Origin of the sequence: Pseudofrankia coriaricola, from assembly GCF_001854805.1 — a bacterium.
Lineage (GTDB): Bacteria > Actinomycetota > Actinomycetes > Frankiales > Frankiaceae > Pseudofrankia.
Genome location: NZ_MBLO01000234.1, coordinates 115,344 through 171,861 on the forward strand (window position 1 = coordinate 115,344; position 56,518 = coordinate 171,861).

52 protein-coding genes are annotated in these 56,518 nt (G+C 73.0%); 28 read left to right on the forward strand and 24 right to left on the reverse strand.

Annotated elements, in window-relative coordinates; translation table 11 throughout:
• Positions 1-65 precede the first annotated feature (65 nt).
• From BCD48_RS30145 to BCD48_RS30160, 4 genes are all read left to right on the forward strand, one after another.
• Positions 66-1,028, forward strand: coding sequence for a hypothetical protein (locus tag BCD48_RS30145; RefSeq protein WP_198543455.1), 963 nt, complete (start codon positions 66-68; stop codon positions 1,026-1,028).
• A 721-nt stretch (positions 1,029-1,749) separates the two neighbouring features.
• The gene (locus BCD48_RS30150) at positions 1,750-2,985 is read left to right on the forward strand and encodes a cytochrome P450 (RefSeq protein ID WP_241842104.1); all 1,236 of its coding nucleotides are present in this window, start codon (positions 1,750-1,752) and stop codon (positions 2,983-2,985) included.
• Positions 2,913-3,755, forward strand: a complete 843-nt coding sequence (locus BCD48_RS30155) for a cytochrome P450 (RefSeq protein ID WP_071051755.1) — start codon at positions 2,913-2,915, stop codon at positions 3,753-3,755. The genes BCD48_RS30150 and BCD48_RS30155 overlap by 73 nt, the downstream gene beginning before the upstream one ends.
• 145 nt (positions 3,756-3,900) lie before the next feature.
• The gene (locus tag BCD48_RS30160) at positions 3,901-4,821 is read left to right on the forward strand and encodes a hypothetical protein (RefSeq protein ID WP_071051756.1); all 921 of its coding nucleotides are present in this window, start codon (positions 3,901-3,903) and stop codon (positions 4,819-4,821) included.
• A 12-nt stretch (positions 4,822-4,833) separates the two neighbouring features.
• Here the strand turns inward: BCD48_RS30160 and BCD48_RS30165 are convergent, their stop codons facing one another.
• The gene (locus BCD48_RS30165) at positions 4,834-5,589 is read right to left on the reverse strand and encodes a TSUP family transporter (RefSeq protein ID WP_083419432.1); all 756 of its coding nucleotides are present in this window, start codon (positions 5,587-5,589) and stop codon (positions 4,834-4,836) included.
• 336 nt (positions 5,590-5,925) lie between these two features.
• Here BCD48_RS30165 and BCD48_RS30170 point away from each other — a divergent pair, with 336 nt between their 5' ends.
• The 3 genes from BCD48_RS30170 to BCD48_RS30180 all read left to right on the forward strand — a co-directional run bounded on the left by BCD48_RS30170 (position 5,926) and on the right by BCD48_RS30180 (position 9,855).
• Entirely contained in the window at positions 5,926-7,044 is a 1,119-nt protein-coding gene (locus tag BCD48_RS30170; RefSeq protein ID WP_241842105.1) for a nitronate monooxygenase, read from the forward strand.
• A gap of 152 nt (positions 7,045-7,196) precedes the next feature.
• A complete protein-coding gene (locus BCD48_RS30175; RefSeq protein WP_241842106.1) occupies positions 7,197-8,597 on the forward strand; it encodes a flavin reductase in 1,401 nt (466 codons plus the stop codon).
• Positions 8,598-8,670: 73 nt separating this feature from the next.
• Positions 8,671-9,855 carry a Gfo/Idh/MocA family protein gene (locus BCD48_RS30180; protein ID WP_491677182.1) on the forward strand — a complete coding sequence of 395 codons (1,185 nt, stop codon included), beginning with the start codon at positions 8,671-8,673 and terminating at the stop codon, positions 9,853-9,855.
• Here the strand turns inward: BCD48_RS30180 and BCD48_RS30185 are convergent.
• The 4 genes from BCD48_RS30185 to BCD48_RS30200 all read right to left on the reverse strand — a co-directional run bounded on the left by BCD48_RS30185 (position 9,852) and on the right by BCD48_RS30200 (position 13,413).
• Entirely contained in the window at positions 9,852-11,201 is a 1,350-nt protein-coding gene (locus tag BCD48_RS30185) for an MFS transporter (protein ID WP_241842107.1), read from the reverse strand. The genes BCD48_RS30180 and BCD48_RS30185 overlap by 4 nt on opposite strands.
• Before the next feature lie 214 nt (positions 11,202-11,415).
• A complete protein-coding gene (locus BCD48_RS30190) occupies positions 11,416-11,880 on the reverse strand; it encodes a type II toxin-antitoxin system VapC family toxin (RefSeq protein WP_071051758.1) in 465 nt (154 codons plus the stop codon).
• Positions 11,877-12,131 (reverse strand): type II toxin-antitoxin system Phd/YefM family antitoxin, encoded by a 255-nt coding sequence (locus tag BCD48_RS30195; RefSeq protein WP_071051759.1) that lies wholly within the window; start codon positions 12,129-12,131, stop codon positions 11,877-11,879. Before BCD48_RS30195 ends, BCD48_RS30190 begins: the two co-directional genes overlap by 4 nt.
• A gap of 202 nt (positions 12,132-12,333) precedes the next feature.
• Positions 12,334-13,413 (reverse strand): alcohol dehydrogenase catalytic domain-containing protein, encoded by a 1,080-nt coding sequence (locus BCD48_RS30200; protein ID WP_083419416.1) that lies wholly within the window; start codon positions 13,411-13,413, stop codon positions 12,334-12,336.
• A gap of 148 nt (positions 13,414-13,561) precedes the next feature.
• Here BCD48_RS30200 and BCD48_RS30205 point away from each other — a divergent pair, with 148 nt between their 5' ends.
• Positions 13,562-14,788 (forward strand): amidohydrolase family protein, encoded by a 1,227-nt coding sequence (locus BCD48_RS30205; RefSeq protein ID WP_071051760.1) that lies wholly within the window; start codon positions 13,562-13,564, stop codon positions 14,786-14,788.
• 234 nt (positions 14,789-15,022) lie between these two features.
• Positions 15,023-16,627 carry an AMP-binding protein gene (locus tag BCD48_RS30210; protein ID WP_071051761.1) on the forward strand — a complete coding sequence of 535 codons (1,605 nt, stop codon included), beginning with the start codon at positions 15,023-15,025 and terminating at the stop codon, positions 16,625-16,627.
• A gap of 130 nt (positions 16,628-16,757) precedes the next feature.
• On the opposite strand, the gene BCD48_RS30215 is transcribed toward BCD48_RS30210, so the two are convergent.
• Complete coding sequence (locus BCD48_RS30215) at positions 16,758-18,527, reverse strand: S8 family peptidase (RefSeq protein WP_071051762.1); 1,770 nt, start codon at positions 18,525-18,527, stop codon at positions 16,758-16,760.
• A gap of 231 nt (positions 18,528-18,758) precedes the next feature.
• A complete protein-coding gene (locus tag BCD48_RS30220; protein ID WP_071051763.1) occupies positions 18,759-20,189 on the reverse strand; it encodes an aminotransferase-like domain-containing protein in 1,431 nt (476 codons plus the stop codon).
• A gap of 153 nt (positions 20,190-20,342) precedes the next feature.
• Between BCD48_RS30220 and BCD48_RS47485 the strand changes: the two genes are divergently transcribed.
• The 5 genes from BCD48_RS47485 to BCD48_RS30240 all read left to right on the forward strand — a co-directional run bounded on the left by BCD48_RS47485 (position 20,343) and on the right by BCD48_RS30240 (position 25,221).
• A complete protein-coding gene (locus BCD48_RS47485) occupies positions 20,343-20,471 on the forward strand; it encodes an adenylyl-sulfate kinase (RefSeq protein WP_083419434.1) in 129 nt (42 codons plus the stop codon).
• Positions 20,472-21,102: 631 nt separating this feature from the next.
• Complete coding sequence (locus BCD48_RS30225) at positions 21,103-21,378, forward strand: hypothetical protein (protein WP_071051764.1); 276 nt, start codon at positions 21,103-21,105, stop codon at positions 21,376-21,378.
• Between the two features lie 200 nt (positions 21,379-21,578).
• Entirely contained in the window at positions 21,579-22,574 is a 996-nt protein-coding gene (locus BCD48_RS30230) for a phosphate/phosphite/phosphonate ABC transporter substrate-binding protein (protein ID WP_083419417.1), read from the forward strand.
• Positions 22,575-22,615: 41 nt separating this feature from the next.
• A complete protein-coding gene (gene phnC, locus BCD48_RS30235) occupies positions 22,616-23,494 on the forward strand; it encodes a phosphonate ABC transporter ATP-binding protein (protein ID WP_071051765.1) in 879 nt (292 codons plus the stop codon).
• Entirely contained in the window at positions 23,491-25,221 is a 1,731-nt protein-coding gene (locus tag BCD48_RS30240; protein ID WP_071051766.1) for a PhnE/PtxC family ABC transporter permease, read from the forward strand. The genes phnC and BCD48_RS30240 overlap by 4 nt, the downstream gene beginning before the upstream one ends.
• 157 nt (positions 25,222-25,378) lie before the next feature.
• Here the strand turns inward: BCD48_RS30240 and BCD48_RS30245 are convergent, their stop codons facing one another.
• The 4 genes from BCD48_RS30245 to BCD48_RS30260 are packed head-to-tail and all read right to left on the reverse strand — an operon-like array spanning position 25,379 to position 29,971.
• Positions 25,379-26,305, reverse strand: coding sequence for a cyclase family protein (locus BCD48_RS30245; RefSeq protein ID WP_071051767.1), 927 nt, complete (start codon positions 26,303-26,305; stop codon positions 25,379-25,381).
• A 56-nt stretch (positions 26,306-26,361) separates the two neighbouring features.
• Positions 26,362-27,516 carry a thiolase family protein gene (locus BCD48_RS30250; RefSeq protein WP_071051768.1) on the reverse strand — a complete coding sequence of 385 codons (1,155 nt, stop codon included), beginning with the start codon at positions 27,514-27,516 and terminating at the stop codon, positions 26,362-26,364.
• A complete protein-coding gene (locus BCD48_RS30255) occupies positions 27,513-28,712 on the reverse strand; it encodes a thiolase family protein (RefSeq protein ID WP_071051769.1) in 1,200 nt (399 codons plus the stop codon). Before BCD48_RS30255 ends, BCD48_RS30250 begins: the two co-directional genes overlap by 4 nt.
• Positions 28,712-29,971 (reverse strand): Zn-ribbon domain-containing OB-fold protein, encoded by a 1,260-nt coding sequence (locus tag BCD48_RS30260; RefSeq protein ID WP_241842115.1) that lies wholly within the window; start codon positions 29,969-29,971, stop codon positions 28,712-28,714. The genes BCD48_RS30255 and BCD48_RS30260 overlap by 1 nt, the downstream gene beginning before the upstream one ends.
• A gap of 469 nt (positions 29,972-30,440) precedes the next feature.
• On the opposite strand from BCD48_RS30260, the gene BCD48_RS30265 reads away from it, so the two are divergent.
• From BCD48_RS30265 to BCD48_RS30280, 4 genes are read left to right on the forward strand one after another with little or no spacing between them, the layout of a single operon-like run.
• On the forward strand, positions 30,441-32,789 hold the full coding sequence (locus BCD48_RS30265) for an ABC transporter permease subunit (protein ID WP_071051770.1): 2,349 nt from the start codon (positions 30,441-30,443) through the stop codon (positions 32,787-32,789).
• Positions 32,776-33,675 (forward strand): ABC transporter ATP-binding protein, encoded by a 900-nt coding sequence (locus tag BCD48_RS30270; RefSeq protein ID WP_083419418.1) that lies wholly within the window; start codon positions 32,776-32,778, stop codon positions 33,673-33,675. Before BCD48_RS30265 ends, BCD48_RS30270 begins: the two co-directional genes overlap by 14 nt.
• Entirely contained in the window at positions 33,672-34,526 is an 855-nt protein-coding gene (locus tag BCD48_RS30275; RefSeq protein ID WP_083419419.1) for an ABC transporter ATP-binding protein, read from the forward strand. Before BCD48_RS30270 ends, BCD48_RS30275 begins: the two co-directional genes overlap by 4 nt.
• 22 nt (positions 34,527-34,548) lie before the next feature.
• Positions 34,549-34,992: a hypothetical protein gene (locus BCD48_RS30280; protein WP_071051771.1), complete on the forward strand. Its 444-nt coding sequence runs from the start codon at positions 34,549-34,551 to the stop codon at positions 34,990-34,992.
• Positions 34,993-35,080: 88 nt separating this feature from the next.
• Here the strand turns inward: BCD48_RS30280 and BCD48_RS30285 are convergent, their stop codons facing one another.
• Entirely contained in the window at positions 35,081-35,659 is a 579-nt protein-coding gene (locus BCD48_RS30285) for a GNAT family N-acetyltransferase (protein ID WP_071051772.1), read from the reverse strand.
• A gap of 90 nt (positions 35,660-35,749) precedes the next feature.
• Here BCD48_RS30285 and BCD48_RS30290 point away from each other — a divergent pair, with 90 nt between their 5' ends.
• The gene (locus BCD48_RS30290) at positions 35,750-36,175 is read left to right on the forward strand and encodes a PPOX class F420-dependent oxidoreductase (protein ID WP_071051773.1); all 426 of its coding nucleotides are present in this window, start codon (positions 35,750-35,752) and stop codon (positions 36,173-36,175) included.
• Between the two features lie 53 nt (positions 36,176-36,228).
• On the opposite strand, the gene BCD48_RS30295 is transcribed toward BCD48_RS30290, so the two are convergent.
• The 4 genes from BCD48_RS30295 to BCD48_RS30310 form a co-directional block, all read right to left on the reverse strand.
• Positions 36,229-36,678: a PIN domain-containing protein gene (locus BCD48_RS30295; protein WP_071051774.1), complete on the reverse strand. Its 450-nt coding sequence runs from the start codon at positions 36,676-36,678 to the stop codon at positions 36,229-36,231.
• Entirely contained in the window at positions 36,675-36,944 is a 270-nt protein-coding gene (locus BCD48_RS30300) for a type II toxin-antitoxin system Phd/YefM family antitoxin (RefSeq protein WP_071051775.1), read from the reverse strand. Before BCD48_RS30300 ends, BCD48_RS30295 begins: the two co-directional genes overlap by 4 nt.
• A gap of 66 nt (positions 36,945-37,010) precedes the next feature.
• Positions 37,011-38,120 (reverse strand): M56 family metallopeptidase, encoded by a 1,110-nt coding sequence (locus tag BCD48_RS30305; RefSeq protein ID WP_071051776.1) that lies wholly within the window; start codon positions 38,118-38,120, stop codon positions 37,011-37,013.
• Entirely contained in the window at positions 38,121-38,789 is a 669-nt protein-coding gene (locus BCD48_RS30310) for a BlaI/MecI/CopY family transcriptional regulator (protein WP_241842108.1), read from the reverse strand. It lies immediately after the preceding gene.
• 291 nt (positions 38,790-39,080) lie between these two features.
• Between BCD48_RS30310 and BCD48_RS30315 the strand changes: the two genes are divergently transcribed.
• From BCD48_RS30315 to BCD48_RS30330, 4 genes are all read left to right on the forward strand, one after another.
• Complete coding sequence (locus BCD48_RS30315; RefSeq protein WP_241842109.1) at positions 39,081-39,839, forward strand: TetR/AcrR family transcriptional regulator; 759 nt, start codon at positions 39,081-39,083, stop codon at positions 39,837-39,839.
• Positions 39,840-39,994: 155 nt separating this feature from the next.
• The gene (locus BCD48_RS30320; RefSeq protein ID WP_241842110.1) at positions 39,995-41,209 is read left to right on the forward strand and encodes an acyl-CoA dehydrogenase family protein; all 1,215 of its coding nucleotides are present in this window, start codon (positions 39,995-39,997) and stop codon (positions 41,207-41,209) included.
• A complete protein-coding gene (locus tag BCD48_RS30325; protein WP_116271711.1) occupies positions 41,202-42,026 on the forward strand; it encodes an SDR family oxidoreductase in 825 nt (274 codons plus the stop codon). The genes BCD48_RS30320 and BCD48_RS30325 overlap by 8 nt, the downstream gene beginning before the upstream one ends.
• Positions 42,027-42,242: 216 nt before the next feature.
• Positions 42,243-43,142: a hypothetical protein gene (locus tag BCD48_RS30330; RefSeq protein WP_241842111.1), complete on the forward strand. Its 900-nt coding sequence runs from the start codon at positions 42,243-42,245 to the stop codon at positions 43,140-43,142.
• Positions 43,143-43,390: 248 nt separating this feature from the next.
• Here BCD48_RS30330 and BCD48_RS30335 read toward each other — a convergent pair whose 3' ends face one another.
• The 7 genes from BCD48_RS30335 to BCD48_RS30365 all read right to left on the reverse strand — a co-directional run bounded on the left by BCD48_RS30335 (position 43,391) and on the right by BCD48_RS30365 (position 50,576).
• Positions 43,391-44,617, reverse strand: coding sequence for a styrene monooxygenase/indole monooxygenase family protein (locus BCD48_RS30335; protein ID WP_071051778.1), 1,227 nt, complete (start codon positions 44,615-44,617; stop codon positions 43,391-43,393).
• A 58-nt stretch (positions 44,618-44,675) separates the two neighbouring features.
• Positions 44,676-45,320 (reverse strand): GTP-binding protein, encoded by a 645-nt coding sequence (locus BCD48_RS30340; protein ID WP_397428738.1) that lies wholly within the window; start codon positions 45,318-45,320, stop codon positions 44,676-44,678.
• 133 nt (positions 45,321-45,453) lie between these two features.
• The gene (locus BCD48_RS30345) at positions 45,454-45,840 is read right to left on the reverse strand and encodes a DUF742 domain-containing protein (RefSeq protein ID WP_071051779.1); all 387 of its coding nucleotides are present in this window, start codon (positions 45,838-45,840) and stop codon (positions 45,454-45,456) included.
• A gap of 93 nt (positions 45,841-45,933) precedes the next feature.
• Complete coding sequence (locus BCD48_RS30350) at positions 45,934-46,380, reverse strand: roadblock/LC7 domain-containing protein (RefSeq protein ID WP_071051780.1); 447 nt, start codon at positions 46,378-46,380, stop codon at positions 45,934-45,936.
• Positions 46,381-46,388: 8 nt separating this feature from the next.
• Positions 46,389-47,774 carry a sensor histidine kinase gene (locus BCD48_RS30355; RefSeq protein WP_071051781.1) on the reverse strand — a complete coding sequence of 462 codons (1,386 nt, stop codon included), beginning with the start codon at positions 47,772-47,774 and terminating at the stop codon, positions 46,389-46,391.
• A gap of 726 nt (positions 47,775-48,500) precedes the next feature.
• A complete protein-coding gene (locus BCD48_RS30360; protein WP_071051782.1) occupies positions 48,501-49,511 on the reverse strand; it encodes an LLM class flavin-dependent oxidoreductase in 1,011 nt (336 codons plus the stop codon).
• 90 nt (positions 49,512-49,601) lie between these two features.
• Complete coding sequence (locus BCD48_RS30365; protein ID WP_071051783.1) at positions 49,602-50,576, reverse strand: SDR family oxidoreductase; 975 nt, start codon at positions 50,574-50,576, stop codon at positions 49,602-49,604.
• A 383-nt stretch (positions 50,577-50,959) separates the two neighbouring features.
• Between BCD48_RS30365 and BCD48_RS30370 the strand changes: the two genes are divergently transcribed.
• The 4 genes from BCD48_RS30370 to BCD48_RS30385 are packed head-to-tail and all read left to right on the forward strand — an operon-like array spanning position 50,960 to position 54,397.
• Complete coding sequence (locus BCD48_RS30370; RefSeq protein ID WP_071051784.1) at positions 50,960-51,865, forward strand: CoA transferase subunit A; 906 nt, start codon at positions 50,960-50,962, stop codon at positions 51,863-51,865.
• Positions 51,862-52,695: a CoA-transferase subunit beta gene (locus BCD48_RS30375; RefSeq protein WP_071051785.1), complete on the forward strand. Its 834-nt coding sequence runs from the start codon at positions 51,862-51,864 to the stop codon at positions 52,693-52,695. The genes BCD48_RS30370 and BCD48_RS30375 overlap by 4 nt, the downstream gene beginning before the upstream one ends.
• Positions 52,692-53,837, forward strand: coding sequence for an NAD(P)H-dependent flavin oxidoreductase (locus tag BCD48_RS30380; RefSeq protein ID WP_083419420.1), 1,146 nt, complete (start codon positions 52,692-52,694; stop codon positions 53,835-53,837). The genes BCD48_RS30375 and BCD48_RS30380 overlap by 4 nt, the downstream gene beginning before the upstream one ends.
• Positions 53,834-54,397: a hotdog family protein gene (locus BCD48_RS30385; protein WP_083419421.1), complete on the forward strand. Its 564-nt coding sequence runs from the start codon at positions 53,834-53,836 to the stop codon at positions 54,395-54,397. Before BCD48_RS30380 ends, BCD48_RS30385 begins: the two co-directional genes overlap by 4 nt.
• 72 nt (positions 54,398-54,469) lie before the next feature.
• Here BCD48_RS30385 and BCD48_RS30390 read toward each other — a convergent pair whose 3' ends face one another.
• Positions 54,470-55,327 (reverse strand): SAM-dependent methyltransferase, encoded by an 858-nt coding sequence (locus BCD48_RS30390; protein WP_083419422.1) that lies wholly within the window; start codon positions 55,325-55,327, stop codon positions 54,470-54,472.
• A 487-nt stretch (positions 55,328-55,814) separates the two neighbouring features.
• On the opposite strand from BCD48_RS30390, the gene BCD48_RS30395 reads away from it, so the two are divergent.
• The gene (locus BCD48_RS30395) at positions 55,815-56,462 is read left to right on the forward strand and encodes a TetR family transcriptional regulator (protein WP_071051786.1); all 648 of its coding nucleotides are present in this window, start codon (positions 55,815-55,817) and stop codon (positions 56,460-56,462) included.
• Positions 56,463-56,518 lie beyond the last annotated feature (56 nt).

A 56,518-nucleotide genomic window follows, 5' to 3' on the forward strand; every position in this document is an offset into this window, starting at 1 on the left:
GCCCACGCCCACGACTCGGACGAGCGACAGGACCGTCCGGACCAGCCACGAGAGAGGCAGGCGCGATGACGACCACCAGCGAGCCCGGCGGGACGGCCACTCCCGACGCCGGGACCGGCCAGCCGGCGACCGTGACGAGGGACCCGGCCGAGCCCGTCGCGTGGGCCGACCCGGACCCGGCCTACACGGGGCTCGCCGCGGTCGGGCCGTACACGGTCGAGATCGGCTCGGCGCTGATCACGATGGTCGAGCCGGGGCTGGGCCACGAGCACGCCTACAACCGCTGGTACGAGGACGACCACTTCTACGCCGGCGCGATGGCGATGCCGTGGATGTTCGCCGGCCGCCGCTGGGTCGCCACCCGCGACCTGCAGCTGCTGCGCCGCCCGCACGACTCCGCGATCGCCCAGCCGGTCGCCACCGGCTGCTACCTCGCGGTCTACTGGATCACGAGGGGCCGCCAGGAGGAGCACATGCGCTGGACGGTGGCCACCAACCAGCGTCTCCTGCCGGACGGGCGGGTCTACCTGGACCGCGACCACATCTTCACCGCGTTCCAGCGCTACCTGGGGGCGTCCTACCGGGACGCCCCGGCGCCGGGTGGCCCGTCGAGCCCGCGTGACGTCCACGCGCTCGACTACCCGTACCGGGGCTTGGTGGTGGAGGTCATCGACGCGCCGGCCGAGGCCGCCGAACCGGGCGGCGCCGGGGTCGCGGGGGTCCTCGAGTGGCTGCGGGCCGAGCGGGCGCCGCGGGTGCTGGGCGTGCCCGGCGTCGCGATGGGCCTGTACTTCACCCCGCTGCCGCTGCCGGAGAACCGGATGTCCTACGTCAAGCAGGTCGAGGGGCTCGGCCGGCGGGTGACCGTGCTGTGGTTCCTGGAGACCGACCCGGGCTCGGTGTGGGACGAGGCATTCGGGGGAGCCGCCGAGGAGGCCGAGGCCGGTGGCGCCGGTCGTCTTGAGCTCGTCGCGCCCTTCATCCCGACCCTGCCCGGCACCGACACCTACGTCGACCAGCTGCGCTGATCCCGTTTTTCCACGGGTCCGCCAATCCCGCGGGTCCCGCTCAGCCCGCCGATCCCGCCCGCGGCCGGAAGCCCGTTCACCCATGCCGAGCGATCCGGGCCCGCCGGCCCGCCGGCCCGCGGGGCTGCGGGGCTGCCGGGTGCCCGGTCCGTCCCACCGCGAATCCTGATGGACCGTCAGCCAATGGGCGGCCCCACCCGCCCGGCCGACTTGCCGTCGCCGGCTCCTGCCCAGGCGGTGCCGGGGAGGAACCGGCGACGGGTGTCCTGACGCCGGTGCTCTCGGTGGCTGGGTGGTGGCCCGCGCCCCGGCGGTCGTCCCACGACGTGGCGTCGCCGGCTGGCCCGGCGGCTCGGGCCTCCCGCCCACCTGTGGTCAAGGGTGACGTACCGAGCGTCTCTGGTACCGGGCGAGGGGGGTGAGCGGCCTCGACGCCGGCCGCCCACCCTGCCGCCTGCCCGTCTTTACAGATTTTCCCTTCGCTGAAAGGCGCGTTGAGGGTTGGCAACTTTACAAATTTGTCCCAAACTGAAAGTCCCGTAGGGCTCGTGACCTGACGGGTGCTCAGGTCGGGCCGCGAGAACCTGCTCCGGCGATGGCCACGCCGACGGCGCGACCGTCGGCCGGCCGCCGCGGGCGCGGGCCCCAGCGGGGGCCGCCCCAGTACCCGCCCGCCTCGCCCGCCCTCGTCAGGCCGGTTGTGCCGCACCCGGAGGTCCCCATGGCATCGCAGATCAGCCTCGACACCATCGACGTCTACGACCCCGATCTGTACGTCACCGGTGTCCCGCACGACCAGTTCGCCGTGCTGCGGGCCGAGGCCCCGGTCTTCCGGCACGCCGACCACGAGCTGCCGGACGGGTTCTGGGCGGTGACCAGGCACGCCGACGTCACGTACGTCTCCCGCAATCCGGAGATCTTCTCGTCGCACAGGCAGACCTGCTTTCTCAACGAGCAGGACCCCGAGCGGCTGGCCGAGCAGCAGATGATGATGGTCAACCAGGACCCGCCGGACCACACCCGGCTGCGTAGCCTGCTCAACCGCGGCTTCACGCCGCGCACGGTCGGCCGGCTCGCCGGCAAGATCCAGAGTGCCTGCGACACGATCGTGGACAAGGCGCTGGCCGCCGGCTCCGGCGACTTCGTGGCGCTGTGCGCGGCTGAGCTGCCCCTCGTGGTAATCGCGGAGCTGATGGGCGTCCCGAACGCCGACCGCTACAAGATCTTCGAATGGTCGAACCGGATGCTGGCGGCCGACGATCCCGAGCTCAGTCCGGCCCCCGACGAGGGCGTGGTAGCCGCGGCGGAGGCCTACGCCTACGCCAACGAGCTGGGCAAGGCGAAGCGAGGGTGCCCGGTCGACGACATCGTCAGCAAGCTGGTCGTCCCGGACGAGAACGGCCACGAACTGTCGGAGCTCGAGTTCGACCTGTTCTTCATTCTGTTGATGGTCGCCGGTAACGAGACCACCCGGAACGCGATCTCCGGTGGCATGCAGGCTCTGATCGACTACCCGGAACAGTGGGAGCGGCTGCGCGCCGACCCAGACCGGATGGCGCGTCTCGCCGCTGACGAGATGGTCCGCTGGGCGAGCCCGGTGATGGGCTTCCGGCGTACCGCCACCCGCGACGTCGAGCTCTCCGGCCAGCTCATCAGGGAGAACGACAAGGTCATCATGTACTACACGGCGGCCAACTTCGACGAGGCGGTGTTCGAGAACCCGCACGCGTTCGACATCGGCCGCGACCCGAACCCGCATGTCGGCTTCGGCGGCGGCGGCCCGCACTTCTGCCTGGGCCGCTGCGTAGCCTGCTCAACCGCGGCTTCACGCCGCGCACGGTCGGCCGGCTCGCCGGCAAGATCCAGAGTGCCTGCGACACGATCGTGGACAAGGCGCTGGCCGCCGGCTCCGGCGACTTCGTGGCGCTGTGCGCGGCTGAGCTGCCCCTCGTGGTAATCGCGGAGCTGATGGGCGTCCCGAACGCCGACCGCTACAAGATCTTCGAATGGTCGAACCGGATGCTGGCGGCCGACGATCCCGAGCTCAGTCCGGCCCCCGACGAGGGCGTGGTAGCCGCGGCGGAGGCCTACGCCTACGCCAACGAGCTGGGCAAGGCGAAGCGAGGGTGCCCGGTCGACGACATCGTCAGCAAGCTGGTCGTCCCGGACGAGAACGGCCACGAACTGTCGGAGCTCGAGTTCGACCTGTTCTTCATTCTGTTGATGGTCGCCGGTAACGAGACCACCCGGAACGCGATCTCCGGTGGCATGCAGGCTCTGATCGACTACCCGGAACAGTGGGAGCGGCTGCGCGCCGACCCAGACCGGATGGCGCGTCTCGCCGCTGACGAGATGGTCCGCTGGGCGAGCCCGGTGATGGGCTTCCGGCGTACCGCCACCCGCGACGTCGAGCTCTCCGGCCAGCTCATCAGGGAGAACGACAAGGTCATCATGTACTACACGGCGGCCAACTTCGACGAGGCGGTGTTCGAGAACCCGCACGCGTTCGACATCGGCCGCGACCCGAACCCGCATGTCGGCTTCGGCGGCGGCGGCCCGCACTTCTGCCTGGGCCGCCACCTCGCGCAGCTGGAGATCGAGATCATGTACCGGACGCTGGCCCGCCGCGTCGCCCAGGTCGTGCCGACCGCCGCGCCGCGCCGCCTGCGCTCGAACTTCATCAACGGCGTCAAGGAGATGCAGGTCCGCCTCATCCCCGCCGACTGAGCCGCCGACTGATGCGGGCCCCGGGCCTGGTGGGGCGTACCGCGCCGCGGGCGACCTGGCTCGGGCGGGCCAGCCAGCCGGGGCACGGAGACCTACCGTGAACAAACGACCAACAGTTCGTGGCGAGCTGTGTCAACATCACGACATGAGGTCGCTGGGTGACGCGCTGGCTGTGATGGTCGCGTGCGGCGAGGGATGGCCGTCCATCCATGCCGAGCTGGTGCACCGCTATGACCCGGGCACTCTCGCGGACGCGCGCCGCGCGGCGCTCGCGCGCGACCTCGAGGCCAGGACCCGCGACGAACCAGCCACGGGCGGCGGGCGGGGCGCCGCGGCAGGCGGCGGCCCCGGCGGCTGGGGCAGGCCTGGCTCCGACTGGGAGTCGATCCTCGACGCCTGGGCCGCGGACCTCGACGACGAGGGAACGCCCGGCCTCGGCGGCGGGGGAGCGGCCTCGCGGGTCCCGGCCGGGACCGTGCCGGCGGCGTTTCTGCCGGCGCCCGCCCCGCCCGCCCGCGGCGAGGACGCCACCGACCCGGTGGTCCGCCGCGGCCGGCTGCTCGCCGCCGACGGCAGGCTGCGGGTCGAGTGGCCCGACGAGGACGAGGTGACGGTCGTCGTCGGTGAGCACTGGCGCCGCCGCCGCGGCGAAGCCGTCAGCGGCACCGGGACCATCAGCGGCACCGGGACCATCAGCGGCACCGGGACCATCAGCGCCCCGGACCCGCCTCGCCGGCCCGGCCTCGTCGTGCGGGAGCAGCTGCTCGTCCGCCCCTGGCTACTGCTGTCCTGGCTGCGGCCGAGGCTGGTCGCGCCGGTCCAGGCCGGTGGCCGGCCCTCGACCCGCCTGACCATGGCGCCCCGCCCCGGCCCGCGCCCGCCGGCACTTGAAGGGCTCGCCGACGGCGCACAGCGCTTCGACCTCGTCCTGGACGACGAGACCGGCGTCATCGTCGAGCTCGCCGCCTACTACCTCGGCCGGCTCGTGGAGCGCCGCGCGCTACGCCACCTGACCGTGGGCGATACCCCGGACCCCCGTCTGTTCGACCTGACGGCTCTCGGCTGACGGCCTCCGCCCTCAACCGGCGGCGTAGGCATTGACGCCGAGGCTGACGGCGAGGCATAAGGCGGCGGCGGACACGGCGAGCCGGACGGCCGTCGCCGGCAGGACCCGGACGATCGCCGGTCCGACGGCGCCGCCCACGAGCAGCCCGGCCGCGAGTGCCCCGACCGCCGCCCAGTGCACCGGGGCGACGAGCGCGAACGCGAAGGCCGCCAGCAGGTTCGCGAACCCGCCGGACACGGTCTTGACGGCGTTCACCCGCGCCAGCGGCTCCGGCAGCGCCAGCGCGAGCACGGCCAGCAGCGCCACCCCACCGCCGGCGCCGAAGTAGCCGAGATAGACACCCACGCCGAGCACCGCGGCGCTCACCGGGAGCCCCCGTTCGTCGATCACGCCCGCCGGCCTTCGCACCAGCCGCGGCTGCAGCGCGAGCAGCACCGCGGCCCCCGCGATCAGCCACGGCACGGCCAGCGTGAACGCCCCCGGCGGCGTCGCCAGCAGCAGCACCGCGCCCGCCGAGCCGCCGAGCAGCGTCAACGCGCCGTACCGCAGCACCCGCTGCGTCTGGCCCGAGAGCTCCGGCCGGGAGCCGGCGACCGCGCCGACGGCGATGGAGACCAGCGCGACCGTGTTGGTGACGTTGGCGTCCAGGGGATGCAGCCCGACAGCGAGCAGCGCCGGGTAGGAGACCAGCGACGCGAGCCCCACCGTCCCGGTGATCCCGGCCAGCAGGCCGGCGACGACCAGCATCGCGAGGTCGGCGGCGCTCATCGCGCCATCCCGGCCGAGGCGCGCCGGACGCCGGAACGGGCCAGCCGGTGAAGCGTCGAGGACAACCGGCGTGGCACGCGGCGACGCTATCCGTCCCCCGAGCATGGCCACCTGGGCCGCGGCGCGGATGTGAGCAACGGATCCGAGCCGGTCCGGGTCCGGCCCTCGGGTGCCGTCGGCGAGGGCGAGGGCGATATTCGCGGATTGGCTTGCCTCGGGCGCCCGCCACGGCAAAACTAGAACTCGTTTCAGTCTGGGCTGGATATGCCGGAAGGCTAGTCACAGTGGGACGCAAGCCGGGGACGGAAAGTAACCGTAGAAAAGACGAGAGGGGTTGTGGTGCGAACACCTATCTGTGACCGGCTCGGCATCGAGTTCCCGATCTTCGCGTTCTCGCACTGCCGCGACGTCGTCGCCGCGGTGAGCCGGGCCGGCGGGTTCGGGGTGCTCGGCGCGCTGGCGTTCAACGCGGAGGAGCTCGAGGTCGAGCTTTCCTGGATCGACGACCATGTCGATGGCAAGCCCTACGGCGTCGACATCGTCATGCCGAACGCGTACATGGGCAAGGGCGAGGGTCTCACCCGGGAGAAGATCTCCGGTCTCGTGCCGGCGGAGCACCGGGCGTTCGTCGACTCGGTGCTCGCCGAGTACGGCGTCCCGCCGCTGCCCGAGGACGCCGAGGACGGCCGCGACATCAAGGCCGCCGGCCTCGCCGTCGACCTGGAGGGCCCCGGCCAGGTCGAGGTGGCGCTCAAGCACCCGACGCGCCTGCTCGTCAACGCCCTCGGCCCGCCGCCGAAGGAGGTCGTCGACCGGGCGCACGAGCACGGCATCCTGGTCGGGGCGCTGGTCGGCAGCCCGCGGCACGCCGTCAAGCAGGTCGAGCAGGGCGTCGACATCATCGTCGCGCAGGGCACCGAGGCCGGCGGGCACACGGGCGAGATAGGGACGATGGTGCTTGTCCCCGATGTCGTCGACGCCGTCGGGCCGGGCGTGCCGGTGCTCGCGGCCGGCGGCATCGGCTCGGGGCGGCAGGTGGCGGCGGCGCTCGCGCTCGGCGCGCAGGGCGCCTGGACCGGCTCGATCTGGCTCACGGTCGCCGAGGCGGACACCAACCTGGCCGCCGTCGACAACCTGCTGAAGGCCACCTCGCGGGACACCGTCCGGTCGCGCTCGATGACGGGCAAGCCCGCCCGCCTGCTGCGCAACGCCTGGACGGATGCGTGGGAGAGGCCGGACGCGCCGAAGACGCTGCCGATGCCGCTGCAGGGCGTCGTCTGGGCCGAGGCCGCCCGCCGGTTCACCCGGGCCGGCACGCCGGAGCTCAACGGGTTCCCGGTCGGCCAGATCGTCGGGCGGATGAACGCCCGCCGCCCCGCCGCCGAGGTCGTGCACGGCCTCGTGGAGGAATGGATCGCCACGACCCAGCGGCTGTCGGGCCTGATCGAGGAGTAGGACGGCCCGGGCCCCGGCCTGGCGCGCGAGGCCAGGCCGGGAGCCGTGCCGGCCATACCGGCGTCTGGCCGGGACAACGCCGCTCGGGAAGCGGCGCCCACCGCATGGCGTCCCTTCTGAGAAACGACGAACGTCGCAGGGAGCTGAGCCTGATGGCACCGCAGCCGCCGAACGCCGCGCACCCCGACGCGGCGAGCCCGACCGCGGCGAGCCCGACCGCGATGAGCGCCGGCCCCGCGGGCCCGGGCCCCGCCGGCCCGAGCCCCACGAGCCCAGGGTCCGAGGGCCAGGGCGCCGCGGGCCAGGAGGCAGCGGCTCCGGCGATCGACACCGGCTGGTTCCGGCAGGTGCTGGGGAACTTTCCCACCGGCGTGGCCGTGGTCACTGGCCTCGACAAGGGCGGCGCGCCCGTGGGGCTCGCGGTCGGCTCCTTCACGTCGGCGTCGCTCGACCCGCCGCTCGTCGCGTTCTTCCCGGACCGCCGGTCGAGCAGCTGGCCGCGGATCGCGGCCACCGGCCGGTTCTGCGTGAACATCCTCGGCTACGACCAGGAGTCGGTCTGCCGGACGTTCGCCGTCCGCGGCGGCGACAAGTTCGCCGAGCTGCCCTGGCGGCCGGCGCCGTCAGGGGCGCCGATCCTCGACGGTGCCGTCGCCTGGATCGACTGCGACCTCGAGGCCGTCCACCCGGCCGGCGACCATGACCTGGTGCTCGGCCTGGTGCGCGTCCTGGACGTCGGCCGCTCGGCGTTGCCGCTGGTCTTCTTCCAGGGTGGCTACGGCCGGTTCTCGCCGCTCTCGCTCGCCGCCTGGGAGGGCGACCTCGCCGTCCAGCTGCGCACCGCCGACCTCGCCCGCCCGCAGATGGAGGAGCTGGCCGCCCGGCTCGGCGCCGAGTGCGTGGCCAGCGCCGCGGTCGGTGACGAGATGGTACTGGTCGCGAACGCGGTCTCCGGGTCGTCGCCCTCCGGTGAGCTGCCGACCCGGGTCGGGCAGCGCATCCCGTTCCTGCCGCCGCTGGGCACCGCGTTCGTCGCCTGGGCGGGCGAGCTCGCCCGGCGTGCCTGGCTGGACCGGGCGGGCAGGGACTGCCCACCCGGCACCGCCCGGGCGCTGGAGACGACCCTCGCCGAGGTCCGCGCCGCCGGCTACGCCGTCGGCCGGGGCGCCGGCTGGCACGGCGAGCTGAACACCGTGCTGGCCAAGGCCGACCCCACGGACCCCGCGGACCCCGGCCACGACGCGGTGCGCCGGCTGATCCGCGCCCTTCCGCCCGGCTACGAGTCGCCGTCGGCGGCGCCCACGCCCACGTCCGGCGACGGCCAGGCGAGCCTCGAAGAGGGGCGCGGGGCTCGCGGCGGCAGGGAGGACGAGCTGCGCACCGTGTCCGCGCCCGTCTTCGGCCGCGACGGGACGGTCGTGCTGGTCCTGACGCTCATCGGTGTCCACGGCCCGCTCGGCGCCACCGCCGCCGGCGGCGAGGACCCGGTCGCCGCCCTGCGTGCCGCCGCCGCCACCGTGACCACCGCGCTCGGCGGCCACCACCCCGGCTGACCTGGCCCCGTGCGTCCTCGAGGGCGGGGCGGGGGGAGGACGCCGGGGCGCGCGCTGGAGCAGGATGGCCGGCGTGGAAGAGCCGTCAGCGTCGTCATCACCGTCCGCCTCCTCATCTCCTGACCTCCCGTCCGTGGGCTCCTCGTCCGTGCGCTCGTCGCCGCGGGATGCCCCGTCGGCCCCGTCCGGCACACAGTCGGGCGGTGGCGGCGCCTCGGCCACCGGCGGCCGGTTCCGGTGGGGTATCGCGGGTACCGGCATGATCGCCAGGGAGTTCGCCCGCGATCTCGCGCTGGTCGAGGACGCCGAGCTGGTCGCCGTCGGCTCGCGGGGCGCCGAGCGTGCCGAGGCGTTCGGCGCCGAGTTCGCGGTGCCGCGCCGCCACGGCTCCTACGAGGCGCTCGCCGCGGACCCGGAGGTCGACATCGTCTACGTCGCCTCGCCACACCCGGCCCACCTCGCGCACACGCTGCTGTTCCTCGGCGAGGGCAAGCACGTCCTGTGCGAGAAGCCACTCGCGCTGAACGCCGCGCAGGCCGGCGAGATGGCCGCCGCGGCCGCCGCCGCCGGCCGGTTCCTGATGGAGGCGGTGTGGAGCCGGTTCACCCCGGGCTACCAGGTGATGCGCGACCTGGTCGGCGGCGGCGAGATCGGTGACGTGCTGCTGGTCGAGGCCGAGTTCGGCTTCCGCGCGCCGTTCGATCCGGCCCACCGGCTGTTCGACCCGGCGCTCGGCGGCGGCAGCGTGCTGGACATCGGCATCTACCCGGTGCAGTTCGCCCACCTGCTGCTCGGCGCCCCGGACGGCGTCACCGCCGGCGGCATCATCGGCGCCACCGGGGTCGACGAGCACGTCGTCGCCGTGCTGCGCTACGACGCGGGCGCGCTCGCCGTCGCGACGTCGTCGCTGCGTGCCGACCTGCCGGGGGCGGCCCGGATCACCGGCACCCGCGGGTCGCTGGAGTTCCCCGCGTCGATGTGGGCACCGGAGGTGCTGTGGGTGCGGACGCCGGCGGCGCCTGTCCGCATCGGGGGCGCGGCGGACGGCCCGGCCCCCGAACGCCGGATCGAGACGCCGCTGACCGGGATCGGTCTGCACTACCAGGTGCGCCACGTCCATGACCGGCTGCGCGCCGGCCATCTCGACAGCGACGTGATGCCGCCGGCGGAGAGCGTCCGCGTCGCGGCCACCCTCGACCGCGTCCGCGCCGTCCTCGGCGTTCGTTACCCGGGCGAGGCCTCGATCCCCGTGCCTTAGGCCCGGGGCTCTGGGGCGCCGGCCGCCGGGGGCGCCGCCCGCTGGGCACGGCTGGGGCGGTCCACCCGGACCGCGAAGATGACGATGGCGGCGACGAGCAGCGGCCCGCAGACCAGCAGGCCGGCCTTGGGGCCGATCAGGGTCCACAGCCCGCCCGCGGTCAGCGTCGCGAACACCCGGCCGCCGCTCTGCAGCCCGGCGAGCACGCCGAACGCGGCGCGCCGCGAGTCTGGGCTGGTCAGCCGGGCCACGCCGGTGAACTCGGCGGTGTCGACCGCCCCGGCCGCCGCCCCGGCGAGCAGGAGGCAGAGCACCACTATCGCGTCGTCGCCCGCGCTGGCCCACGCCAGGCCGAGGTAGGCCCCCAGCAGGCTCAGCCCGCCGGCCGCGAGCACGAGGCTCGCGGCGGCACGGTCCGTCAGCCGGCCCGCGACCACCGCGCAGGCGGCGGCGCTGAGCTGGTAGAGCCCGTAGCAGAGGGCGACTCGCTGGACGACGGGCAGCGCCTCGCTCACGCTGACGATCTTGGAAGCCCGCAGCAGGAGCAGCACGACCGCGATGTTGGACGCCTCATAGCAGACGATCCCGAGCAGCAGGATGCCGAGCGGCCCGCCGCGCAGCTTTGTGATCTTGATCTGGGTGGGAGCGGATGGCGGCGGCGCGTCGGCCCGGCCACGCCGCAGGCCGAAGATGCTCACCACCACCGCCAGTGCGACGGGTATCAGGGCGTAGCCGATGACGCCGCGAGTGTCGGTTACCTCCAGCAACACCGCCACCAGCAGCGCGCCGACGGCCGCGCCGAGCGCGCCGATGGACCGCTCGAACCCGAGCCTCCGGCCAAGTTGGTGCGCCGGGGCCGCCACGCTCGCGTGCTCCTCGAGCGCCGGCGTCCCCAGCCCGCGTGCGGCCCAGGAACCGGCCCGGCACGCCCCGGCCTGCCAGAGAACGCTGCTGGCGGCGAAGAACCCGGCCGCGAGCGCCAGCCCCGCCGAGCCGGCAAGGTCCAGAAACCCGCGCAGCCCCGGTTGCCGGTCGGCGAGCTGGTTGCGGCCGTACCGGGCTGCCGCCGATCCGGCGCGGCCGGCGGCCTCCACCCCCGCGAGCGCGAACGGCGCCGCCCCGAGCGTGCGCCCGAGGAACGGTGCGGTGACGGCGGTCATGCTCTCCAGCCCGACCGTCGACAGCAGGTACGGCAGGCGTGACGGGCCGCGCACGGCTGCCTCACCGGCGGCCCCGGGTGTCGCCCCCGACCGTGTCGGGGCCGGCGACTTCGGGTCGGGCAGCACCCCACCGACCGGAACTACCTCACCAGGATGGCCGAAAGCATCGGCGGGCGGAGCGGACACGCCGTGATCTTAGGCGCCGACGGGACACCAGAACATCCGGAGATCCCCTGCCCACCACGCCGCGCCCAGGAGCGGCCCGGCCGCGGCCGGCCGCGCGGTGCTCCGCCGCGGGGCCGCTTGGTGCGGGCAGCCCCGCGGCCCGCGCCGCGCAGCACGGTCGCGGCGCTCCGCTCACACGGCGCTGTCGGCGCTCGCGGTGGGCGGGGCTGGATTCTCACCGGCCATGCCCCGAGCCGGACGTCGGCACCTGACTTGGGGCGCTGGTGTCGGCCGTGGCCAGACCCAGGGTTCGGCAGGCCGACAGGACCACCTTGTCACCGCTGACCATCACGAGGTCGTTCGACGCGAGCATCTGCGCGGCCGCGCAGTGCACCGCGTCGTAGGCCCGCAGCGCCAGCTGTCGGGCAAGCGTCGCCGCCCTGGTCACGAGACGGTCGTTCACGGCCACGACGTCGACGTTGGCGTACAACTCGTCAAGCTGAGACAACGCCGTCTGGTGGGAGATCCTGGTGAGTCGCTTGAGCCGATGTGCCTGCGCGAGCGCGGACGCGGCCTCGACATAGAGCAGACGCGACGACACCACACGGTCAGCCGCATCCCAGACCTGCGAAGCCGTGGCCGAACCGGGCTCGCTGACCAGCAGCGCGACGAAGGCGGAGGTGTCGAAGTAGCAGATCACCCGCGCTGCTCGCTGACGAGGTCACTGACCAGGCCGTTCGCGTCGACCGGCCGTGGTGTCGCGCGAGTTCGCGACCGGGCGGGTTCCACCAGGCCCTCCGTGACCAGCCGCTCAAGCAGCGTGGGCTCGACGACGGGCACGAGCCGGGCGACGGCCCGGCCATGGTCGGTGATGGTCAGAGTGTGGCCCGCGCGCACCTCGGCAAGATGACGGCTCAGGTTGTCCCGCAGCTCGCGGATGCCGACGTCCATCGGAACTCCTTTTGTGGCCATATTCTCATAGATCATTATGGCCACCGTGGCCTCCCTTGTCGAGTGTTCTTGTCGGATCGGACGCTGATGCCTTAGACACTGTCTGAGGTGACTCTCCATGGCCGCGGGATCGGCGTCAACCGGACATGCCGGACCTGTGGACAGCCGGGGGCGGCAGGTAGGGAGGTCCTGCCAGGTCTGTCTATGGGGTGATGACGGCGCGGCCGCGCAGGGTGGCCTCGTCGAGGGCGTGGTAGGCGTCCGCGACGGCATCCAGGGGGAAGACCTCGACGAGGCTGCGGATCCTCCCGGCGACGGCGAGGGCGACCACGGCGTGCGCGTCGGCGATCGTCGAGCCCTGGAACGTGAAGACCTCGGCCTCGCGGGGCAGGCCGCCGTACCAGGCGGCGCGCAGCCGGCCGCCGCCGGAGCCGACCAGGCCGAACGCGCCGCACGGGCGGACGGCGCCGATCCCGGCGGTGATCGTCGCGTCGGTGCCGACGAAGTCGAGCACCGCGGCGGCGCCGTCGCCGCCGCAGGCCTCTTTCAGCGCGCCCGCCACCCGGGCCGGGTCGCCCCGCTCCGCTCCCACGCCGCTGACGGTCTCGTCGGCACCGAACTCGCGAGCGGTTGCCAGGCGGGCGGGGGAGGTGTCGACGGCGACGACCCGGGCGGGGGAGCACGCCTTCAGGTGCTGGATGGCGAAGCCGCCGAGCCCGCCGGCGCCGATGACGACGGCGGTGCCGCCCGGCTCCAGCACGGGGAGCACCCGGCGGACGGCGTGGTAGGAGGTGGCGCCGGCGTCGGTGAGCGGCGCGGCGGCCACCGGGTCCAGCCCGTTCAGCGGGATCAGCGCGCGTACCGGCGCGACGACATACGGCGCGAGCCCGCCGTCGCGGCCGTACCCGCGGCCGGCCAGGCCGTTCGGGCAGGCACTGTCCCTGCCGGCCAGGCAGTAGGCGCAGCGGCCGCAGGACGCCGGCGAGACCAGCGCGACGGGAGTGCCGACCAGCGGGGCGTCGGTCGCCTCCTCGCCGAGTGCGGCGACCGTGCCGGCGATCTCGTGGCCGAGGGTGAAAGGCACCCGCCAGCCGATCAGCTCGCCGATCTCGCCGGGAATCTGGCTCATCGTCAGGTCAGAGTGGCACAGCCCGTTCGCCGCCACCGCGACCAGCACCTCGCCGCGGCCGGGCCGAGGTACGGGAACGTCCACCAGGCGCGGATTCTCGAGCCAGTCATTGATCCGGTATGCCGGCATGGTCGTCGCGGCGGTGCTGGTCATGGGGCCTCCCCCGGGGAGATAACCTGACGGTCCGTCAGGTCGGATGCTAGCGTCGGAGGACGGACGTGGGCTGGGGAGCGGGTCACGGCTGGCGCGCGGCGGACGGACGGTGGCCACGCGATGGCCGCGCGGCGAGGGAGGACGAGTCATGGCGACCGGCGACGGCGGCGAGGGGCACTCCTTCGGCGAGCTGCCGAAGATCATCAGCGTGGACGACCACGTGGTGGAGCCCGCGCACCTGTGGAGGACGTGGCTGCCGGCCCGCTTCCGCGACGCCGGCCCCCGGGTCGAACGCCGTGGCATCGGGACGATGGAGCACGTCGGCGGTGGCAGCTACCGGCAGTCCTTCGACCCGGACGGGCCGAAGGCCGACTGCTGGATCTACGAGGACCTCGTCTACATCAACAAGCGGCACGTCGCGGCCGTCGGGTTCGACCGCGAGGACATGACGATGTCGCCGATCACCTACGACGAGATGCGCCCCGGCTGCTACGACCCGGCCGCCCGGCTCGCCGACATGGACCTCAACCACGTCGAGGCCTCGCTGTCGTTCCCCACCTTCCCGCGCTTCTGCGGGCAGACGTTCGCCGAGGCCTCGGACCGCGAGCTCGCCGCCGCGTGCGTCATCGCCTACAACGACTGGATGGTCGAGGAGTGGTGCGGCGACTCCGGCGGCCGGCTGATCCCGCTGTGCATCATCCCGCTCTGGGACGCCGAGGAGGCGGCCGCCGAGGTGCGCCGCAACGCGGCGCGCGGCGTGCGGGCCGTCTGCTTCAGCGAGATCCCGCCGAAGCTGGGGCTGCCGAGCATCCACAACGGCTACTGGGACCCGCTCTTCGCCGCCTGCGCCCAGACCGGGACGGTCGTGTGCATGCACATCGGCTCCTCGTCCCAGATGCCCGCCACCTCCGGGGACGCGCCGGTCGCCGTCGCGGCGACGCTGTCGTTCAACAACGCGATGGCCTCGCTCGCCGACTGGCTGTTCTCCGGCGTGCTGGTGCGCTTCCCGACGCTGAAGCTCGCCTACTCGGAGGGCCAGATCGGCTGGCTGCCGTACGCGCTGGAGCGCGCCGACGACGTGTGGCGCGAGCACCGCGCCTGGGCCGGCGTGCGCGACATCGTTCCCGAGCCGCCGTCGACCTACTTCCACCGCCAGGTGTTCGGCTGCTTCTTCCGCGACCGGCACGGTCTCGCGTCCCTGGCCGAGATCGGCGTCGACAACGTCACCTTCGAGACCGACTACCCGCACACCGACTCGACCTGGCCGCACACGAGGAAGGTCGCCGAGGAGATGATGGCCGGCCTCGACGCCGACACCGTCTACAAGATCGTCCGCGGCAACGCCATCCGGATGCTGGACCTCGACCTCACCTGAGGCTGGCCCGTGGCCGGACGCTCCGCGCCCGCCACCGGGCCAGCCTGTCGGGCGCTGAGCGCCCTCCTTACCGGTTCCGGGCTCAGGCGTATGACGGTGGCCGATCTGGTTCCGGGCTGGTGACGTGGCTGGGTTGGCTCCGCGCTGATGCGCCGTCACCGGGCGGCTGACGACCTGGGCGGCAGGCCCCGAAGGGGCTGGGCGGCGACGACAAGGCTAACAAGGAGGCGGCGGATGGCCAGCATCCCGGCGACGGCTGCGGACTCGTCGATGATCACTGGCGCGGATGTCGCCACGTTGTGGGGGCTGCTCGCGCGACGTGCGGAGCTCACACCGGACGCTCCGTTGTTGCTCGCGGACACGCGGGACGGCGAGGGCGGGCCGGTCCGGGTGACCTGCGCCGAGCTGGTCGCGCGCGCCGAGCGCGTCGCGGCGGGCCTGTCCGAGCGGTACGCCGTCGCGGCCGGGACGGCGGTGTGCTGGCAGCTGCCGACCAGGATCGAGACCGTCGTGCTCTCGATGGCGCTCGCCCGCCTCGGCGCCGTGCAGGTGCCGATCATCCACATCTACCGGGAGCGCGAGGTCGCCGTCGCGCTGGGCGCCACCCACGCGGCGCTGTTCTGCGTACCCGGCGTCTGGCGCGGCACGGACTACGTCGAGCTCGCGGCGGCCGCGAGCAGGGGCCTCCCCGACCGGCCACGGGTGCTGGTCGTCTCCGCGGACGGTCTCCCCGAAGGCGACCCGACGCTGCTGCCCCCGCCGCCCGCGGACGGCGAGGAGATCCGCTGGATCTACTACACCTCCGGCACGACCTCTCGTCCCAAGGGCGTGCGCCACCGGGACGCGACGCTCGTCGCCGCCGGGGTCGGGCTCGCGCTGGCGCTCGGTGCCCGCCCGGACGACGTCGGCTCGATCGCCTTCCCGATCGCGCACATCGGCGGCCCGGACTACCTGGCGATGATGCTCGCCGTGGGCTTTCCCGCGCTGCTGCTGGAGGCCTTCGTGCCGGCCGACGCCGTCGCCGCCTACCGCCGGCACGGGGTGACGATCGCCGGTGGCTCGACCGCCTTCTACTCCACCCTGCTGGCCGCCGCGCGCTCGTCGCCGACACCCGGCGAGCCGCTCGTGCCGACGCTGCGGATGCTCGCCGGCGGCGGCGCGCCGAAGCCTCCGGAGCTGTTCACCGACGTGAAGCGGGAGATGGGCATCCCGCTCGCGCACGGCTATGGCATGACCGAGGTCCCGATGATCACCCAGGGCTCGCCGACGGACAGCGACGACGCGCTCATGTACTCCGAGGGCGCTCCGCTGCCGGGAGTCGAGGTGCGCATCGTCGCCGCCGACGGCGCGGTGGCGCCGGCCGGCGCCGAGGGCGAGGTCCGGGTCCGCGGCGCCACGGTCTGCGCCGGCTACACCGACGACGAGGCGACCGCCACCGCCTTCGACGAGGACGGCTGGTTCCGCACCGGCGACCTCGGCTTCCTGCGCCCTGACGGGCACGTGACCCTCACCGGCCGGCTCAAGGACGTCATCATCCGCAAGGGCGAGAACGTCTCCGCCAAGGAGGTCGAGGACCTGCTCTACCAGCATCCGAAGGTCGGCGCGGTCGCCGTCATCGGGCTGCCGGACGCCGAGCGCGGTGAGCTGGTCTGCGCGGTCGTCGAGCCGGCGCCCGGCGGGGCCGCGCCCACGCTCGCCGAGCTCGCCGGCTTCCTGCGCGGCGCGGGGCTGATGACGCAGAAGATCCCAGAGCGTCTCGAGATCCTCGACGGGCTGCCCCGCAACGCCACCCTGAAGATTCTCAAGCACGAGCTCCGCGCTCGTTTCGGCGGCCGCTGACAGCAGGGTCGGTTGACAGCAGGGACCCCTGCGCGTCCGTTCATACCCGCGGTCTACGACGGACCGGCCCGGACGGCGGTCGCCGTCCGGGCCGGTTCTTATTCAGTTGTGGTTGCCGTGGGTTGGAATGTCAGTGGAGCTTGGATGCGTTCAGTGCGCTGACGATCCCGTTTCCATAGAACCCGTTGAACTTCGCGGTGCCCTGGCAGGTCTTGGTGTAGTCCGCTGGGACCGGGGCGGGGTAGACGTATGGGTTCGGCGTCGGGCAGGCCGTCGCCACCGCCGTCCTCTGCAGTGCCTGCTGGACGATCTGCGGGTCCAGCGTCAGCCCGCCGTGCCTCGGGTCCTTGTGGCCCAGCGCGCTGATGATGATCGCGGCCACGCCGACGGCGTGTGGCGAGGCCATCGAGGTGCCCTGCAGGTACTGGTAGTAAGACGTCTTGCCCTTGCTGTCGTCGCGAATGACGAACTCGTTGGTCGGGTTGCCGTTCTCGTCGATGTCCCCGGTGGCCTCGGCCACGTTCTTCGGGTAGGCGGCGAGGATCTCGTTCGTCGCCAGGCGGGTGGCGGACCCGTCGTACGCGTCACCGCCCGGCGCGGCCACGACCGACTGCTCCAGGCCGTAGTTGCTGTAGTAGCTCAGCCGCTTGGACGGGCCGATCGCGTTGACGTCGAGCACGTTCGGGGCCTCCGACGGCATCGACAGGCACGAGTTGTCGATGACGCGCGGGTAGGCGGCGCTGCCCGACGGCGGGTAGTCCGGGCTGGTGTCATCGGCGGCGGGGTGGCCGAGGTCGGTCGACTCGTTGCCGGACGCGGCGATCAGGGTGACGCCGTGCCTGGACGCATAGGCGACCGCGCGCTGCGTCGCGGCGATGATCGTGCGCTGCTCGGCCTGCCGCTCGGGGGAGTCCGCCGGGTTCGCCTCGCAGTTGAACAGGTAGGGGTCGGTGTAGAAGGACATGTTGACCACGTCGATACCCGCGTCACCGGCGTAGGTGATCGCGTCGATCGTCGGCTTGAGGAAGAAGTAGCCCGAGTCCTGACCGGCGCGGATGTTCACCAGCTGCACGTTCGGGGCGACACCCGCGATGCCCAGGCCGTTGACCGGCGAGGCGATCGTGGACGCGACGTGGGTGCCGTGGCCGTCGTCGTCCTCGTCGACCGGGTCCTTGCAGCTCGGGTGCTCACACGGGCCGTCGACCTCCTCGCCGGAGGCCGGGTCGGTCGGGATGTCGGTGACGAAGTTGCGCGACAGCCCCTTGTCGAAGTTGGGGGCGACGTCCGGGTGGGTGCCGTCGATACCGGTGTCGATGACGCCGACGAGCACGCCCTTGTTGCCTGGCTGGTACTTGTACGAGCCGGTCGGCGTCGCGCCCATCATCTGCATGTCCCACTGCAGGCTCGACAGCGGCTCGGCACCGGCCGCGGGCTTGCCCGGCTTGCCGGGCTTGGTGCCGCCGCCGGCTCGGCTCAGGTCGCGCTCGCGCTGGGTGAACGACTGGTCCTTGCCGCCGGCCGATCCGCCGGCCGCGTCCGGGGCGGCGTAGCCGATCGGTGAGTCGGGTGCGGCGCCGACCAGCGCGGTGAAGGTGGCGGCCCTCGTCTCGAAGGACGCGTCCGTCGAGGTCACGACGGCGAGCCCGGTCTCGGCGTTCTCGGACTCGATCTTGCCGCCGAGCTTGGCGACCGCCGCCCGGCCGGCCTCGGCGGAGCCCGAGTAGACGACGACGTAGGTCCTGGAGCTCGCTGCACTCGCCGGGCTGCCCGGCAGCGTGAGCGCGAGCGGGACGGCGACCATGGCGGCGACCGGCGCGGCCAGCAGTGCCAGCCTGCGCGACCGGCGACGGCCACGCCTCTCGCCGGTGGGTGGGGTGGGGGATCTGAGCGCTCGGCGCATGTACTCACTCACCTTGTGAGGCGTGGGGAAATGCGCTGGACCCGGCGGATCCTGCTCAGGGCACCCTAGTGGATCTATTAGACGACAACAGGCCCTTTGTGGTCATTTGAGGATTTCCCGGCTGTGTATCACCGGCGGCACTCCGTGCGCACGCCGTGCATCGTGGTCCGGTAACGGGATGGTTTCCACTGTTTCGGGAATTTCGCGACGTTCCCGGCTGTGGCTGTTCGGTTATCCGGCGAACGTGTGGTCGGCGGTGGTGCCGGCGCTGGCGCGCACGGCCTCGGCGAGCAGGGCGACCGCGGTGGGGATATCGGGCTCCCTGACCCCGGCGACGCACAGCCGGAGGTAGCTGATGTCCTGCTCGCCGATCACGAAGTACCGGCCGGGGACCACCGCCACCCCGAGCCGCCCCGCGCGGGTGGCGACCGCGAGGTCGTCGGTGCTGCGGGGCAGCCGCAGCCAGATGCTGATCCCACCGCGCGGGTTCTCGAACGAGCACTCCGGCAGCTCGCCGGCGAGGGCGGCCGCGAGCGTGGCCATCCGGGCGCGCAGCGCCGCCGAGGCGGCGCGCAGCTGGGCCGGCCAGCCCGGCCCGGCCACCATCTCCACGGCGGTGTGCTGCAGCGGCATGGGCACGAACGAGTCGTCGACCTGGCGCATGGCGGCGAGCCGGGTCATTACCGGCCCGCGCGCCACGATCGCGCCGATGCGCAGGCTCGGGGCGAGAATCTTCGTCAGCGAGCAGACGGTGATGACCCGGCCCTGGTCGTCGTCGCGCCACAGCGGCGGCGGTGGGACCTGCCCGTGGCCGAGCCAGCGCGCGTAGTCGTCCTCGAGGATGAACGCGCCGGCCCGCTCGCAGATGTCGAGCACCTCGCGGCGGCGCGCGTGCGCGAGCACGCCGCCGTCCGGGTTGGCGAACGTCGGCTGCAGGAACAGCAGCCGGGCCGACGTCGCCGCCAGCGCCCGCTCGAGCAGCTCCGGGCGGATGCCGTCGACGTCGGTCGGCACCGGCACCGGGACGAGGCCGGCGCTGCGTGCGACCGCCAGCGCACCGGGGTAGGTCGGCACCGCGAACAGCACCGGGCTCCCCGCCGGCAGGAGGGCGCGGAAGACGGCCGAGAGGGCGCCCTGGGCGCCCGGGGTGATCAGTACCTGGTCGGGGTCGGCGCCGACCTGGCGGCCGAACCAGCTGCGCAGCTCGGGGACGCCGGCCGGCGGCGGCGCGCTCCAGGCGTCCGGCCGGCGCACCGCGCGGCTGGCCGCGGCGGCGAGCCGGCTGTCGGCGCGCAGCGTCGCGTCGAAGTAGCCGCCGCCCAGCTGGAAGCCGGTCGAGTGGGCGCTCGCCAGCAGCACGTCGACGCCGGACGTCGACACCGGGCTCGCGCCGAGCGCCACCTGCTGCCAGTCGGTGTCGCCGACGCGGGCGGCCCGGCGGGCGGACACGAAGGTGCCGGCGCCCGGCCTGGTGACCAGCACGCCTTCGGTGACCAGGCGGGCGAGCGCCCGCTGCACGGTCACCGGGCCGACACCCAACCGGTGCTGCAGGTCTCGGGTGCTCGGCAGGCGAGCGCCGACGGCCCGGGTATCAGCGAGGGAGCGCAACTCGTCGGTGACTTTGTCGACGCTGCCGACGTCCCCACTGCTACCATTTCCCATGAAGATAGAAGATAGCGCTATCGTTCCGGACCCGTCATCCGCTTTCGCGACATCCGCCGCTGGCGCTCTCCTCGTGGTGCATCCCGGCCTCGTCGCGTCATCGGCCGCCGGGGCCCCCGGCGGCCGTCGCGGATGCTCGGCGGGAGGGCGGCGATGACCACCCTCGTGATCTTGGGCGTGCTCGTCCTGTCCGCGCTGCTCGGCTGGCTCTTCGGGCCGGACACGCGAGACCCGGACTACTCGATGAGCGCGGAGCGTCCTCCCCGTGTGGACCCGGGCTAAGACATATGGCGGGGTCGGGCTCGTGCGGCCTGGCGAGGTGGTTTTGTTGACACGGCGCTGATGCGTCGTTGCTGTTTGTGACTGGGCCGGGCGCGCGGCCCAGCGGAACATCGTTGTGTCCTGGCTTGTGGAAGACGTCCAAGCCCGTGGGTGCGTGGGCGTCAACGGGTCGGCTCTTGGCAGCGTTGCGTCATCGTTGCGTCACGGCTGACGGCCGCGTCTCGCGTTGGACATGTCCTCGTAACGTGTGCAGACAGTCGCGACGAACATGCGCAAATCGCCGTGCCCACGACACACGAACGTTGCTGGCGCAACGCTCATGGTTCACTGCCCGTTCAGGCCGGGCCATCAAGGTTCTGGACGTGGACGACCGGGGGTCCCGCGAGCCTGCCTGCGCGGAGGAATGGCGGCGTCTCGCCATATGCCGGGGCCGCATTTCGCGGATCCCGCGTGTGGCGGCCGCCGAGCGGTTTCGCGTCTGTCCGGCGGTGACGCCGTGACCGGCCGGAGGGGCGGCGATGCCACCCGGCGCCTTGAGCGTCCGGCGCCCGCGGCTGAGAGGGACACCCGACACCCCGGTCGGATCCAGTCGATCTCATGCCTGGAGATCTCATGTCTGGAGACGGTGCGCATGGCCGAGGTTGCCGCTGACGCGTTCGCCGCCGTCGGCACCCGCCGGCCTGGCGACCTGGCCGCGGCGTTGGTGACTGCCACCACCACCGTCGCCGCCGGCGGGGCGGTCCGCGACATTGACGGCCGTCCGCTCGGCTTCGACGTCGGCCTGACACGGCGGTGGAGGAGCGGCGTTGTCGCCGCGGCCCCCGAGCCGGCCGGCCAACTCGCCGCGGCCCTCGCCGCGGCGACGCGGAACCCGGTTGGCGCGCCTGTCCCGACGGGCGCCGTCTGACCCCCTGACCTCCCGTGGCCCACCGGGCCGCGGCTCCTCCCTGACAAGCCAGCCACCCCACCCGGACCGGCGACCCGGTCCCGAGAAAACCCAGGCATCCACGACCACCACCCGTCCCGGACCGCCTCGCGCCCAGCGCGGTGGACCTGCCGGGGCACCAGTACGCGCCAAAACCGACTAAGAACATCGAAAGGGTCCACATGCGTTTCATCGGCACCAAGCGGGCCGTGGCCGGCGCCGCCGTCGGCGCGCTGCTCGCCGTCGCGGCTCTCGCGGGCTGTGGTTCCTCTGACGACTCCACGGACTCGGCCGGCGCGACGACCGGCGCCAGCGGCTCGGCCGAGGCGGGCACCTTCGCCAAGGGCGCCGGCACCCTCGTCTTCGGCACGGTGCCCGACCAGGCGGGTTCGGACTCGAACTGGAAGCCGCTCGAGGAGTACATCGCCAAGAAGACCGGCTATAAGGTCGAGTACTTCCCGACCGCCGACTACACGGCTCTCATCGCCGCCGCCGTCGCGGGCAAGGTCGACGTCGCGGCGTTCTCCGGCCTCACTTACGTGAATGCGACCAACAAGGGCGCCAAGCACACGGTCGTCTCGGCCGTCATCGCCTCGAAGGGTCTGACCGACCCGGGCTACTACTCGGAGGCGATCGTCCCGAAGGGCTCGGACATCACCTCCGTGGCCGGGTTCAAGGGCAAGACCGTCTGCTTCGTCTCCAAGAGCTCGACCTCCGGCTTCCTCTTCCCGATGCTCGCGCTCAGCAAGGCGGGCCTCAACATCACCCCGTCGGGCACGGACGCCAGTGGCAACCCGACCTTCGCCGACTTCAAGGCGTCCTTCGCCGGTGCCCACGACAAGTCGGTCCAGGCCGTGGCCTCGAAGCAGTGTGACGCGGGCTTCGCCGAGGACTCGGAAGCGGAGGCCGGCGTGAAGGACGGCACGCTCACCGTGGTCGACAAGCAGTACGTGCCCGGTGGCCCGATGACTATCTCGACCACCCTGCCGAAGAGCGTCCAGGACAAGCTCAAGGCGACGCTGGGCAGCGTGACGCTCGACCAGATCACCGCGGAGGGCATCACGGTCACCGACGGCTTCAAGGACGCCTTCCAGGCCGCGAAGCCCGAGGACGACAGCTACTACGACGCGATCCGCGACATCTGCACGAAGGTCACCGCCGCGGACTGCGCCAAGTAGCGGACCGCGCTGAGTAGTCGGATAGAAGAGACAGGTAGCTCATGAGCGGCACGGCGGCCTCCCCGATCATCTCGGTGAGCGGAGTCACCAAGGACTTCGGCTCCACCACGCGAGCACTCCACGACGTCGATCTGACGGTGGAGTCCGGGGAGGTCGTCGTGCTGCTCGGGCTTTCCGGTTCGGGCAAGTCGACGCTGCTCCGGCATCTCAACGGCCTCGAGTTCCCGAGCACGGGGACGGTCGAGGTCCTCGGGCAGAACGTCCCAGCCCTCAAGACGAAGGCGCTGCGCGCGCTGCGCGGCCGCGTCGGCATGATCTTCCAGCAGTTCGAGCTCGTGCCGTCCCTCACGGTGCTCGAGAACGTGCTGACCGGCGCGCTCTCGCGCCTGTCGGGCCCGCGCATCGGCCTGTGGTCGTACCCCAAGAGCCTCAGGCTCACCGCGTTGACCCACCTGGACCGCGTCGGCCTGCTCGAAAAGGCCTACCAGCGCGCCGACCAGCTCTCCGGCGGCCAGCAGCAGCGCGTCGCGATCGCCCGCGCGCTGATGCAGAGCCCGGAGATCCTGCTCGCCGACGAGCCCGTCGCGAGCCTCGACCCCGAGTCGAGCGAGCAGGTCATGAGGCTCATCCGGGAGATCGCCGCTGACGACGGCCTGACCGTCGTGTGCAGCCTGCACCAGGTCGACCTCGCGCTCGACTGGGGCGACCGGATCGTCGGCCTGCGCCAGGGCGGGGTCGTGCTGGACACCACCACCGACGGCCTCAGCAAGGCCCAGGTGATGGAGATCTACGGGCGGGTGGCGACCTCGACCGCCGAGCTCAAGGCGATCGCGACGGAGCTGTCCGACGTGCCGGTTGACCTGCCGGTTCAGGACGGCGCGGCTCACCCCTCGGTGCCGGTCCAGGACGGCACGGTATGACCACGGTCGAGGCCGTTCGAGCCGCCGCGCCGGACGTCGCGCGGCGCGCGCCGCGGCGGCCCGTCGGAGCGAACAAGATCGCCGGCGGCGTCGTCATCCTGGCGATGCTCGGCTTCGCGGTCTACTCGCTCACGACGCTCGACTTCTCGTGGAGCAACACCGTCGCGAGCTTCGACAACGCCGCGAAGGTGTTCGGGCAGATGGACCCGATCAGCGTTCCGGGGCCGAGCGACCTGTTCTACCTCATCGGGCTCACGCTCGGCATCGTGATCCTCGGAACCGTGATCGCCGCGCTCATCTCGGTCCCGGTGGCGTGGATCGCGGCCCACAACACGACTCCGGCGCGCTGGCTGCGCCCGGTCGGCCGGGCGATCGGCGTCATCACCCGCGCGATCCCGGACGTCGTCCTCGCCCTCGCGTTCGCCCTGGTCTTCGTCCTCGGCAGCCCGCTGCCCGGCATCCTGGCGATCGGGATCCACTCGATCGGCATGATCTCGAAGCTGTTCGCCGACGCGATCGAACAGATCGACGACGGCCCGCGCCTCGCCATCCGGGCGGCGGGCGGGTCGCGGGCGCAGGAGTTCTGGTCCGGGGTCTTCCCACAGGTGCTGCCGTCGTGGATCGCGACCACGCTGCACCGTTTCGACATCAACCTGCGCGGCTCGGCGATCCTCGGCTACGCCGGTGTGGGCGGCCTCGGCTACGCGATGAAGATTTCCTTCGAGAGGTTTCCGGAGGGATACGGCCGCGGTCTCGGCATCGCCATCGTCATCTTCGTGCTCTGCGTCGTGCTCGAGATCGTCTCGTCGACCATCCGGCGCAACCTGCTCGGTATCCAGCCCGCCGGCAACAACCTCGGCGACCGCATCGTGCGCAGGGCGACCAGGAATGAGCCAGCGCCCGCGCCGAAGCTCGGCGCGGGCGCGGGGTCCACGGGTGCCGAGTCGATGATGAAGCGCCCGTGGACCCGCCCCCGGGTGCGTAACCTGATCTGGTCGCTCGCCGCCGTGGCGCTCATCATCAGCAGTTACTGGATGGCGGACGTCAAGTTCAGCGACGTCACGTGGGAATACGTCCGGCCGACGCTCGAGAGCTTCTGGCCGCCGAACTACGGCAGCCACACCTTCAGCGAGTACATGCATGCTCTGCTGGTGACCATTGAGGTCGCCTTCGCGGCCGCGGTGCTCTCGCTGTTCTTCTCGCTGCTCTTCGGGTCGCTCGCCGCGCGCAACGTCGCCCCGAACAGCCGCGTGCGCAGCGTGTTCCGCGTCATTCTGGTGGTCTTCCGCGGCGTGCCGGAGCTGGTGCTCGCGATCTTCCTCATCATGGTCACCGGCCTCGGCAACCAGGCGGGCGTCGTCGCGCTCGCGTTCGGCGGGGTCGGCCTGCTCGGCAAGCTCATCGCCGACTCCTTCGAAGAGGTGCCGGCCGGACCGGAGCGCGCCCTCACCGCCGCGGGCGCGACGAGGGGCCAGCGCTACCTCGCCGCGACCTGGCCGCAGGGGCTGCCGTCGCTCCTCGGTAACTCGCTGTACCTCGTCGACACGAACCTGCGCGCGGCGACGATCCTCGGCATCGTCGGCGGCAGCGGCATCGGCTACTTCCTGACGGTCGCCTCGCCCGTCCTGAAGCTGCACGGACAGGTCACGACGCTCGTCCTCATGATAATCGTCACCACGCTCGTCCTCGAGGGCATCGCACAGTGGCTGCGGCGGGTGTTCCGCTGACGGGGGTCGCATCGGCGCGCCACGCCGCCTCCTCCTGACATGATCTGGTGAGATTTTCAGCGCTACAGAGGCTGTTTCAGATTCGGCGTGGTGGTCCTGTGATCTTGGCCGGTCATGATCGATGCTTGTGGTGTGGCGCGCGCGGATGCTTTGACGCCTACTTGATGGCGAGGGGGGCGACCGGGCCGCCGAGGCCGCCGGTGAGTGGTTCCGGGGTCGCCGCCAGCAGGAAGGTGTAGGCGCCGTCGTCGGCGCAGTCGGCGGAGAGGGCTTCGAGGTCGAAGTTCTGGCCCTGGGTCATGCCCATCTCCACCAGGTGCAGCAGGTGAACGGGTAGCTCGACGTCCGGAAGCTCGCAGGGGTAGACCTCGAAGACGATGGTGTCGGTGGCCGCCGCGGCGACGTCGTGCCCGCGCATCCACTCGACCGACCGCAGCGACAGCCCGGCGACCGGGTAGAGGTAGCTCATCTTGTCGCCGGCGTGCAGGAGCCGCATCTGGCCGGTGCGGACGAGCACGATGTCACCCGGCTCGACGGTGACGCCGGCGAGGTCGGCGGCGGCGTCGAGATCGTCACCGGTGATGGCGTAGCCGCCGTCGAGCCGTTCGACGCCCTTGGCGCGGGCGACGTCGAGCAGCACCCCGCGCCCGGCGATCGGGCCGGCCTTATCGATGCCGCAGCGGGCGGCGCCCGCCGCGGTGACGGTGGCCGACCCGAAGCCGTTGTAGATCCGGCCGTCGTAGGAGGCGTGCGCGAGCGCGTCCCAGTGGGTCGCCGCCTGCGCACCCATCACGAAGATGTCGTCGGAGAAGCACACCTGGGCCGGGTCACCGGTCAGCGGCTCGTTCAGGGAGATCATGGTGCGGATCGGGTTGATCCGCCCCGGGATGAACCCCACCTGCGGGCCGTTCTGAGACAGCGGGATCGCGAGCGGGAAGCGCTTCCCCGACCGCACCGACGCGACCCCGCGGCGTACCGCCTCGTCGGTGAGCAGGTTCAGCGTTCCCCGCTCGTCCTCCGGCCCCCACCGGCCCCAGTTGTTGACCTTCCGAGCCAGCGCGTGGAACTCGTCGGGTAACGGCACCGGTGATCTCCTCTGATCGGAACCGCTGCTGCACGGGGCTCACGGCCGCGTCTGGTTCACAACGAGGATTTCACGATCCACATGGCGAAGTACTGGGCGCCGCCGCCGTAGGCATGGCCGAGAGCGGTGCGGGCACCGTCGACCTGGTGCTCACCGGCCTGGCCGCGGACCTGCAGGGCCGCCTCGGCGAAGCGCAGCATGCCGGACGCGCCGATCGGGTTGGACGAGAGCACGCCGCCGGACGGGTTGACCGGGAACGAGCCGCCTATCTCGGTCTCGCCGCTCTCGACGAGCTTCCACCCGCCACCCGGGCCGGTGATGTCGTGGCCCTCCAGCCACATCGGCTCGTACCAGCTGAACGGCACGTACAGCTCGGCGACGTCGATGTCGGCGAGCGGGTTGGTGATGCCGGCGGCCCGGTACAGGTCGTGTGCGCAGTCGACGCCCGCCCGCGGGCGCACCGCGTCGCGGCCGGGGAACGACGTCGGCTCGCTGCGCATAGCCGTCGCGGCGACCCAGGCGGGGGAGCGGCCCGCGGCGGCCGCGTCCCGGCCGCCGGCCTCGTCGGTCAGCACGATCGCGCACGCCCCGTCGGAGCTCGGGCAGGATTCCAGGAAATGCAGCGGATCCCAGAGCATGAAGGAGTCGCGGACCTTCTCGATCGAGATGTCGGCGATCTTCAGGTGGGCGTACGGGTTCTTCAGGGCGTTGAGCCGGTCCTTGACCGCCACCTGCCAGCCGATGTGCTCGGGGGCGCCGGAGCGGCGGATATAGGAGCGGATCCACGGCGCGAAGATGCCGCCCGCGCCCATGCCGCCGGACTTCCCTCCGGCCAGGCCCCACTGGGCGTTGCCCTCCGACTGCTTCTCGAACGCGACCGCGAGCACCCGGCGGTGGCGCCGCGCGTGGATCAGGTGCGAGGCGACGATCGCGGTCGAGCCGCCGACGCTGCCGGCCGTGTGGACCCGCAGGATGGGCTTGCCGGCGGCGCCGAGCGCGTCCGCGAGGTAGAGCTCGGGCATCATGACGCCCTCGAATGCGTCCGGCGCCTTGCCGATGACGACGGCGTCGATATCGGGCCAGTCCAGGCCCGCGTCCGCGAGCGCGCGGGCCGCCGCCTCCCGGACGAGGCCCGCGAGCGACACGTCCAGGCGCTTGCTCTTGTGATGGGTCTGCCCGATCCCGATGACCGCGCACGGCTCGCCGCTCACCGCGCGCCTCCTTCCAGGCTGGTGTGTGCTTCCTGGCCGACGGGCTGGCGGTCCAGCAGGCAGACGAGGTTCTGCTGCAGGCACGGGCCGGAGGTGGCGTGCGCGAGCGCCCGGCTCACGCCGCGCTCCTGGATCGCCCTGGCCGCCTCGGCGACGCGCACCAGACCGGTGGCCATCGTCGGGTTCGCGGCCAGCGGCCCGCCCGACGGGTTGATCTCGCAGCCGTCCGGGAGGCCCAGGGCTTCCCGCAGGATGATCTCCTCGTGGCTGTAGAGCGCCGACAGCTCCGCCACCTCGACCGGGCCGCCGTCGGTGAGCCCCGCCGCCTGGGCCGCGCGCCTCGCCGACACCGAGTCGGTGAGGTCCCGCATGCCCGGCTGGTGCGGCTCGACGAAGTGCTCGAGGCCGGTGATCCACACCGGGGTGATGCCCTTCTCCTCGGCGAGCCGATTGGCCACGGGCGCGGTGGCGAGCACGAGCGCGCACGCGCCATCCGTCACGGGCGGGGTGTCGTGCATGCGCAGCGGCGAACGGACGTAGTCGGCCGTGAGCAGCGCGTCGATCTGGGCGTCCAGGCTGTCGCCGCCGCCCACGCCGCTGGCACCAGCGGCGGCGAGGGCGGGCAGGGCGTGTGGGCTGGTCACGGCGGCTCGGAGTGCCCGCGCGGCGACGGCGGCGAGGTCGCGTTCGGTCGCCCGGCCGGAGTCGAGCAGCGCCCGCGCCTGCAGTGCGGCGAGCGAGAGCGGGTCGGCGCCCAGCGGCGCGAGGTAGTACGGGTCGGTCTGCAGCGTGAGTACCCGCGACAGATCACCGGTGGACGACTTGCCGGAGCCGAACACCAGCGCGGTGCGCTCCTCGCCGACCAGCAGCCGCACCCACGCCTCGTGCAGCGCCCAGGCGCCGTCCATCTCGACGTGGGACTCGCGGATCGGCGGCCAGGCACCGACGGCGTCGAGGTTGGCGACGAAGGTGAACGTGCCGCCGGACAGGTAGTCGGCGCTGCCCGAGCAGGTGAACTCGATCTCCTTGCGGCCGAGCCCCGAGGCGGCGAGCGCCCGCGTGACGACGTCCAGGCAGAGCCGCACCTCGGTGTCCTCGGCGAACTCGGTCATGGGCGAGACCGCGTAGCCGACGATCGCGATCGGCTCGCCGAAGACCGTGTCCCTGGTTCCGCTCGGGCCCTGATCGGTGCTCATCAGAAGACCCGGTCGATGTAGCGCTCGACGGGCAGATCGGGCTCGCCGGTCGGCCGCCAGCCGGTGATCGCGCCGGATGCCGAGCCCCACCCGCGGTTGCCGAGCTCGTCAGCGTTGCGTTCCGCCTCCGGCAGCCACACCGCCTCGACCCGCATACCCACCCGTACCTCCTCGTTGGAGACGTCGACGACGGGCTGCAGGCCCATCATTGCTCCCTCAGACCCCGGCTGCCGGACAGGCGAAGGAAGATCATTTTCGCCTGTCCTTTGGCCCTCTGTCCCCTCGGATCCCGGCTGCCGGACAGGCGAAGGAAGATCATTTTCGCCTGTCCTTTGGCCCTCTGCTCCCTCGGATCCCGGCCGCCGGGCAGGCGAAGGAAGATCATTTTCGCCTGCCCTTTGGCCTACTGGCGCGTCGACCTCGTCGAGCAGCACCGAGACCCGCACGAACGGCTCGGTCTCCTTCTGGCCCGGGTACTTCACCGGAGTGACGATCGTGAAGTTGGTGATGACGCCGCGGTCGGGCAGCGCCAGGTCGTCGCCCTCGTTCAGGGGGATCCCGTCGATCGCGCAGAAGTCGCGCGGCGGGACGTAGACCTTCGCGCACGTCGGGCACCGCTGGCCGAGCAGCCGCCCGGCGAGCAGGGAGCGCGCGTAGCGCTCGCTGGCGGCCGACAGCGCCTCCTTGTAGGTCAGCGACGACCAGAACTCCATCGTCTCCACCGGCTCGAGCGGCGCGCGCGGCTCGCCGCCGACGGCGGCGAGCGTCGCACCGTCCACCACGCCCGGGTCGGTGGTCTCGGCGCCCTCGGGGACGAAGTAGGCCAGGTCGTCGGTGCGGCCCTTCGGCTCGGCGCGGAAGCGGGGGACGACCCGCAGACCGGTGCGCATCGCGCCCTCGCCCTCGCCACCGGCGTCGACCGCGTGCAGCAGGCTCGTGCCGGCTCCGTCGAGCTGAATGAGGGCGAAGGCGAACGGCCGGTCCAGCGGGTGGCGCGCGTTCGGCTCACTGACCCATGTCCACGAGCGGACGGTGCCGACGGGGCCGACGGCGACGAACTCGCCGGACGTGGCGGCGCCGGTGTCCGGGTCGTACTCGAGCGGCGGGCAGAGTACCCGCTCGCCGCTGCGCACCCCGAGGATCTGGCCGCGGGCGAGCGCGGCGACGAAGGTGCCGATGACAGGCCCGAGGCTGCGGCGGTAGGGGAACTCGACGGTGTTGGTGACAATCCTTGGTCCGGACCTGGCACCAGATGACACAGGCAAGGCTGCCTCCCGGCGTCGCGCCCACCCGTGCGGCCCGGCCGGCGGGGGAGCGACGAGAACACCGCGACAGGCGCGTCGCGGCGGGCACGATGAGAACGTGTTCCTACGTCTATCCGGGTTCTATCGCATAACGAGAACCTGTTCTAGTGATGTGGGAGGCCGGTCCGCCGAGCCGCGCCAGAGTCCGCATCACTGTCACGTGTGGTAGTCGCTCCGAGATCTTCCGTAACCTTCCCGAGCGTGCGCGGCTGTTTGTGGGCCGGTCGGGTGAAAACATTGCCTGATCGATTAGGAACGTGTTCTATGTCCCCGAGCGTCCTGTGGCGTAGGCCACAGTGATCGCCGGCCGCCCGCGTGGGTGGCCGTGGTCGCCGGGCTGGCCGCGCCGCTCGGCCGCGGGTCGCCTGGCGGCCCAGGCCGTCGGGCGACCGCCAGACGGCGGGCAGGGGACGGGAGGTCGCGCGTGCACGAGTTCCTGGTCTTCACCATCAGTGGACTGACCACCGCCGGGATCTACGCGATCAGCGCATCCGGGCTGACGCTCACCTACGTCACCACCGGCGTGTTCAACATCGCCCACGGCGCGACCGGGATGCTCGCCGCCTTCACCTACTGGCAGCTTGCCGTCGGCTGGGGGCTGCCGGCCCCGCTCGCGTTGCCGCTCTGCGTCCTCGTCGCCGCCCCGCTGTTCGGCCTGCTGCTCGAACGGTTGGTGATGCGCCGGCTCGCCGGCGCTCCTGAGTCGACCAGGCTGGTCGTCACCGTCGCGGTGCTTGTCGTGCTCGTCTCGCTCGTCCAGTGGCTCTGGGACCCGAGCACGTTCCGGCGGTCTCAGGAGCTGTTCGCCGGCAAGGGCTTCCACCTCGGCACCATCTCGGTGCCCTACAACGACGTGCTCGTGCTCGGCGTCGCGGCGGCGGTCGCCGTCCTCCTGTGGCTGCTGCTGCACCACAGCCGCGCCGGCATCGCGATGCGCGCCCGTGTCGATGACCCGTCCCTGGCCACCCTCAACGGGGCGCGGCCCAGCACGTCGGCGCGCCTAGCCTGGATGACCGGTACGGCGCTCGCCGCGCTCGCCGGGATCCTGATCGCGCCGAAGCTCACCATGTCGGCGATCCCGCTGACACTGCTGATCGTGAACGCCTACGCGGCCGCTGTCATCGGCCGGCTACGCAGCCTGCCGATGACGTTCGTCGGCGCGCTCGTGGTCGGCCTCGCCGCCGACTACGCCGTCGGCTACCTCCCGAAGGTCCACTACGGCCAGCAGTACCTGCGCGGCGCGCTGCCGGTGGTGCCGGTGCTGGTGCTGCTCGTCGCGCTGCTGGTGCTGCGCGCCTCCCGGCTGCGCGGCCGGCCGGCGCTCGCCGTCCGCGAGATCACCCCGACACCCACCTGGGGCGGCGGGCTGGGGTTCTGCGCCGCCGTCGTCTTCGGGGCGGTCATCGCGGCGACGACGATGTCGAAGGCCGACCTGTTCGCCTCCACGTCGATGTGGGGGCTCGCGATCGTCGGCGTGTCGATGGTGCCGCTCGTCGGCTACGCCGGGCGGATCTCGCTGTGCCAGCTGAGCTTCGCCGGCATCGGCGCGGCCGTCGTCGCGCACGCCGGCAACGGCGGCAACCCGGCGGCGCTGCTGCTCGCGGCCGCGGTCGCCGCCGTCGTCGGCGCCGTGGTGTCGCTGCCGGCGCTGCGGCTGTCCGGGATCTACCTGGCGCTGCTGACCGGCGCGTTCGCCGTCACCCTCGACAACTGGATCTTCCAGCTGCCGTCGTTCACCGTGGCCGGGCACCGTTTCGACCTGTTCCAGGGCGGGACGCTGTCCGCCGACCGGTTCCGCGTCGGGGGCTTCCACACCGACTCTGCGAAGACGTTCTTCATCACCGGCGCGGTGCTGTTCGCGCTCGCCGCGCTCGCCGTCGTGGCGGTGCGGCGCAGCGAGCTCGGCCAGCGGCTCATCGCCGTCAAGGAGAGCCCGGCCGCGTCGGCGACGCTCGGGATGAACGTGCGGCTGACGACGCTCGCCGTGTTCACCCTGTCGGCCGGGCTCGCCGGGCTCGGCGGCGGCGTCTACGCCTCCGCGGTGCGCTCCACCACCGCCGACTCCTTCAGCTTCTTCACCGGACTGACCCTGCTGCTGCTCGTTGTCGTGGCCGGGGTGAGCTCGATCGGCAGCGGCCTGGCCGCCGGGCTGCTGCTCGGCACCGCCGCGATCAGCAGCGCCGCCGGCGACTCGGCCACCCGGGTGACCGCCACGCTCGCCGGCCTCGCGGCGCTGGCGCTCGCGGCCAACCCGAACGGGCTGATCCCGTCGGTGCTGCGGCCGGCCTACGAACCGGTGCGCCGGGTGCCCGCCGTGCTGGTCGGCTCCGTGGGCATCGTCACCGGGCTGTGGGTGCTGCGGCTGGCACACGTGGTCGACGGGGATGTGCTCATGCTGGGGATCCTGGTGGTCGCCGTCGCCGCGCCCCTGCTCGCCCGCTCGCTCGTCGATCGCGCCTCCGGGACGGTCGCTGTCCCGGCCGACACGGTCGCCTCCGAGGCGGCCGCGACTGCCGCGACCGCGACCGCCGCCGCCACTACCACCACTACCGCGACCGCGACCGCCGCGGCTGCCGCACCGGTGGCGGCCGCGACCGGCGTCGGCGGGGGTGTCGTCGCTTCCGGGCCGGACGAGGGCCTGTCCGGTCCGCTGGAATGGCTCGGCTTCGACGCCCCGGTAAGCCAGACCGACCTTGACGTCCTCGACGCCCGGCTGGCCCTGGCCGGCGTCGATGAGTCCCGTCTCGGGGAGGTCCGCGTTGGCGCTGCTTGAGGTCCGCGACGTGACGGTCCGCTACGGCGGGCACATCGCGCTGCACTCCGTCAACCTCGGCGTGGAGGCCGGCCGGGTCACCGGGCTGATCGGCCCGAACGGCGCCGGCAAGACCACCCTGTTCAACGTCCTCACCGGCCTGCTCCCGCCCAGCTCCGGCCGGGTCCTGCTCGACGGGCAGGAGATCACCCGGCTCGCCCCCTACCGGCGCGCCCGGCGCGGGCTCGCCAGGACGTTCCAGATCCTCGAGCTGTTCGGGCAGCTCACCGTCCTGGAGAACGTGCAGCTCGCCGCCCGGCTGCGCCGCCGCTCGGCGTCCGGCGGCGCCGCCGACCCGCGCGCGCTGCTCGCGCGGGTGGGCCTCACCGCGCTCGCCGACCGGCGGGCGGACACACTGCCCACCGGCCTCGGCCGCCGCCTCGAGCTCGCCCGGGCGCTGGCCGTGCGCCCGCGGGTGCTGCTGCTCGACGAGCCGGCGTCCGGCCAGGACGAGGAGGAGACGGCGGCCTTCGCCGACCTGCTCGGCGAGCTCGCCGGTGAGGGCCTGGCCATCCTGCTCGTCGAGCACGACATGACGCTGGTCATGGGCGTCTGCGCGCACCTGTACGTGCTCGACTTCGGCACCCTGATGGCCGAGGGCGACCCGGCGAGCGTGCGCGCCGACCCGCGCGTCCGTGAGGCATATCTCGGCACCGTCTCCACGCCCACGCCCACGCCCACGCCCGCCCCCGCCCCCGCCCCCGTCCCCGTCCCCGTCCCCGTCCCCGACGCCGACGCCGACGCCGTGGCCACGGTCGCCGGGCCCGCCGGCGGCGCCACTGGCACTGGACCCGGCGAGGCGGGGCTGACCGCGACGACCGGCTCAGCCGGGGAGGAGCCGCGATGACCGCCGTTCTGCCGGCCGGAGCGACCGCCGGGCCGCGGCCGGGCGCCGGCGCGGCACCCGGCGGCGCGGGGGCGCCGCTGGTCGAGACCCGCGGCCTGCGCGCCCGCTACGGCCGGGTCGAGGTGCTGCACGGCGTCGACCTCGCCGTCGGCGCCGGCCAGGTGCTCGCGGTCCTCGGCCCGAACGGCGCCGGCAAGTCGACCCTGCTGCGGGTTATCGCCGGCCTGCACGTGGCGAGCGCCGGCGACGTCGTGCTCGGCGGTCGGCGGGCGACCGGCGCAGACCCGGTCGACCTCGCCCGACGAGGGCTGTGCCTGATCCCGGAGGGGCGGGGTGTCTTCCCGAGCCTCACCGTCCGGGAGAACCTGCGGATGATGACCTACCGCGGCGGCCGGTCGCGGGCCGACGTCGAGGAACGGGCTGTCGCCCGGTTCCCGAAACTCGGCCAGCGGCTGCACCAGCCGGCGGGCACGATGAGCGGCGGCGAGCAGCAGATGCTCGCGCTGGCCAGGGCGATCGTCGCCGACCCGGCGGTGCTGCTGCTCGACGAGCTGTCGATGGGGCTCGCGCCCCTGGTGGTGGCGGAGCTGTACGCGTCCGTCCGGGCGATCGCCGCCGAGAACGTGACGATCATCGTGGTCGAGCAGTTCGCCGCGGCGGTCCTCGAGGTCGCCGACACCGCGGCGGTGCTGGTCGAGGGCCGGATCGCCGCCGCCGGCCGGCCGGCCGACATCGCCGGCAGTCTCTCCGGTGCCTACCTGGGCGGGCGGCCCGCCCGTGACGAGAACAGTCCTGATGACGCCTCCGGCGCCGCGCGGCCCGGGCGCCGGCGGCCAGGCATGACGCGATGACGACGATCGACGAGGTGAGATCGTGACGATCGAGACGACCGGCACCGCCGCCACCACCGGCGCGGCCGATCCCGCGAGCCAGGCCGGGCAAGCCCCGCCGGCCCCGCCGGCCCCGCCGGCCACGGACGAACGGGCCGGCGGCGCGGGGAGCGGCAGCCGCGCCGACGCGTTCCGCGCCGACATGGCGGCACTGCGCATCCGAGATCCGCGGGCTCGCAGCGAGGGGGCGCTGCTGCGCCTGGGCGCCGTGCTGCTGGCGGCCGGCCCCGTGCTGGGGGTCATCGCGTACGTGATCTCGCACGGGACGACGAACCCGCTGCAGCAGCGCGACGCGATCGTCCTCGGCACGGTCGCCGTCTCGATCAGCGTCGTCGGCGCGGCGCTGTTCGTGCGCTACTCGATGGCCGCCTTCCTGCGCTTCTGGCTCGCCCGCATCCTCTTCGACCGCCAGAGCCCACCCGCCTGACAGGACGAGCGCGGTCAGCAGAGGTGCGCATGCATCTCGCCTGCACACCGGAGCAGGAGAAGCTGCGCGCGCCCTGGCGGGCGGTGGTTCAGCCCGACTCGTCGGTCCAGGGGGCGCTTGCGCGGCCCAGGAAGGTCGGCGATGCCGCCGCCTCGGGGTTCAGCGGGAGTGCCATCGACAGGTAGGACTTCCCGGCCGGGTCGGCGTGGTCGCGCTCGGGGCCGCTGATCTGCTTGAACCCGTGCCGGCGGTAGGTCCGCTGCGCCGCGAGGTTCGCGACCTCCACCCACAGCCGGACCCCGATCGCGCCGACCGAGCGTGCCCAGCCCAGCGCGGCCTCGATCAGCAGGTCGGCCGCACCGGTGGCGCGCACGGCCGGTGCCACCCACATCGCGGCGAGCTCGCGGAACTCCGGTGCCATCGACGGCTGGTGGACGTCGATCATCCCGATCGGCTCGCCATCGCGCTCCAGCAGGAACGTGGCGTGCGCGTCCCCCGCGGCGGCCCGGGCGGCCCGGCGGGGCCAGTCGTCGCTCGGTCGCGCGGCCTCGCCGTCGAACGTCTGCCAGAACGCGCCGGGCGCGTCGGCGAGCGCGGCCAGCCGCACCTCGCGCAGCCGGGGGCCGTCGGACGCAGCGATACGACGAACCTCGATTCCCACACCCATATCCAACTTGTTCCTCCGCTATGGGTCTCGCGGGGTAGCCGCCGACGGTCGCGGTTCCCGGCCTCGCTGAGCGTGTGCGAGGGTGGGGGCATGGTGGCGATGGGTGCGGGGGAGTGGCGGGAGTTCGCGGCGGCGGGGACGCGGACCGGGAAGCTTGCCACCGTCCGGGCGGACGGGCGGCCGCACATCGCCCCGATCTGGTTCGTGCTCGACGGCGACGACATCCTGTTCAACACCGGCGCCGACACCCTCAAGGGACGCAACCTGCGCCGGGATGGGCGGGCCAGCCTGTGCGTCGACGACGACACGCCGCCGTACTCGTTCGTGGTCGTGAGCGGCACCGTGACCGTGTCGGAGGACTTGGCCGAGGTGCGCCGCTGGGCGGCCGCGATCGGCGGCCGCTACATGGGCGCCGACCGCGCCGAGGAGTTCGGCCGCCGCAACGGGGTCCCCGGCGAACTGCTAGTTCGCCTCACGCCCGCCGGTATTGTCGCTGAGCGCGACGTCGCCGACTGACTGCCGTCAGCTCGCAGAACCGCTCGGCGGTGGCGCCGTGTCCGCCCTGTGGCTCACCGGTGCTTGTACGGTGACCAGTGATCTTGGTCGGCCGGCAGCAGGAGGAACGGCTCCGGTTTGCCCAGCGGGACGATGGCGCGGTAGTGGCGATGATCGAGGGTGAACAGCGTCTTGGCGCCGTAGCGCGCGGCGAGCACGATGTTCAGACAATCGGTCGCACCGAGCTTGAGAGCCTCATAGCGCGTGTTCACTGTGACGACTGTGTCGATGTCGTGGGCGTCGCTGGCGGCCAGTTCCCAGGACCCTCGCGCGACCTCCGACAGGAACCGGTTGGCCGCGGTCAATCCGAATCTGGTCGTGAGCAGGTAGTCGGTCTCGGCGATGACCATGTGCGAGATCAGCATCGGACGTTCGATCCGATCGACAATCGCCACGCAGTCGGCGTGTTCGGCGGCGCCCGCGTCGAGGAATGCCAGGACACCGCTGGTATCCGCGATGATCATTCGCCGAACCCGGTGAGTTCTTCGGCAGCTTGGGCTGCCCAGCCCGGGTCACCGCTGTTGACATATCCGGCGGCGGGCCGGATCCAGGTCGACCGGCGAAGCGGCACCATCATGGCAACCGGCTCGCCGCGGTCTGTGATAACAATCCGCTCGCCCGCGCGTACCCGCCCGAGCACCTGGCTGGTGTGGTGCGAAAGATCGCGAATGCCGACAGAGTGCTCGTCGTCGTCATCATCATCGTCGAGGTCAAGAGCGGGACTGGCCATGTGGTAACAGTACCCCGCGTTGTGACCACGTCACGCCGTAGTCTGCGAGGCGCCTGAACCGTTCTCCTAGAACTGGGCCTCGAGCTCGAGGGCCATGGCCAGGGGGAGGTGGAGGTCGTAGCAGATGTTGCCGGCGAAGAAGCAGGAGCCGAGCGACAGGAATGCCGGGATCGTCAGCAGCATCAGGTGGCTGGAGGCGGGCAGCGGGCGTAGGAGGGCCCGGACCCGGCGCGGGACCGGGCCCGGCCGGGGAGTGCGCCCGGCACGATCGGCGCGCCGGGCGCGTGGGGGCCGCCGGACACTCTCGTCGCGCCGCGCGCGGCGCGACACCGTGGTCGCGGAGCGTGCCGGCTCCTCCAGCCAGTCAGGTACGGCGATGCGCAGCGCGGATGGGGCGGAGCCCAGCGACGCGTGACCGGCCGGGCACCGAGAACCAGGCGAGGCGGAGCCAGGGGATGACGGCGGGCCGGCCGCGGCGGTGACCAGGGCGGCCGTGCCGATCGCGCGGGCGACCCGCACCCGGTCGCCGACCTCGACCGCCGCCCGCTCGTCGGCCCAGCGCTCGACGCCGTACTCGACCAGCCGGGCGACCGGGCGCAGCAGCGGCTGGCCGGCGGCGGCGAGCCTTGTCGCATCGACGTAGCGATGGTGGCGGCCGCGGAGGTGGGCGCGCTCGTGCGCGAGCACCACCCCGAGCTCGTCTGGACTCAGGGCCGCGCGCATGGACTCGGTGACCACGATCCGGCCGGGTGAGCCGGGCAGCGTGAACGCGTCCGGGTGCTTGCCGGGGACCACCACGACGATGTCCCCGCCGGGAAGCGCGGCTGCCTCCACCCCGGCGGCCCGCAGGGCGGTCCGCTGCCGGCGCCACGCCCGCGCCGCCGAGACGGCGGCCACGACGGCGACGAGCGCGCACGGCCCCGACAGCCACACATCCTGGCCGGCGTCGGCCCAGGCCTCGGCGGTCCACCCACGTTTGCCGGTGTTCACCAGCGCTGTCGTCGTGTGGATGCCACCGGCGAGCAGCACCAGCGCCGTCCCGAGAGCGAGCAGGCAGGCGGAGACCGTGAAGGCGACGACGGCGATGCCCGCGGCCACCCGGTCCGCGAGCAGGCGCATCACCAGCGTGCCGAGCAGCGGGGCGACCAGTGCGCAGAGGACCAGCTCGCCGACCATCTAGTGCCCGGCCGGTGCGCGGCCGTCGCCGGAGCCGTGCCTCCTGTCCCACGGGCCTGTCTCGCCAGCATCCTGCCCGTTGTGGGGGGCGCGCCCGGCGGCGCCGTCCGGCCCGCCCTGGCCCGGCGCGTGGCCGGTGGACGGTGGGACCGGGTCCGCGAGGCTCTCCGTGAGCAACTGGCGGATGAGCGCCTCGTCGCCGGGGGAGAGCGCGGCGACGAAGTGGGTGAGCGCCGGGCGGTGGTCGGCCTGCTCGTCGAGCAGGCGGTTCATCCGCCAGGCGACGAGGCTCGCCGCATCGGACTCCGCCAGGTAGAGGAAGGCGCGGCCGGCCCGGCGGCGGGTGACCACCCCCTTGCCATGCAGCCGGGTCAGCGTCGTGACCACGGCGCTGTACGACAGCGTGGCGCCGCTGACCAGGCGCTCGCGTACCTGGCCGGGGGAGAGCTCGCGGCGCGCGGTGTGCAGCACGTTGAGGATCTCCGCTTCCAACGAGCCCGGCGAGCGCCGCCGTATCCGGGCGGTGAGGGCCGCGTCGCCCGCTGTCTGGTCGGTCAGGACGTCACCGCCGAAGAGGTCGGCGCCGGTCACGGCCTCGTCGAGGAGGCCGCCGGCGCCCAGGCGGTCGTCACCGGTATCGTCCGCGAATCCGTCGGCATCGGGTACCACGCCCTTGACCATACGTTTCCGGATGCGGCCGCGGGAGGGCAGGTACGCCCGCGGCGCGCCGAGTCGCGCGGATTCTCGGCGTGTCGCCGCCAGCGGACCGCCGGTCGCGGCCACCGTGAGGCCCTGTCGCGGCGGCGGTCGCCATCACCGCGCGGTCACGCGGCGCCGAACCGACCAAGCGCTTGGTTGACGGGCGATAATGCGGAGGTGGACACCTCACCGACGCGTGACCGGGCCCGGGGCCGTTCCGGCGGGCGCACGGGCGCCATTGGGGCCGCGGACGGCGCGCCCGTGGCTTCCGTGCCGACCGCCGCCGGGGCCATTCCGGGGGCGACGTCGAGGGCCGCCGCCAGCGACGCCGAGACCGAGGCCGAAGCCAAGGCCGCCGCGCCCGCCCCGGCGCGCGCGGGTCGGCAGGGCAGGGCCGCCCGCACCGCCAGGGGCGGGCGAGCGGCGGCGGCTGGCGAATCGGAACGGCGCGCGGCCATCGTCGAGATCGCCGCCGGCCTGTTCGCCGAGCGGGGCTACCGGGCGACGACGGTCCGGGAGATCGCGGACGCCGCCGGCATGCTGTCCGGCAGCCTCTACCACCACTTCGACTCCAAGGAGTCGATCGTCGACGAGCTGCTGTCGAGCTTCCTCGATGACCTGCACGCCCAGCACGCCGCGATCGCCGCCGCGCAGGCTGGGCCGAGCGACACGATCGCCGCGCTGGTGAAGGCCGCGTTCGTCGCGATCGCGCGGCACCGCGCGGCCGTCACGGTGTTCCAGAACGAGCGCGGCTACCTGGCGACGCTGCCACGGTTCGCCTACCTGCGCGCCTCCGAGGAGGAAAGCCAGCGGCTGTGGCTCGCGGCGCTGCGCGACGGCGTCGCCGCCGGTGAGCTGCGTGCCGAGCTCGACCCCAGGCTGACTCATCGTTTCCTGCGCGACGCGATCTGGGTGTCGGTGCACTGGTACTCCCCAGATGGGCCCCTCGGGCCGCCGGAGCTGGCTGAGCAGTTCCTCACCACCGTCTTCGACGGCATCCGCGACCACTCGGCCGGTTAGCGCGACCGCGGCTATCCGTGACCTGCGCTGGGTGACCGCGACCAGGCATTCTGGAACGGACAATGGTCACCCGCGAGCCACGGACGGGACCGGGTAAAGTCGAGCCTGAGCGCGAAACCAAGCGCTAGCTTGGGCGGCGCGCTAGCCTGTCTGCCGTGGTGTCGAGCGAGCTGGTGCCGAGCGGGGCGTCAGGGCCGCCGGGCGCGGCCCACGCGGAGGCGTCCGGCTTCCGCGAGGAGGTGCGCGCGTGGCTGGCCGACGCGCTGACCGGTGAGTTCGCGGGGGCTCGCGGCCTCGGTGGTCCCGGCCGTGAGCATGAGGCGTTCGAGCTGCGCCTCGGCTGGGAGCGTCATCTCGCCGCGGCCAACTGGACCTGCCTGTCGTGGCCGAAGGAGCACGGCGGACGGGGGCTGTCGGTCGCCGAGCAGGTCGTCTTCCACGAGGAGTACGCGCGGGCGGACGCGCCGGCGCGGGTCGGGCTGATCGGCGACGGCATGGTCGGCCCGACGCTCATCGCCTTCGGTACCGAGGACCAGCGCCGCCGGCTGCTGCCGCCGATCCGTGCGGGCGAGGCGCTGTGGTGCCAGCTGTACTCCGAGCCGGGCGCCGGCTCCGACCTGGCCGCGCTGTCCACCCGCGCCCGCCGCGACGGCGACGACTACGTCATCCACGGGCAGAAGGTCTGGTCCTCGCTCGCGCATCAGGCCGACTGGGGGTTCGCGCTGGTGCGCACCGAGCCTGGCTCCGCGCGGCACCGGGGTCTTTCCTACCTGCTGGTCCCGATGCGCCAGCCCGGCATCGACATCCGCCCGATCGTGTCGATGACCGGCACATCGGAGTTCAACGAGGTCTTCTTCGACGGCGCGCGCACGCCGGCGGCCAACCTGGTTGGAGCCGAGGGCGACGGCTGGCGGATCGGGATGGCCACGCTCGGCTTCGAGCGCGGCACCTTCACGCTCGGCCAGCAGGTCGGCTTCAAACGCGAGCTGGAGCGGATCATCGCCCTGGCCAAGCGCAACGGAGCCTGGGAGAAACCGCACCTGCGCGACCGCCTGGTACGTGCCTGGATCGGCGTCGAGATCATGCGCTTCACCGCGCTACGCACGCTCGCGGATGCCACCGCCGACGTTCCGCCCGGCCCGGCGTCGTCGATCGGGAAGCTCTACTGGTCGACCTGGCACCAGCGGCTGGGGGAGCTCGCGATGGACGTGCTCGGCGCCGAGGCGATGCTCGTCGAGGGCGAGCCCTACGAGCTGCGGCCCGAGCAGTCTCTGTTCCTGTTCAGCAGAGCCGACACCGTCTACGCCGGGTCGAGCGAGATCCAGCGCAACATCATCGCCGAGAGAACGCTGGGGCTGCCGCGTGCCTGACGGGAAGATCGCCGAGACCACGCCCCAGGCCGCTGGCCCCCGCGCGGCGCCGGAGCCACCGCCTGGGCGGGACCTGCTGCGAGGGAAGGTCGTCCTGGTGACCGCCGCCGCCGGCACCGGCATCGGGTTCGCCACCGCCTGGCGGGCGGCGCTGGAGGGCGCGACGGTCGTCGTCTCCGACCACCACGTCCGCCGCCTCGGCGAGGCCGCGGCGAAGCTCGGCGAGCTGGCCGGCACGCCGCCGCTGGCGGTGCCCTGCGACGTGCGCAGCGAGGAGCAGATCGGCGCCCTGTTCGACGCCGTCCACGACACCCACGGCCGGCTGGACGTGCTCGTCAACAACGCGGGCCTCGGCGGCGACGTGCCGCTGACCGAGATGACCGACGAGCAGTGGTCGACGGTGCTCGACGTGACGCTGACCGGCACCATGCGGGCCACCCGGGCCGCCCTGCGCCGGATGCTGCCCGCCGGCGCCGGCGTGATCGTGAACAACGCCTCCGTCGTCGGCTGGCGCGCCCAGTCCGGCCAGGCGCACTACGCCGCGGCCAAGGCCGGCGTCATGGCGCTGACCCGGTGCGCCGCCATGGAGGCGGCCCCCTGTGGAGTGCGGGTGAACGCGGTCGCGCCGAGCCTCGCCATGCATCCGTTCCTCGCCAAGGTCAGCGACGAGGACTTCCTCGCCGAGCTTTCCCGCCGGGAGGCCTTCGGCCGCGCCGCCGAGCCCTGGGAGGTCGCTACCGTCATCGCCTTCCTCGCCAGCGACTACTCGACCTACATGACCGGCGAGATCGTCTCCGTGAGCAGCCAGCACCCGTAGCCGCCCTGCTCCGCCCGTCGCCTCCGTCGCCTCCGTCGCGCCCGTCGCGCCCGTCGCGCCCGCTGTGAGCCTTGGCCCGCTGGCGAGCCCGGGTCGTGGCCTGGCGCCACGCCCGGGGCGCGGGCGGCCGGGAGGGCCGGCACGTCGCCGTTAGCCTACGTACCAATGGTTACTCTGTGTAGTCGATGCGGTCGGCCTGGTAGGGCTGTTCGCGCCGTGGCCCTGACGCTGGTCGTGGCCGGGTGCATGTGGGCCGGGGTCGCCGGCGCGCCCGCCGCGTCGGCCCTCATAGGGGTGCCGGTTCCGGCGGCTTCCGATGCGGGGCGGCTGCCGCCGTTCGGGCCGATCGGGCTCGAACGGGTGACCATCCCGCTCGGGACGCTCGATGTTCCCGGGTTCCTGGCCACCGGGCCGCTGGTCGCCGCGCTCGACCAGGTGCCGGCTGGTCCCGGCGAGCTCTACACGGTGGGGCGGCTGCAGGCCTACGGGATCCGGACCCTCGACGGCAGGGTGAGCATCAGGACCGCGATCGCCGAGATCGGCCACATCGGACCGATCAACGAGCTGGCGCCGTACCTGCCGGGCCCCGGGCACCTGGTGTTCGGCGACGGCTCCTGGGAAGTGGTGCCGCCGGGCACGCCCGGCTACCTGTTCTCCCGGCCGCAGTACCGGGTCGTGGTCTTCCCCTTGTTGGGCGCTGTCGAGGTGGCCGCGCACGTGCCGGCCGCGATGGCCCCGCGGACCGCCGTGCGCGGCCTGTTCACCGGGCTGGACCCGGCCTACCTCGCGCTCATCCTGCGCGCCATGTGGCCGGCCGGCCCGCCGCGACCGGTCACCTATGCCGCGAACGATCCGTGGCTGGGCCTACTCGACCCGGGCGCCGCCGAATGGCCCGGCGCGGATGTCGGCGTCAGCCTGCTGGACGTCGTCGGCCCGGCCCTGGGGCCGATCTTCACACCGATGCTGAGCTCGCTGACCGGCGGCGCGGGCGCGCCGGCGATCGGCCCCGCGCTGCTCGACAAGCTCGCGCCGTTGTCGAGCCAGCTCGGGCCGCTGCTGGACAAGGCCATGCCCCTGCTGACTGGACTGGGCAAGTCAGGCGGTGTCGCGGGATGACACCGCGTTGGCGACCGATTCGCGCGACTCAGCCACCGCTGGTGACGGCGCATCGGCGCTGGCGCCAGCTCAGCCACGTCCTGGACCCTGAACCAGCCCAGCCCGGAAATACGCCTTCACCCGGATCCACCCGGGGAGGGCGCTCAGCGCCCGACGGCGGCGCCCGGCGGCGGGCGCGAAGCGTCCCGGACCTCCCAGATCGGCTCCGCAAGCTCCACCGATCCGGCAGGAACCCCGGCGGGACCGCCTCAGACGGTCGCGAGGTAGGCGGCTGTCTTCGCCGGGTCCATGAACCACTCGAAGAACTCCGGCGGGTTGTCGAAGCCGCTGGCGAACCGGCGGGCGACCGCGTCCTTGGCCTGCGCGGTGCCGAGGATCTGCAGCACGTGCTCCGGGGGCGGGCCGAGCAGCGCGTTCGTCCACGTGGTGACGTACTGGGCGTAGTCCCAGTACTTCTCGAAGGCCGCCGTCATCCACACGCGGTCGAACGGCTTGTCGCCGTGCGCGAGGATGCTGTCCAGATAGGACACGGCGCATTTCGAGGCGTTGTTCGAGCCCTGGCCGGTGATCGGGTCGTTCGCGACGACGACGTCCGCCATGCCGAGCACGATGCCGCCGTCGGGCAGCTCGCCGACCGGCCGGCGCACCACCGGGGTGTAGCCGCCGGCGAGCGTGGCGCGCGCGTCGGTGAGCTCCACGTCCGCGCAGCGCTCGTACTCCCACGGCACGTAGGTCCGCATCAGGTCGAGCAGGCGCGCCAGGTGCTCGTCCGGGCCCGGCTGGTCGGACCAGCAGTCCAGCGGGCCGCCTGGAATCCCCTCGAAGAAGAGGATGTCGCAGTTCCCGCTGGTCGTGTAACCCGGGATCATGAAGAGCTCGCCGACGCCGGGCACGATATTGAACCGGACGCCCGGGTGGTCGGGATGCTCGGGGCGCGGGGCGAGGCCGTGCACATAGGCCAGCGACAGCGCGCGCTGCGGGCTGGTGAACGGCGAGCGCTCCGGGTTGCGGTCGAACAGCTGGACCAGCTCGCCCTTTCCCGCCGCGACGACGACAAGGTCGTAGAGCGACGTGAGCGAGTTCAGGTCGGCGGTGGTGACGCCGTGGATGAGCAGCTTCCCGCCGCGCTGTTCGAAGAGCTCCGCCCAGCCCGCCATCTTCACGCGCTGGTCGATGGACTGGCCGTAGTCGTCGAGGCGGCCGAACCAGTCCAGGGCACGGCCGCCGTCCGGCGCGGCGACCGACACGCCGAGGCCCTCGATGCGGACGGCGTCCTTCTCCCACAGGTTCAGGCCGTGGTCACGCTCGTGCTGCAACGACGAGTGGAACATGGCCTGCGTGGACATGACGCGGCCGCCCCGGATCTCCTCCGGCGTGCGTGCCGACATCACTGTGACGTCGTATTCACGTTCCTGGAGCATCAGTGCGAGCTGAAGCCCGGACTGGCCAGCCCCGACGACCAGCACTTTACGCATGTGTTCGTGCCCTCCTAATGATCCTGGAGACAACGGCCGCCGGGCATGCGAAGGAAGATCATTTTCGCATGCCCATTGGCCCTGTAGGCTCCGGTGTCTCGGTCATCGACATCGTGTAGAGCACGAGCTCGCGCAGTGTCGCGACGACGGACGCGGGATCGCGTGCGTCGCAGGTCACCAGCAGGGTCCGCGGGCTCAGCGCAAGAGCTTCCCGCACCTCGGCGAGGTCGTGCCACAGTTTTCCGTCAAAAAGATTGACGGCGACGATGAAGGGCACGTCGGAATCGTTCTCGAAATAGTTGATCGCCGCGAAGGACTGGTCCAGGCGGCGGGTGTCGACCAGGACGATCGCGCCCAGCGCGCCGCGCGACAGGTCGTCCCACATGAACCAGAAACGCGCCTGCCCCGGCGTGCCGAACAGGTAGAGCACGAGGTCGGGGTCCAGCGTGATCCGGCCGAAGTCCATCGCGACGGTCGTCGTCGTCTTCCCGCCGCTGGGCGGGAGGTCGTCGACGCCCTCGCTCGCCTCGGTCATCCACGCCTCGGTGTTGATCGGGGGGACCTCGGACACCGACCCGACGAGGGTTGTCTTCCCCACGCCGAAACCACCGGCGACCACGATCTTCGCCGAGATCGTCAGTGGGCCGCCGCTCGCGTCGTCCTTGTTTCGCGCGCCCGGGCGGCGCGGGTCGCTGGGGGTCATGTCGGCAGGGCTCACGTCCGCGTTCCTGTAGTCATGGCGCCTGAATGTCCTGGCTTGGTCTGGTGGCAGCGCACCTGGCGGTGGCGGAACCCGGCCCCTCCTTCCGGGGAGGGGACCGACGCCGCGAAGGCCGTCAGACGGGAAGCTCCCGTAGGCCGCTGAGGATGCGTTCGAGCACGCCCCGATCGTCGCGGAAGGCGTGCGCCGTCGGGTGGATGAGCACGGCGCCCTGCGTCGCCAGGTCGCTGATCAGCACGCGGACGACACCGAGCGGAATGGCCAGCAGCGCCGACAGCTCGGCGATTGACAGCTGCGAGCGGGCGCGCTCGTAGAGCGCCTGCGACTCCGGCATGAGCGCCTCGCTCAGCGCCGGGTCGTACCGCGGCACGGACACCAGGGTCTCCACCAGCAGATGGTGGCGCGACCTGGTCCGGCCGCCGGTCAGCGCATATGGCCGAACCCTCTTGCTGCGCGCGGTGTGGACCAGCCTCGCCGGCCTCGACTCCTGCGGCACCGCCATCACTTTCCCTGTCTCCTCGAAGGCCAAAGGGCGTGCGAAAATGTCTTCTTTCGCATGCCCGGCGGCCGTTGTCCCGGGATCACTCGAGGTGGCTCAGCCGGCCGGGCGGCGCCCGACGAGGACGCGCCGCAGGTCCGCGCGCCGCTCCGGGGTGAGGGCGTGCCCGGCGTGCATCACGAACTGCGTCATCTCGTAGCCGACGACCTTCATGTCACAGTCCGGCCCGGTCATCACCGCGAAGCCGGCGCCGGCGTCGATTCCCATGAAGAGGAAGTAGCCATGGGAGAGCCGGACGATGATCTGCTCGCAGTCCCCCTTGCCGAACAGGGCCGCGCTGTTGCGGGCAAGACTGAGCATCCCGCTGGCGATGGCCGCGAGACGCTCCCCCTCCTCGGTGCTCATCGACTGGGAGGAGGCCAGCGCGAGCCCGTCCGCGGACATGATCAGGGCGTGGGTGGCGCCGTGCACCTTCTGGACGAAGTCGTCGATCAGCCAGGTGAAGTCCGGGCTGGCGTGGCGGTTGTGCTCCTGGGCAACCATCGTTGGCCTCAGTCCCGTCGCAACTCGTCGAGGGCAGCCTGCTCTCCTTCGGAGAACGCGCCGAGATCCGCCAGTAGTTTTTGGTGGCCGGCGCGTACGTCGGCCTCCGTGGGCGCCGGGGCCCCGGCGGTGCCGGGCGCGCCGCCCGGTCCCGCCGCGGCGACGGGTGCGCCGCCCCCCTTGCCGCGCGGCTCGCGCAGGCTGTGGGACACCCGCCGCGGCAGCCCGCTCGCCGTCGTCCCGGGCGCGGCCGACGCGAGCATCGGACCGGTGACCGAATCCGTGCGCCCGCCGGCCTGGCCGCCGTCCGCGCCCACCGGCCGTGCGTCGCGCACGCCCGCGGCCGCCGCGGCCGCCCGCGAGCCCGCCCGCCCGTTCGCCGCCTTCCGGCCCGGCAGCGAGGCGACGGCGCCATTGCCGTTACCGCTGCTCGCCTCGGCGAGGGGCGCCTCGACCGGCCCCGCACCGGAGGCGGGCGACGGGGTGACCACGGTCCGCAGGCCGGACCAGCCGGCGTCGGACAGCTCGCTGATGAGCGGCGCCGGCAGCAGGACCGACGCGGTGGTGCCGTGCGGGTGGCGGTGGTCCAGCCAGGTCCTGATCTCGTACCTGGCGGCGAGCCGGCGCACCACGGCCAGCCCCATGTGCCGCACCGCGTCGTCGTCGAGGACCGGCTCGGCCTCCAGCCGCGCGTTGAGCTGGCTCAGCCGCTCCGGGGGAAGCCCGATGCCCTCGTCCTCGATCCGCAGCAGCGCGCTGCCCTGCTCGGTGAGATGGGCACCGATCCGGACCGGCGAGTGCGGCGGCGACGACTTCGTCGCGTTGTCGAGCAGTTCCGCGACCAGCCGGCTGACGTCCTCGGCCGCGAAGCCGACGACGCCCAGGCTGACGACCCGCCCGACGGTGACCCGCTGGTAGTAGTCGATGGACGACATCGCGCCGCGGATCACGTCGACCAGTGACAAGGTGTCCGACGTGCTGTCGCCGGCGTCGCGGCCCGCGAGCACCCGCAAGTTCTCGGCGTTGCGCCGCAGCCGGGCGGCGAGGTGGTCCAGCCGGTAGAGCTCCGAGAGCCGGTCGGCGTCCTCTTCCCGGGACTCCATGCCCTCCAGCTGCGCGAGCAGCGAGTCGACCAGGTTGAGATCACGCAGCGCGAGGTCCGCGCAGATGGCCGCCAGCGCCTCCTCGGCCTCCGTCGGCCTGGCCGGCGACCGCCCTGTGGTCAGGCCGTCCCGGCTCGGCGCCTCGGCGCGCGCCCCCACGCCCGCCGGCGTGGCGGGCCGCGCGAGGCCGGGTCTTGGCGGCTGTGGGCCGAGTAGCTGGGAGGCCGCCGCGCGGGGGCCACCCAGCAGCGCACGTGATCGGTTCAGGAGTTCCCGAGCCCGCGTCGTCATCCCACCCCGAGCGCTCTCTCGTCGTGTCCGGCCTTCCCCACACGTCCCCTCGCCAGCGCGGAAGCGGGCAGACATGGGACGTCAAGCTGGGCGTCCCATGGTGCCGCCCGTTCGCTCGCCTCGCCGGCTTTCCCCCGTTGGCGGCTTTCAGGGTTACTGACCGTTGCTGTCTGGTGCGTTCCTTTTGAGGGTACCGGTCGCCGTTCCTGGCGTATCGCGGGCATCGGGAGGACCACGCGGGACAACACCCGGCGTACACGCGGGGGAATCGGCCCGCGGCGCCGCGGGAGTGCCCCTCTTGCGCACCCACAACTGGAGCACCACGTGCGATCCAGTACCGAACTTGGGCGGCAAAAAGATGGGCCTAAAGTCCCGGATCCCGGCGTTCGCAATTTCACAGCCAGGGTCGATCGTGGCCACGGTGCCGCCTCGTCCGCCGGCCCTCCGTCACCACCGGTGCAGGCCGCGGGCTCGCCCCGCCGGCCGCGCCCGTCGACCCCCGCGCTGGGAGAGCGTGGCGGAGAGTGCTCAGCGCGCCGAGGCCGACCGGGTCATCGGGCCGTCTCCGCCCAGCCGGCCCAGGGGCTTCCGCCGACGGTCCCTGTCAGCGGATCGTTGGGACCGCCGCCCGCGACCACGGCGAAGCCACGCGACCGCGGGCACGCCGGCCGCGCCGCCGGCACCGCGCGGGGCCGCGGGCCGCGGGTTCTCGACGCCCGCGCGGGCTCAGCCGGCCGGCCGGGCCTCGGCGGCGAGCCGGGGGAGCACCGCCTCGGCATAGAGCCGCAGGCTCTCCCAGCCCTTTTCCGGCGGCATTCCGCCGCACAACGGATGCAGGACCGTGACTGGTGGCATTCCGCCCTCTGCGGCGTTTCCCGCCCGCTCGACGCACTCGTCCGGGGTGAGGATCCGGTAGCGGCCCTCGGCGCGCAGTTCCTCGAGCGTCGTCGCGTGCGAGTGCGCCGCTGACGTCTGGCCCTCCGGCTGCCAGGACGAGTAGAGCAGAGCCTCGTGCAGGAAGTGCTCGCCAAGCTCGGCCCAGGCCTTCTCCGGGTCCTCGGCGACGTGCACGAACGCCGTGTCCGCGGGCGGCATGATGACGAACCCGGACGTGCCATGCTCGGCGCACTGTTCGTAGTAGTACGCCTCCAGGTCCGGCAGCGTGTTCGGCGGGCACAGCGGCAGCCCCAGCCGGGCCGCCCGGCGTGCCGACGCCCTCACCGACCCGCCGACCCACAGGAGCTGGGCCGGGGCGCTGGCCGGCGGCGGCGTCACCCGCACCGTCCGGCCGCGGTACTCGAACGGCTCGCCGGTCCAGGCGGCCAGGATCGCCGCCAGCGACTCGTCCAGGAGAGCTCCCCGCCGCGACCAGTCGAGCCCGGCGTCGGCGTACTCCTGCGGCCGGTAGCCGAGGCCCGCGACGGCGGTGAGCCGTCCCCGGCCGGCCAGGTCCAGCACCGCGAGCTGTTCGGCCAGCCGCAGCGGGTCGGAGAGCGGCACCAGCAGTGCCTGGACGATGAGGTGGATCTTCCTGGTCGCCCCGAGGATGAGTCCCGCGTTGGTCAGCGGCGCCGGGCTCCAGCCGTTGTCGGCGCCGTGGTGCTCCTCGAGGGAGACCATCGCGAACCCGTTCTCGTCGGCGAACCGCGCCATCTCGACGCCCGCCTGGTAGGACGCCGCGAGCGCCCCCCGGTCGAGGCCCGGCACCGCGAAGTTGAACCGAAGTACGGACAGCATGGGTGTAGCCCTTCGTGAGAGGTGTGCCGGTCAGGTGCCCTGGCCGAAGGGCGCGCGACGATGGCGGAGCCTCGCGCGCCCGGAGGTCCATCAGGTGCCATAGACGGGTTCGGCTGGCGGAGCGGCGGCGAGCAGCTTGTCGACGGCGGGGCCGACGTCGGCCGGGTCCCACCGGCCGCCGCGGTCGGCCGGCACGCCGTGGTGCCAGCCGGAGGCGACCGCGATCCTGCCGCCCTCCACCTCGAACACCTGCCCGGTGACGTGCGCGGAAAGCTCGCTGCCGAGCCACACCACGAGCGGCGCGATGTTCGCCGGGTCCATGGCGTCGAACCCGGCCTCCGGCCGGGTCATCGACGCGAACACGCCCTCGGTCATCCGGGTGCGCGCCGACGGCGCGATCGCGTTCGCCGTCACTCCGTAACGGGCGAGCTCGGTGGCCGCGGTCAGCGTGAGGGCGGCGATGCCGGCCTTGGCCGCGCCGTAGTTGGCCTGCCCGACGCTGCCCTGCAGCCCGGCGCCGGAGCTCGTGTTGACGACCCGGGCGTCCGGGCGCCGGCCCGCCTTCGCCTCGTCGCGCCAGTAGGCGGCGGCATGCCGCAGCGGCGCCGCGTGTCCCTTGAGGTGGACACGCACCACCGCGTCCCACTCCTGCTCGGTCATCGAGACGATCATTCGGTCGCGGACGAAGCCCGCGTTGTTCACCAGCACGTCCAGCCGGCCAAAGGCCGCGAGCGCGCTCGTCACCAGCGCCTTCGCCCCCTCCCAGTCGGCGACGTCGTCGGTGTTCGCGACGGCCTCGGCCCCGAGCGCCCTGATCTCCTCGACGACGGTCAGCGCCACCGGCTCGCCGGCCGTGTCACCCCCGGCGACGTTGCCGCCGGCCGCCGCGCCGGGATAGGCCCCGTCGCGTGCCACGCCGACGTCGTTGACGACGACCCGAGCGCCCTGGCGGGCGAACTCCAGCGCGTGCTCGCGGCCGATGCCACGGCCGGCGCCGGTCACGATCACCACCCGGCCCGCGCAGATCCCGCTCTCGCTGACCCCGTCTCGGGTTCGCTCCGACACCGCACTCCCTCCGCCGCCTTCCTCGTCACCCGGACGGCTTGCGCCCGGGGTTCCTGCTGGATCGACGGACAGGGTCCCTCCCGGATCGGCGGAGCCGATCTGGGAGGTTGTGATCCGGGAGGTTCGGCTCACGTGGCCACCCCTTCGCTTCGTCGCCGGCCGGCGACGGCTCGGGCCCGAGCCCGGGGCGCCCGCGGTGTTCTCGCGGCGGCCGTCGACGGCTGGTAACTTACCGAACCAAGCAAGCGCTTGTGTAGATGTTCCGCGGGACCCGGCCGCGGCCGATGCGCCCGCGGGGCGCGGGCCCGTCCCGGCCACAGGGGGACACAGGCCCGCACGCGGCCGCGGAGACGACGGCCGCGCAGACGACACAGGGACGGTTGATGGGCGCGAAGCTGCTCACGATCTCCGACGCCGTAGCGGTGGTGGAGAACGGCATGACCATCGGCATCGGCGGCTGGGGGTCGCGCCGCAAGCCGATGGCCCTGGTCAGGGCGCTCGCCCGCGGCCCTGCCACCGACCTCACTGTCGTCGCCTACGGCGGCCCGGACGTGGGGCTGCTCGCCGCCGCGGGCAAGATCCGCAAGCTGGTCAGCGGCTTCGTCTCGCTTGACTCGGTCCCGCTGGAGCCGCATTTCCGCGCCGCCCGCCAGCGCGGCGAGATCGAGTTCGCCGAGCTCGACGAGGGCATGCTGCAGTGGGGTCTGCTCGCCGCGGCGCACCGGCTGCCGTTCCTGCCGATCCGCGCCGGCCTCGGTTCCGACGTCCCGGCCACGTTCCCCGGCCTGCGCACCGTCACCTCGCCCTACGACGACGGGGAGGAGCTCCTCGCGATGCCGGCGCTGCCGCTCGATGTGGCGTTCGTGCACGCGAACCGGGCCGACGCCGCCGGCAACGCCGCCTTCCTCGGCCCGGACCCGTATTTCGACGACCTGTTCTGCCTGGCCGCCCGGCACCGGGTGCTCTCCTGCGAACGGGTCGTCGAGACCGCCGAGCTGACGAAGGAAGCACCAGTCCAGGCCCTGAGGATCAACCGGATGATGGTCGACGCGGTGGTCGAGACACCGAACGGCGCGCACTTCACCAGCTGTGTGCCCGACTACGACCGAGACGAGGCGTTCCAGCGGGCGTACGTGACGGCGGCCGGCGGTGACGGCGCCGGCTGGGCGGCGTTCCGCGACCGTTACCTCGCGGGCGACGAGGCCGCGTACCAGGCCGCCGTCCGCGCGGACGACGGCTCGGCTCGGCGCGCGGGTGACCGCGCGCAGGCGAAGGAGGGCGCGCGATGACCCAGCTCGACGCGACGGCGGCCGGCGCCGCGGGGGCAGCCGGGACCGCGGGGGCAGCCGCGCGCGCCGCCCGGCGGGCGGACGTCTGCGCGCTCGCGTGCGCGGAGGCGTTCCGCGGCGCCGGCGAGATCCTGGCCAGCGCCTTCGGGACGGCGCCCGCGCTCGGCGCGCGCCTGGCCCGGCGCACCTTCGCCCCGGACCTGCTGCTCTCCGACGGCGAGGCGATGCTCCTGGCCGACCCGCCGCCGCTCGGCGCGGTCCCTGCCGGGGCCGTCGTCGAGGGCTGGCTGCCGTTCCGCTCGGTCTTCGACGTGGTCGCCTCCGGCCGGCGCCACGTCATCATGATCCCGTCGCAGCTGGACGCCTACGGCAACATGAACATCTCCGCCATCGGGCCGCACGGTCATCCCACGGCCCAGCTCATCGGCACCCGTGGCGCCCCGGGCAACACCGTCAACCACCGCACCAGCTACTGGGTGCCCCGGCACGGCCCGCGCGTGTTCGTCGAGCGCGTCGACGTCGTCTGCGGCGTCGGCTACGACCGCGCGGAGGCCGCCGGGCCGGCTGCGCGCCGCTTCCACGGCCTCGGCCGGGTCGTCACCGACCTGGCCTCGCTCGACTTCGCCGGCCCGGACCACCGGCTTCGGCTGGTATCGGTGCACCCGGGCGTCACCGTCGACGAGGTCCTCGCCGCCACCGGTTTCCCGCTCGCGCTTCCCGACGGTGGTCCGGGCGCCGTCCCGACGACCCCGGTGCCTGCCCCGGCCGAGCTGGACCTCCTCGACGCGTTCGACCCGAAGGGCCTGCGCTTCCGGGAGGTGCAGGCATGACGGCCCCGGCGGCCGACCCCAGGCTCCAGACGGCGTTTACCCGGCTGATCGGCGTCCGGTACCCGATCGTGCAGACGGGGATGGGCTGGGTCTCCGGCTCGCGGCTGACCGCCGCGACCGCCGCCGCCGGGGGCCTGGGCATCCTCGGCTCGGCGACGATGACCCTCGACGAGCTCGCCACGGCGATCCGCTCGGTGAAGGAGCGCACGGACGCGCCGTTCGGCGTGAACCTGCGCTCGGACGCCGAGGACGTCGAGGACCGGGTCGGTCTCATGATCTCCGAAGGGGTGCGGGTCGCGTCGTTCGCGCTCGCGCCCCGCAAGGACCTCTTTCTCCGGCTGCGGGACGCCGGCATCGTGACGATGCCGTCCGTCGGCGCCCGCCGGCACGCGGAGAAGGTCGCCTCCTGGGGTGCCGACGCGGTGCTCGTCCAGGGCGGCGAGGGCGGTGGCCACACGGGCGCCGTCCCCACGTCGCTGCTCGTCCCGCAGGTCGTCGACGCCGTCGACATCCCCGTCGTCGCCGCCGGTGGCTACTTCGACGGGCGCGGCCTGGTCGCCGCCCTCGCCTACGGCGCGGCCGGCATCGGCATGGGCACCCGCTTCCTGCTGACCGCCGACAGCACCGTCGCCGACAACGTCAAGGCCCGTTACCTTGCCGCTGGCCTCGATGGCACTGTCGTGACCACCCGTGTCGACGGCGTCCCGCACCGGGTGCTGCGCACTCCGCTCGTCGACGGGCTGACGGCGGCCAGCCCGCTCACCCGGCTGCCGCGCGCGGTCCGCAACGCGGCCGCGTTCCGGCGGCACACCGGCGCCAGCTGGCGCGGGCTGCTGCGCGAGGGCCGGGCGCTGCGCGCCCACGGCGGCCTGTCCTGGAGCCAGGTCCTGATGAGCGCGAACACCCCGATGCTGCTGCGCGCCTCGATGGTCGAGGGCCGCGAAGACCTCGGCCTGATGACGTCCGGACAGGTGGCTGGCCTGATCGACGACACCCCGACGGTCGCCGATCTCGTCGAGCGGATCATCGTCGAGGCGACGGGGGTGCTCGACCGCCTCGGCGGGATGGGCCAGACCCGCGCCGTCGAGGCCGTCGCGCCGTCCGGGGTCGTTGCCTCGACCGAGGACGGACGCGCTCGATGACCATGGGGCGTCCGGCGCGTCCCGCCGAGTCGGCGCCTCTCGCCGAGCCGGCCTCGCCGCCAGGGCGGACGCCGCCCGGGCGAGAGCCCGCGCCGGGGCCGCTGACGCTGACCGGGCCGGACGAGCTGCGGACCTCGGCCGGCCGGATGGTTGGCCCCACCGACCCGTTGGTGATCGGCGTCGACCGGGTCGACGGGTTCGAGGCCGCCACCGGCGGTCCACGACCCGGCTCCGCGGCCGGCGCGCCGGGCGCGCCCGGGCGGCTCGGGCCGGCGGCCGAGCGGCCGGTGCCGGGGCTGCTCCTGCTCTCGCTGGTGAACTTCGTGCTGCCCAAGCTCGTCGACGTCCGCGGCTTCGCGGTGGGTGTCAACTACGGCACCGGCGCGGTGCGGTTCCCGTCGGCGCTTCCCGCCGGCGGCGCCGTCCGCGGCGGGCTGGTCATCCTTGACGTGGCCGATGTCCCCGGCGGCCTTCAGGCCACCTACCGCGTCACTCTGACGGCCGAGACGACCGGCCAGCCCGTCTGCGTGGCCGACGTCCTCGCCCGCTACCTGGTGTGAGGGGGTGGGCCCCAACAGGGCCCGACCAAGGCGACCAAGGCAGCTGGGCACGACCGGGCGCGATGGTGCCCGTCAGGCGGGCTTGCGGGCCACGGCGGCCCAGACGCCCGCAAGCTCCGGATCTTCGGCGCGCCAGTGTGGTGCGAGCGTGACGCCGGGGTCGAGCAGCTCCCACCCATAGAAGAACCGTTTGATCTCGTCGAGCGAGCGCGGGTAGAAGTGCTCGACCATCGACGTGAGCGGCCGCGAGTAGTCCGAGGTGTCCAGAGTGGTGACGGCGCCATCCAGGCTCGAGATCTCTTCGGCGATGCCCAGGTGGGTGAGCACCAGATAGCTGTCGGCGGGCAGGGCGTCGGACAGGGTCCGCACGGCCGCCCAGGGGCCGTCCGCGTGGTGGAGATAGTGCATGATCCCGACGAGCACCAGCGCGACCGGCTGGGTGAAGTCGAGGATGTCCGCCGCGCGGGCGAGAATGTCGGCGGGTTCGCGGACATCGCCCAGCAGGTAGTCGGTGGTCCCCTCGGGGGTGCTGGTCAGCAGCGCCCGCCCGTGCGCCAGCGCGATCGGGTCGCGGTCGACATACACGACGCGGGCGTCCGGCGCCGCCCGCTGGGCGACCGCGTGGGTGTTGTTGGCTGTCGGCAGGCCCGTGCCGATGTCGAGGTACTGGCGGACTCCGCGCTCGGCGGCCAGCAGGTGCACGGCTCGGCCCAGGAAGTTCCGACCAGCGCGGACGTTCTCGGTGAGCCAGGGCGCCGAGGCGAGGATCGCCTCGCCTGCCGTGCGATCAGCGAGGTAGTGGTCCTTCCCGCCCAGTAAGTAGTCGTGGACGCGGGCGCCGTGCGGGATGTCGATGCGTAGGTCGACGTGCTCGCCGCCGGTCGGCTCGGCGTTCCATGCGGTGTTCCCGGTGATCCCGCTGTCGGCCATGAGACCCCCCGATCTTCATGCCTGCTGGACGGCGCGGATGCGGCCTGGGACGCCGAGCTGGGCGTCGCGCGCCTCGCGCGTTCGCATGACGCCCGCGAGCAGGCACGAAGCGGGTTCAACGCGACGTATCCAGACCGAGTAATGACGAATCGTAGCGGTCGCGGGTGACCTACGCCGTACCGGGCGCCCCGGCCGCGCCGTTGCTCGGGCTCGTTACGGCCGGCTGGCGGTGCCATGTAGGGGAGGAACGAGCGGGCGCGAGCTAGGTAACAAATCCGGCCGACTCGCCCGCGCGTCTGGTAACGATGGGATCGACCCTCCGGGCGGTACTGGACTGGTCTTTCTGACCGTCTGCCGGCTGGTTTCGGCTGGCTCGACCGGCCCGACGCGGCGCTTGCGCCTGCGGGGTGCGGGGCGCGGGGCCTAGAGTAGAACAGGATCTAGTTTTTTGAGGGTCGGTGGACTGGTTGGCGGCGAGGAGGCTGCGGTGAGCGAGGCCGTGCCTTCGGCGGCCGCGTCGCCGTCGCCCAAGGGTGTACCGGCGGCGACGGCGACGCCGTCCCAGCAGGCGCGCCGGGAGCGCATGCTGACCGCCGCGCTCGCCCTGGCCAGCCGGGGCGGCTACGACGAGGTGCAGATGCGCGAGGTGGCCGAGCAGGCCGGCGTCGCGCTCGGCACCCTCTACCGCTACTTCCCGTCCAAGGTGCACCTGCTGGCCTCGGCACTGGCCCGCCACCTCTCCGGCCTGCGCGAAGCCGTGCTGCCCGCGCCGACCGGCTTCGAGGACCCGGCGACCCGGGTGCTCGCGATGATGAACCGGATGGTCGACGAGCTCAGTCGCGACCGGCTGGTGGCCGAGGCGCTGATCCAGGCGATGACGCTGGCGTCGGCCACCATCGGCACCGAGATCGACGACGTGGACGAGGCCATGATCGGCCTCATCGGTGTAGCCGCCTTCGGCCCGGACCACGTCATCGACGAGCGGGACAAGCTGATCACCAACATCATCGGCAAGGTCTTCCTCAGCGACCTGAGGTACTGGCTGGGCGACCGGATGACCCTTGATGGCGTCCGCGCCTCGCTCGCTGACACCGTCACCGTCGTTCTCGCTGGCCAGCAGGCTCTCAGCAGGTAGTTCTCGGCGACGGGGCCGTTCCCGGCGACGCGGGCCGCCGGGTCGCCGACGTCGGC

Coding starts and splice junctions, on each gene's coding strand:
- BCD48_RS30200 (WP_083419416.1), bottom strand. CDS start 13,413: ATGACCAGCACCGCCGCGACGACCATGCCGGCATACCGGATCAATGAC.
- BCD48_RS30290 (WP_071051773.1), top strand. CDS start 35,750: ATGGTGGCGATGGGTGCGGGGGAGTGGCGGGAGTTCGCGGCGGCGGGG.
- BCD48_RS47485 (WP_083419434.1), top strand. CDS start 20,343: ATGACCACCCTCGTGATCTTGGGCGTGCTCGTCCTGTCCGCGCTGCTC.
- BCD48_RS30370 (WP_071051784.1), top strand. CDS start 50,960: ATGGGCGCGAAGCTGCTCACGATCTCCGACGCCGTAGCGGTGGTGGAG.
- BCD48_RS30380 (WP_083419420.1), top strand. CDS start 52,692: ATGACGGCCCCGGCGGCCGACCCCAGGCTCCAGACGGCGTTTACCCGG.
- BCD48_RS30335 (WP_071051778.1), bottom strand. CDS start 44,617: ATGCGTAAAGTGCTGGTCGTCGGGGCTGGCCAGTCCGGGCTTCAGCTC.
- BCD48_RS30195 (WP_071051759.1), bottom strand. CDS start 12,131: ATGGACGTCGGCATCCGCGAGCTGCGGGACAACCTGAGCCGTCATCTT.
- BCD48_RS30205 (WP_071051760.1), top strand. CDS start 13,562: ATGGCGACCGGCGACGGCGGCGAGGGGCACTCCTTCGGCGAGCTGCCG.
- BCD48_RS30150 (WP_241842104.1), top strand. CDS start 1,750: ATGGCATCGCAGATCAGCCTCGACACCATCGACGTCTACGACCCCGAT.
- BCD48_RS30165 (WP_083419432.1), bottom strand. CDS start 5,589: ATGAGCGCCGCCGACCTCGCGATGCTGGTCGTCGCCGGCCTGCTGGCC.
- BCD48_RS30295 (WP_071051774.1), bottom strand. CDS start 36,678: ATGATCATCGCGGATACCAGCGGTGTCCTGGCATTCCTCGACGCGGGC.
- BCD48_RS30225 (WP_071051764.1), top strand. CDS start 21,103: ATGGCCGAGGTTGCCGCTGACGCGTTCGCCGCCGTCGGCACCCGCCGG.
- BCD48_RS30210 (WP_071051761.1), top strand. CDS start 15,023: ATGGCCAGCATCCCGGCGACGGCTGCGGACTCGTCGATGATCACTGGC.
- BCD48_RS30360 (WP_071051782.1), bottom strand. CDS start 49,511: ATGCTGTCCGTACTTCGGTTCAACTTCGCGGTGCCGGGCCTCGACCGG.
- BCD48_RS30355 (WP_071051781.1), bottom strand. CDS start 47,774: ATGACGACGCGGGCTCGGGAACTCCTGAACCGATCACGTGCGCTGCTG.
- BCD48_RS30285 (WP_071051772.1), bottom strand. CDS start 35,659: ATGGGTGTGGGAATCGAGGTTCGTCGTATCGCTGCGTCCGACGGCCCC.
- BCD48_RS30255 (WP_071051769.1), bottom strand. CDS start 28,712: ATGAGCACCGATCAGGGCCCGAGCGGAACCAGGGACACGGTCTTCGGC.
- BCD48_RS30175 (WP_241842106.1), top strand. CDS start 7,197: ATGGCACCGCAGCCGCCGAACGCCGCGCACCCCGACGCGGCGAGCCCG.
- BCD48_RS30305 (WP_071051776.1), bottom strand. CDS start 38,120: ATGGTCGGCGAGCTGGTCCTCTGCGCACTGGTCGCCCCGCTGCTCGGC.
- BCD48_RS30220 (WP_071051763.1), bottom strand. CDS start 20,189: ATGGGAAATGGTAGCAGTGGGGACGTCGGCAGCGTCGACAAAGTCACC.
- BCD48_RS30385 (WP_083419421.1), top strand. CDS start 53,834: ATGACCATGGGGCGTCCGGCGCGTCCCGCCGAGTCGGCGCCTCTCGCC.
- BCD48_RS30215 (WP_071051762.1), bottom strand. CDS start 18,527: ATGCGCCGAGCGCTCAGATCCCCCACCCCACCCACCGGCGAGAGGCGT.
- BCD48_RS30240 (WP_071051766.1), top strand. CDS start 23,491: ATGACCACGGTCGAGGCCGTTCGAGCCGCCGCGCCGGACGTCGCGCGG.
- BCD48_RS30230 (WP_083419417.1), top strand. CDS start 21,579: ATGCGTTTCATCGGCACCAAGCGGGCCGTGGCCGGCGCCGCCGTCGGC.
- BCD48_RS30390 (WP_083419422.1), bottom strand. CDS start 55,327: ATGGCCGACAGCGGGATCACCGGGAACACCGCATGGAACGCCGAGCCG.
- BCD48_RS30275 (WP_083419419.1), top strand. CDS start 33,672: ATGACCGCCGTTCTGCCGGCCGGAGCGACCGCCGGGCCGCGGCCGGGC.
- BCD48_RS30345 (WP_071051779.1), bottom strand. CDS start 45,840: ATGGCGGTGCCGCAGGAGTCGAGGCCGGCGAGGCTGGTCCACACCGCG.
- BCD48_RS30375 (WP_071051785.1), top strand. CDS start 51,862: ATGACCCAGCTCGACGCGACGGCGGCCGGCGCCGCGGGGGCAGCCGGG.
- BCD48_RS30145 (WP_198543455.1), top strand. CDS start 66: ATGACGACCACCAGCGAGCCCGGCGGGACGGCCACTCCCGACGCCGGG.
- phnC (WP_071051765.1), top strand. CDS start 22,616: ATGAGCGGCACGGCGGCCTCCCCGATCATCTCGGTGAGCGGAGTCACC.
- BCD48_RS30160 (WP_071051756.1), top strand. CDS start 3,901: ATGAGGTCGCTGGGTGACGCGCTGGCTGTGATGGTCGCGTGCGGCGAG.
- BCD48_RS30350 (WP_071051780.1), bottom strand. CDS start 46,380: ATGGTTGCCCAGGAGCACAACCGCCACGCCAGCCCGGACTTCACCTGG.
- BCD48_RS30300 (WP_071051775.1), bottom strand. CDS start 36,944: ATGGCCAGTCCCGCTCTTGACCTCGACGATGATGATGACGACGACGAG.
- BCD48_RS30340 (WP_397428738.1), bottom strand. CDS start 45,320: ATGACCCCCAGCGACCCGCGCCGCCCGGGCGCGCGAAACAAGGACGAC.